General features: G+C 28.7%; 56 protein-coding genes and 2 pseudogenes. 11 read left to right on the top strand and 47 right to left on the bottom strand.

Annotated elements, in window-relative coordinates; translation table 11 throughout:
* Nucleotides 1-68: 68 nt before the first annotated feature.
* From RT714_RS09800 to RT714_RS09770, 7 genes and pseudogenes are all read right to left on the bottom strand, one after another.
* A pseudogene (locus RT714_RS09800) lies at nucleotides 69-566 on the bottom strand (homoserine dehydrogenase); the annotation flags it as partial.
* 18 nt (nucleotides 567-584) lie between these two features.
* On the bottom strand, nucleotides 585-1,106 hold the full coding sequence (locus RT714_RS09795) for a hypothetical protein (RefSeq protein ID WP_313757389.1): 522 nt from the start codon (nucleotides 1,104-1,106) through the stop codon (nucleotides 585-587).
* Nucleotides 1,107-1,156: 50 nt separating this feature from the next.
* Nucleotides 1,157-2,359 (bottom strand): threonine synthase, encoded by a 1,203-nt coding sequence (thrC, locus tag RT714_RS09790; RefSeq protein WP_313757388.1) that lies wholly within the window; start codon nucleotides 2,357-2,359, stop codon nucleotides 1,157-1,159.
* A gap of 152 nt (nucleotides 2,360-2,511) precedes the next feature.
* Entirely contained in the window at nucleotides 2,512-3,732 is a 1,221-nt protein-coding gene (locus tag RT714_RS09785; protein WP_313757387.1) for a dicarboxylate/amino acid:cation symporter, read from the bottom strand.
* A gap of 66 nt (nucleotides 3,733-3,798) precedes the next feature.
* Nucleotides 3,799-4,695 (bottom strand): dihydrodipicolinate synthase family protein, encoded by an 897-nt coding sequence (locus RT714_RS09780; protein ID WP_313757386.1) that lies wholly within the window; start codon nucleotides 4,693-4,695, stop codon nucleotides 3,799-3,801.
* Between the two features lie 97 nt (nucleotides 4,696-4,792).
* On the bottom strand, nucleotides 4,793-6,079 hold the full coding sequence (locus RT714_RS09775; RefSeq protein WP_313757385.1) for an aminotransferase class V-fold PLP-dependent enzyme: 1,287 nt from the start codon (nucleotides 6,077-6,079) through the stop codon (nucleotides 4,793-4,795).
* 42 nt (nucleotides 6,080-6,121) lie between these two features.
* Nucleotides 6,122-7,195 (bottom strand): alanine--glyoxylate aminotransferase family protein, encoded by a 1,074-nt coding sequence (locus RT714_RS09770; RefSeq protein WP_313757384.1) that lies wholly within the window; start codon nucleotides 7,193-7,195, stop codon nucleotides 6,122-6,124.
* A gap of 207 nt (nucleotides 7,196-7,402) precedes the next feature.
* On the opposite strand from RT714_RS09770, the gene RT714_RS09765 reads away from it, so the two are divergent.
* Together RT714_RS09765 and RT714_RS15945 are read left to right on the top strand one after the other, a co-directional pair.
* Nucleotides 7,403-8,302 (top strand): LysR family transcriptional regulator, encoded by a 900-nt coding sequence (locus RT714_RS09765; protein ID WP_313757383.1) that lies wholly within the window; start codon nucleotides 7,403-7,405, stop codon nucleotides 8,300-8,302.
* Between the two features lie 349 nt (nucleotides 8,303-8,651).
* Nucleotides 8,652-8,777 (top strand): annotated as a pseudogene (locus RT714_RS15945) (IS3 family transposase); the annotation flags it as partial.
* 13 nt (nucleotides 8,778-8,790) lie between these two features.
* On the opposite strand, the gene RT714_RS09760 reads toward RT714_RS15945, so the two are convergent.
* The 6 genes from RT714_RS09760 to RT714_RS09735 form a co-directional block, all read right to left on the bottom strand.
* Nucleotides 8,791-9,786, bottom strand: a complete 996-nt coding sequence (locus tag RT714_RS09760; RefSeq protein ID WP_313757382.1) for a D-cysteine desulfhydrase family protein — start codon at nucleotides 9,784-9,786, stop codon at nucleotides 8,791-8,793.
* Nucleotides 9,787-9,936: 150 nt separating this feature from the next.
* Entirely contained in the window at nucleotides 9,937-10,929 is a 993-nt protein-coding gene (locus tag RT714_RS09755) for a lipoate--protein ligase (protein ID WP_313757381.1), read from the bottom strand.
* A gap of 27 nt (nucleotides 10,930-10,956) precedes the next feature.
* Nucleotides 10,957-12,588, bottom strand: coding sequence for an MBL fold metallo-hydrolase (locus RT714_RS09750; protein WP_313757380.1), 1,632 nt, complete (start codon nucleotides 12,586-12,588; stop codon nucleotides 10,957-10,959).
* Between the two features lie 34 nt (nucleotides 12,589-12,622).
* Nucleotides 12,623-13,807 carry an FAD-dependent oxidoreductase gene (locus RT714_RS09745; RefSeq protein ID WP_313757379.1) on the bottom strand — a complete coding sequence of 395 codons (1,185 nt, stop codon included), beginning with the start codon at nucleotides 13,805-13,807 and terminating at the stop codon, nucleotides 12,623-12,625.
* 97 nt (nucleotides 13,808-13,904) lie between these two features.
* Nucleotides 13,905-14,504 (bottom strand): HutD family protein, encoded by a 600-nt coding sequence (locus RT714_RS09740; RefSeq protein ID WP_313757378.1) that lies wholly within the window; start codon nucleotides 14,502-14,504, stop codon nucleotides 13,905-13,907.
* Nucleotides 14,505-14,692: 188 nt separating this feature from the next.
* Nucleotides 14,693-14,977, bottom strand: coding sequence for a hypothetical protein (locus RT714_RS09735; protein ID WP_313757377.1), 285 nt, complete (start codon nucleotides 14,975-14,977; stop codon nucleotides 14,693-14,695).
* Between the two features lie 133 nt (nucleotides 14,978-15,110).
* Here RT714_RS09735 and RT714_RS09730 point away from each other — a divergent pair, with 133 nt between their 5' ends.
* Nucleotides 15,111-15,758: a hypothetical protein gene (locus tag RT714_RS09730; protein ID WP_313757376.1), complete on the top strand. Its 648-nt coding sequence runs from the start codon at nucleotides 15,111-15,113 to the stop codon at nucleotides 15,756-15,758.
* Nucleotides 15,759-15,763: 5 nt separating this feature from the next.
* On the opposite strand, the gene RT714_RS09725 is transcribed toward RT714_RS09730, so the two are convergent.
* The gene (locus tag RT714_RS09725) at nucleotides 15,764-16,666 is read right to left on the bottom strand and encodes an RluA family pseudouridine synthase (RefSeq protein ID WP_313757375.1); all 903 of its coding nucleotides are present in this window, start codon (nucleotides 16,664-16,666) and stop codon (nucleotides 15,764-15,766) included.
* A 103-nt stretch (nucleotides 16,667-16,769) separates the two neighbouring features.
* Between RT714_RS09725 and RT714_RS09720 the strand changes: the two genes are divergently transcribed.
* The gene (locus tag RT714_RS09720; protein WP_313757374.1) at nucleotides 16,770-17,582 is read left to right on the top strand and encodes an NAD(+)/NADH kinase; all 813 of its coding nucleotides are present in this window, start codon (nucleotides 16,770-16,772) and stop codon (nucleotides 17,580-17,582) included.
* Between the two features lie 72 nt (nucleotides 17,583-17,654).
* On the opposite strand, the gene RT714_RS09715 is transcribed toward RT714_RS09720, so the two are convergent.
* The 5 genes from RT714_RS09715 to RT714_RS09695 form a co-directional block, all read right to left on the bottom strand.
* Nucleotides 17,655-18,170, bottom strand: coding sequence for a hypothetical protein (locus tag RT714_RS09715; protein WP_313757373.1), 516 nt, complete (start codon nucleotides 18,168-18,170; stop codon nucleotides 17,655-17,657).
* Between the two features lie 173 nt (nucleotides 18,171-18,343).
* Nucleotides 18,344-20,146 (bottom strand): oligoendopeptidase F, encoded by a 1,803-nt coding sequence (gene pepF, locus RT714_RS09710; protein WP_313757372.1) that lies wholly within the window; start codon nucleotides 20,144-20,146, stop codon nucleotides 18,344-18,346.
* 14 nt (nucleotides 20,147-20,160) lie between these two features.
* The gene (locus tag RT714_RS09705) at nucleotides 20,161-21,567 is read right to left on the bottom strand and encodes a penicillin-binding transpeptidase domain-containing protein (RefSeq protein WP_313757371.1); all 1,407 of its coding nucleotides are present in this window, start codon (nucleotides 21,565-21,567) and stop codon (nucleotides 20,161-20,163) included.
* The gene (locus RT714_RS09700; protein ID WP_313757370.1) at nucleotides 21,551-22,798 is read right to left on the bottom strand and encodes an FtsW/RodA/SpoVE family cell cycle protein; all 1,248 of its coding nucleotides are present in this window, start codon (nucleotides 22,796-22,798) and stop codon (nucleotides 21,551-21,553) included. The genes RT714_RS09705 and RT714_RS09700 overlap by 17 nt, the downstream gene beginning before the upstream one ends.
* A 12-nt stretch (nucleotides 22,799-22,810) precedes the next feature.
* Nucleotides 22,811-23,239, bottom strand: a complete 429-nt coding sequence (locus RT714_RS09695) for an FHA domain-containing protein (RefSeq protein WP_313757369.1) — start codon at nucleotides 23,237-23,239, stop codon at nucleotides 22,811-22,813.
* 138 nt (nucleotides 23,240-23,377) lie between these two features.
* Here RT714_RS09695 and RT714_RS09690 point away from each other — a divergent pair, with 138 nt between their 5' ends.
* The 4 genes from RT714_RS09690 to RT714_RS09675 are packed head-to-tail and all read left to right on the top strand — an operon-like array spanning nucleotide 23,378 to nucleotide 25,255.
* On the top strand, nucleotides 23,378-23,779 hold the full coding sequence (locus RT714_RS09690) for a PspC domain-containing protein (RefSeq protein WP_313757368.1): 402 nt from the start codon (nucleotides 23,378-23,380) through the stop codon (nucleotides 23,777-23,779).
* Between the two features lie 11 nt (nucleotides 23,780-23,790).
* Nucleotides 23,791-24,408 carry a RecX family transcriptional regulator gene (locus tag RT714_RS09685; RefSeq protein ID WP_313757367.1) on the top strand — a complete coding sequence of 206 codons (618 nt, stop codon included), beginning with the start codon at nucleotides 23,791-23,793 and terminating at the stop codon, nucleotides 24,406-24,408.
* 10 nt (nucleotides 24,409-24,418) lie between these two features.
* Entirely contained in the window at nucleotides 24,419-24,664 is a 246-nt protein-coding gene (locus RT714_RS09680; protein WP_313757366.1) for a GIY-YIG nuclease family protein, read from the top strand.
* 27 nt (nucleotides 24,665-24,691) lie between these two features.
* On the top strand, nucleotides 24,692-25,255 hold the full coding sequence (locus RT714_RS09675; protein ID WP_313757365.1) for a glycerol-3-phosphate responsive antiterminator: 564 nt from the start codon (nucleotides 24,692-24,694) through the stop codon (nucleotides 25,253-25,255).
* A gap of 1 nt (nucleotide 25,256) precedes the next feature.
* Here RT714_RS09675 and RT714_RS09670 read toward each other — a convergent pair whose 3' ends face one another.
* The 7 genes from RT714_RS09670 to RT714_RS09640 form a co-directional block, all read right to left on the bottom strand.
* Nucleotides 25,257-25,553, bottom strand: coding sequence for a hypothetical protein (locus tag RT714_RS09670; RefSeq protein WP_313757364.1), 297 nt, complete (start codon nucleotides 25,551-25,553; stop codon nucleotides 25,257-25,259).
* A 20-nt stretch (nucleotides 25,554-25,573) separates the two neighbouring features.
* The gene (locus tag RT714_RS09665; RefSeq protein ID WP_313757363.1) at nucleotides 25,574-27,079 is read right to left on the bottom strand and encodes a hypothetical protein; all 1,506 of its coding nucleotides are present in this window, start codon (nucleotides 27,077-27,079) and stop codon (nucleotides 25,574-25,576) included.
* Nucleotides 27,076-28,476 (bottom strand): HAMP domain-containing sensor histidine kinase, encoded by a 1,401-nt coding sequence (locus RT714_RS09660; RefSeq protein WP_313757362.1) that lies wholly within the window; start codon nucleotides 28,474-28,476, stop codon nucleotides 27,076-27,078. Before RT714_RS09660 ends, RT714_RS09665 begins: the two co-directional genes overlap by 4 nt.
* Nucleotides 28,477-28,521: 45 nt before the next feature.
* The gene (locus RT714_RS09655) at nucleotides 28,522-29,217 is read right to left on the bottom strand and encodes a response regulator transcription factor (protein ID WP_313757361.1); all 696 of its coding nucleotides are present in this window, start codon (nucleotides 29,215-29,217) and stop codon (nucleotides 28,522-28,524) included.
* Nucleotides 29,218-29,236: 19 nt separating this feature from the next.
* Nucleotides 29,237-30,085, bottom strand: coding sequence for a polysaccharide deacetylase family protein (locus RT714_RS09650; RefSeq protein ID WP_313757360.1), 849 nt, complete (start codon nucleotides 30,083-30,085; stop codon nucleotides 29,237-29,239).
* Nucleotides 30,086-30,266: 181 nt separating this feature from the next.
* Complete coding sequence (locus tag RT714_RS09645) at nucleotides 30,267-30,584, bottom strand: hypothetical protein (protein WP_313757359.1); 318 nt, start codon at nucleotides 30,582-30,584, stop codon at nucleotides 30,267-30,269.
* A 59-nt stretch (nucleotides 30,585-30,643) separates the two neighbouring features.
* Nucleotides 30,644-32,374 carry an ABC transporter ATP-binding protein gene (locus tag RT714_RS09640; protein ID WP_313757358.1) on the bottom strand — a complete coding sequence of 577 codons (1,731 nt, stop codon included), beginning with the start codon at nucleotides 32,372-32,374 and terminating at the stop codon, nucleotides 30,644-30,646.
* Nucleotides 32,375-32,498: 124 nt separating this feature from the next.
* On the opposite strand from RT714_RS09640, the gene RT714_RS09635 reads away from it, so the two are divergent.
* Nucleotides 32,499-33,641 carry an MFS transporter gene (locus RT714_RS09635; protein ID WP_313757357.1) on the top strand — a complete coding sequence of 381 codons (1,143 nt, stop codon included), beginning with the start codon at nucleotides 32,499-32,501 and terminating at the stop codon, nucleotides 33,639-33,641.
* Nucleotides 33,642-33,644: 3 nt separating this feature from the next.
* On the opposite strand, the gene RT714_RS09630 is transcribed toward RT714_RS09635, so the two are convergent.
* The 6 genes from RT714_RS09630 to RT714_RS09605 all read right to left on the bottom strand — a co-directional run bounded on the left by RT714_RS09630 (nucleotide 33,645) and on the right by RT714_RS09605 (nucleotide 40,601).
* Nucleotides 33,645-35,450: a hypothetical protein gene (locus RT714_RS09630; protein WP_313757356.1), complete on the bottom strand. Its 1,806-nt coding sequence runs from the start codon at nucleotides 35,448-35,450 to the stop codon at nucleotides 33,645-33,647.
* A gap of 12 nt (nucleotides 35,451-35,462) precedes the next feature.
* Nucleotides 35,463-35,660 carry a hypothetical protein gene (locus tag RT714_RS09625; RefSeq protein ID WP_313757355.1) on the bottom strand — a complete coding sequence of 66 codons (198 nt, stop codon included), beginning with the start codon at nucleotides 35,658-35,660 and terminating at the stop codon, nucleotides 35,463-35,465.
* A gap of 31 nt (nucleotides 35,661-35,691) precedes the next feature.
* On the bottom strand, nucleotides 35,692-36,927 hold the full coding sequence (gene nagZ, locus RT714_RS09620) for a beta-N-acetylhexosaminidase (protein ID WP_313757354.1): 1,236 nt from the start codon (nucleotides 36,925-36,927) through the stop codon (nucleotides 35,692-35,694).
* Between the two features lie 94 nt (nucleotides 36,928-37,021).
* Entirely contained in the window at nucleotides 37,022-37,936 is a 915-nt protein-coding gene (glsA, locus tag RT714_RS09615) for a glutaminase A (RefSeq protein ID WP_313757353.1), read from the bottom strand.
* Nucleotides 37,937-37,950: 14 nt separating this feature from the next.
* Nucleotides 37,951-39,615: a nucleoside kinase gene (locus RT714_RS09610; RefSeq protein WP_313757352.1), complete on the bottom strand. Its 1,665-nt coding sequence runs from the start codon at nucleotides 39,613-39,615 to the stop codon at nucleotides 37,951-37,953.
* A 17-nt stretch (nucleotides 39,616-39,632) separates the two neighbouring features.
* The gene (locus RT714_RS09605) at nucleotides 39,633-40,601 is read right to left on the bottom strand and encodes an RluA family pseudouridine synthase (protein ID WP_313757351.1); all 969 of its coding nucleotides are present in this window, start codon (nucleotides 40,599-40,601) and stop codon (nucleotides 39,633-39,635) included.
* A gap of 102 nt (nucleotides 40,602-40,703) precedes the next feature.
* Here RT714_RS09605 and RT714_RS09600 point away from each other — a divergent pair, with 102 nt between their 5' ends.
* Complete coding sequence (locus tag RT714_RS09600) at nucleotides 40,704-41,258, top strand: hypothetical protein (protein WP_313757350.1); 555 nt, start codon at nucleotides 40,704-40,706, stop codon at nucleotides 41,256-41,258.
* 28 nt (nucleotides 41,259-41,286) lie between these two features.
* On the opposite strand, the gene RT714_RS09595 is transcribed toward RT714_RS09600, so the two are convergent.
* Together RT714_RS09595 and RT714_RS09590 are read right to left on the bottom strand one after the other, a co-directional pair.
* Complete coding sequence (locus tag RT714_RS09595; protein WP_313757349.1) at nucleotides 41,287-41,847, bottom strand: DUF6648 family protein; 561 nt, start codon at nucleotides 41,845-41,847, stop codon at nucleotides 41,287-41,289.
* 26 nt (nucleotides 41,848-41,873) lie between these two features.
* A complete protein-coding gene (locus RT714_RS09590; protein WP_313757348.1) occupies nucleotides 41,874-42,608 on the bottom strand; it encodes a pseudouridine synthase in 735 nt (244 codons plus the stop codon).
* Nucleotides 42,609-42,736: 128 nt separating this feature from the next.
* Here RT714_RS09590 and RT714_RS09585 point away from each other — a divergent pair, with 128 nt between their 5' ends.
* Entirely contained in the window at nucleotides 42,737-42,904 is a 168-nt protein-coding gene (locus RT714_RS09585) for a DUF1540 domain-containing protein (protein ID WP_313757347.1), read from the top strand.
* A gap of 52 nt (nucleotides 42,905-42,956) precedes the next feature.
* Here the strand turns inward: RT714_RS09585 and RT714_RS09580 are convergent, their stop codons facing one another.
* The 13 genes from RT714_RS09580 to RT714_RS09520 form a co-directional block, all read right to left on the bottom strand.
* The gene (locus RT714_RS09580; RefSeq protein WP_313757346.1) at nucleotides 42,957-43,391 is read right to left on the bottom strand and encodes a hypothetical protein; all 435 of its coding nucleotides are present in this window, start codon (nucleotides 43,389-43,391) and stop codon (nucleotides 42,957-42,959) included.
* Between the two features lie 81 nt (nucleotides 43,392-43,472).
* Nucleotides 43,473-44,426 carry a TIGR01212 family radical SAM protein gene (locus RT714_RS09575; protein ID WP_313757345.1) on the bottom strand — a complete coding sequence of 318 codons (954 nt, stop codon included), beginning with the start codon at nucleotides 44,424-44,426 and terminating at the stop codon, nucleotides 43,473-43,475.
* Nucleotides 44,427-44,441: 15 nt separating this feature from the next.
* Nucleotides 44,442-45,263, bottom strand: coding sequence for a Cof-type HAD-IIB family hydrolase (locus RT714_RS09570; protein WP_313757344.1), 822 nt, complete (start codon nucleotides 45,261-45,263; stop codon nucleotides 44,442-44,444).
* Nucleotides 45,264-45,327: 64 nt separating this feature from the next.
* The gene (locus tag RT714_RS09565; protein WP_313757343.1) at nucleotides 45,328-45,732 is read right to left on the bottom strand and encodes a DUF1292 domain-containing protein; all 405 of its coding nucleotides are present in this window, start codon (nucleotides 45,730-45,732) and stop codon (nucleotides 45,328-45,330) included.
* A gap of 88 nt (nucleotides 45,733-45,820) precedes the next feature.
* Nucleotides 45,821-47,275: an aminoacyl-histidine dipeptidase gene (locus RT714_RS09560; RefSeq protein WP_313757342.1), complete on the bottom strand. Its 1,455-nt coding sequence runs from the start codon at nucleotides 47,273-47,275 to the stop codon at nucleotides 45,821-45,823.
* A gap of 123 nt (nucleotides 47,276-47,398) precedes the next feature.
* A complete protein-coding gene (locus RT714_RS09555) occupies nucleotides 47,399-47,896 on the bottom strand; it encodes a GAF domain-containing protein (RefSeq protein WP_313757341.1) in 498 nt (165 codons plus the stop codon).
* A gap of 73 nt (nucleotides 47,897-47,969) precedes the next feature.
* Nucleotides 47,970-48,440 (bottom strand): anaerobic ribonucleoside-triphosphate reductase activating protein, encoded by a 471-nt coding sequence (nrdG, locus tag RT714_RS09550; RefSeq protein ID WP_313757340.1) that lies wholly within the window; start codon nucleotides 48,438-48,440, stop codon nucleotides 47,970-47,972.
* A 15-nt stretch (nucleotides 48,441-48,455) separates the two neighbouring features.
* Nucleotides 48,456-50,774: an anaerobic ribonucleoside triphosphate reductase gene (locus tag RT714_RS09545; protein ID WP_313757339.1), complete on the bottom strand. Its 2,319-nt coding sequence runs from the start codon at nucleotides 50,772-50,774 to the stop codon at nucleotides 48,456-48,458.
* Between the two features lie 112 nt (nucleotides 50,775-50,886).
* Complete coding sequence (locus tag RT714_RS09540) at nucleotides 50,887-51,762, bottom strand: radical SAM/SPASM domain-containing protein (protein WP_313757338.1); 876 nt, start codon at nucleotides 51,760-51,762, stop codon at nucleotides 50,887-50,889.
* 47 nt (nucleotides 51,763-51,809) lie between these two features.
* Complete coding sequence (gene msrA / locus RT714_RS09535) at nucleotides 51,810-52,286, bottom strand: peptide-methionine (S)-S-oxide reductase MsrA (RefSeq protein ID WP_313757337.1); 477 nt, start codon at nucleotides 52,284-52,286, stop codon at nucleotides 51,810-51,812.
* A 77-nt stretch (nucleotides 52,287-52,363) separates the two neighbouring features.
* Nucleotides 52,364-54,124 carry a DUF4153 domain-containing protein gene (locus tag RT714_RS09530; protein WP_313757336.1) on the bottom strand — a complete coding sequence of 587 codons (1,761 nt, stop codon included), beginning with the start codon at nucleotides 54,122-54,124 and terminating at the stop codon, nucleotides 52,364-52,366.
* A 74-nt stretch (nucleotides 54,125-54,198) separates the two neighbouring features.
* A complete protein-coding gene (locus tag RT714_RS09525) occupies nucleotides 54,199-55,545 on the bottom strand; it encodes a (p)ppGpp synthetase (protein ID WP_313757335.1) in 1,347 nt (448 codons plus the stop codon).
* 106 nt (nucleotides 55,546-55,651) lie between these two features.
* Nucleotides 55,652-56,755, bottom strand: coding sequence for a 2Fe-2S iron-sulfur cluster binding domain-containing protein (locus RT714_RS09520; RefSeq protein ID WP_313757334.1), 1,104 nt, complete (start codon nucleotides 56,753-56,755; stop codon nucleotides 55,652-55,654).
* Nucleotides 56,756-56,873 lie beyond the last annotated feature (118 nt).

The raw sequence follows: 56,873 nt of genomic DNA, 5'->3' as shown, positions 1-56,873 counted from the left end.
ATATTTCAAGTTTATACAAAATTTTATATACTGTGATCTCTTCGCTAAATTTAGCCAAAAGATTCATGTTAATATCTAGTAAATTTATATCCTCTTTTTATATTAATAAGATCTCTCAAAATCGATGCGGCAGCTGGTATTACTCCTGATGCTCCACCAATAATAGTCAAATCTCCTAAAGTATCAGAAGTGTATCTTACTGCTTTACTTTTCCCATCTACCCCAAAAAGAGGATTATCTATATCTAATTTTTCAAGCTTAACTGACATCTTTAATCCTTCTTTCGTCCTAATTGTTCTACCCACCAATTTATATTTTAGCCCTTCTTTTGCTGCTTCTTCAATATCAGAAGCTTTTATAGAAGTAATACCTTCTACATTGATATCCTTCATGGTCTTTTCTTCATTCATAAGAACATTAGTTAAGATTAATAGCTTAGTAGCAGTATCCCACCCCTCTACATCAAGCGTTGGATCTGTTTCAGCAATCCCTAACTTTTGAGCCTTTTCTAATGCTTCTTTATATTCTACTTTTTCTTTCTCCATTTCATTTATAATAAAGTTAGTTGTTCCATTTAGTCCCCCTTAAATAGTTTCTATAGTTGACCCTGCCATATCAATAATCCCACCATTTATTGTTGGCAATGCTCCACCGGAAGTACATCCTATTCCTAACTGTACATTATTTTGGTAAGCAATTTCATTTAACTTTTTATAGTCTAGTAAAATTGGACCTTTATTTGCTGTAATTACATGAAAACCATTTTCTAATGATTTGGTAATATAGGTCATCCCTGGCTCACCAGTTTTTATATTTGTAGGAGTCATTTCAATTATAATATCTACATCTTTATTTTCTAACAAAGTATTAAATGTTATATTTTGAGAACCCCCTATAGGATAATTAATTATATCTTTATTTGCATTTGAATAATCCACAAACTTATTAATATCAATTCCTTCTGAATCATACACTCCACCTTTAGACGATATTACATACTTTACTTTAGGATTTATTCCTTCCCTAAGTAGTTCAGAACTTTTATTTATTAATAACTGAAGAAAAGCCCTTCCTACCCCTCCGAATCCTATAATAGCTATTCTCATAATAATTCTCCCTTCCATAATAGAGTAATAAAAACTGATACATATTATAATCAACTTCTTATAATATTATCAAGCTCCTCTATTCTACATTCCATTAATTCTAAATCATGTTCTTCTAATGCAGCAGTATATTTAAGTCCAGAGGCAGTAACTATGCATACTACTCTATCTTCAGCTTTAATATAGTTTATATTTTTTAGTTTTTCCGCTGCTGCTAAGGAAGTAGCTGAAGCTGGTTGTGCAAAAATGCCTAATCTAGCTAATCTTTTCTGTGCATTTATTATTTCTGCTTCACTGACAGTCACAATAGTACCACCATTTTTTCTTATCATTCTAAGAACTTGATTTCCACTAGGTGGCGTAGGATTTTGTATTGCTTGGGCTATGGTCTTAGGATTTTGAAACCTTTCCACATTTATCATATTATTATGGAATGCATTATAAATTGGTGCACATCCTGCTGCTTGAACACAAATTATCTTAGGAATCTTGTCTATTATATTAGCATTTCTAAACTCTCTAAATCCTTTTTCTATCCCCCGTATATTTCCTCCTGCAGATGTAGGAACTATTACATAATCTGGAATATTAAATTTAAGTTGTTCACAGATTTCAAAAGCAATTGTTTTATAGCCTTCAACTCTATAAGGTACATCAGAATTAATAAAATGTATTTCATTTTCAAGGCCTAGTTTGAAGCTTTCAGAGTAAAGTCTACCATAATCACCCTCAACCTTAATCAATTTTGGCCCATATATGGCAATAGGTTTTAGCTTCTCATCAGCAATATCACCTTTTACAAGTACAATAGTTTCTAGGTTTGCCTTCGCTCCATATGCTGCAATTGATGTAGCCATATTTCCTGACGAAACAGTCCCTATCCTTCTATATCCCAAGTCTATTGCTCTATATACACCAGTGATAGTGCCCCTATCTTTAAAGGACCATGTAGGATTTTGTCCTTCATTTTTAAAGTAAATACCATTTAAGTCATACTCATTAGCTATTTCCTTTGATTCTACAAGAGGAGTAAATCCTTCCCCTAAGGTAATATCCCTATCTATATTTAAAAATGGATAGAATTCTTCGTATCTTTCTAGCATACTTTGTTCTAGTATGTTCCCATCCTTTATTTTTCCTATCTTTACCTCTTCTAACTCTAAAGGTTCATGACAAACCTCACATCTAAAGTCAATAGTCTCCTTTGAATACACCTTTTTACAGTTTGTACAGTAAAGGTTATTATTTTTCATATAATTCCTCCTTTTGCTATATAGATTAATTGTATTATATAGGGATTTAGATATCTAGACATTTTTACATTAATAATTAATTTAAAAGACTTCTCGTAACCAATTGGTTATTTGAAGTCTTTTAATTAATTTAGAAGTTTATATGTTTAATTCTATGGCTTTACGTTTTTTATTACAGAATTGTTAAACTCATTTACATCTATTTCTCCGATATTAGCTGCAACTATTGTAGTTCCTACTAAGTCGCCAGTTATATTCGTTGTAGTATGACCGATATCTATTATCGGCCAAATAGCTGCAAATATTGGTACTAATGTTAGAGGTAAGTTTAAGGTTTGTAATAAAATCGTAGACATTACTATACCAGCACCTTTTACTCCAGCTGCTCCAATAGATAATATTAGTCCTAGGAACATAAACTGTAGCATTAAAGGCAAAGTAATTGGAAGGTCATAAACATTTGCTGCAAATACAGATATTACTCCAAGAGCTACTGCCATACCATCCATATTTACTGTAGCACCTAAAGGTAAAGTAAAGCCATATATTTTTTCTGGTATTTTTAAGTTTTTGTCTGCAACGTTCATAGATATTGGTAATGTTGCTGCAGATGAAGTAGTACTTGCTGCTACTAACATAGCTGGTGCTATGGCACGATAGAATTGTCGCGGACTTAATTTCCCAATATATTTAAGTATGATTGGATACACTACTAATATCATAAGAGTTAAAGCTAAGTAATCTGTTAATATAAATTTCCCTACCTCTGCCAACATCTTACTACCTAATGTTCCTACCATTTCGGCAATTAAAGCTAATATACCATAAGGTGCAAATCCCATTACAATATCTGTAATTTTTATCATTGTTTCAGCACTTTGATCAACTATTTCAACTAGTTTTTTTACCTTTTCACCTAACAATAATAATGCAATTCCCATAAATACTGAGAAGAAAATTATTTGTAGCATGTTTCCAGTAACTAGAGATTCTATTGGATTAGTAGGAATCCAACTAATTACATTTTCTAAGAAGTTAAAATTAGATACTTCTACAGTAGCTCCTTGATCTAAAATTCCTATAACTTCTTTACCTGGTTTCATTATCAATGCCATTATCATACCACTAGTTGCTGCGAATAAAGAAGAAAATATATAATATATTCCTACTCTGCCGCCCACAGTTCTTAGTGATTTGATATCTTCCATTTTAGTGATTCCACTAACAATAGTAAAGAATGTTAGAGGTACAATTAACATTTTTAATAGTCTTAGAAATACTTCTCCTAATGGTTTAAGTACAGATGCTTTTTCTCCAAGTGTAACACCTAAAATAATTCCAATTACAATACATATGAAAATTTTAATATGCATTTTTTGATTAAACCACCACTTCATGTATTAGCACCATCCTTTAGCTATTTTTATATTGACTAAATCCTATAGTACCTCTGCATTTCTTAAAATTTCTTTTAATTTTTCTTTTTCTTGAGCCTTAAGCTGTAATAATGGTTTTCTAACAAGTCCTCCTGCAAATCCTAATAAATCACATGCGTACTTCAATCCAGCTATTCCAAATGCCCCTGTTACTGCGCTATTTACCGGAAATACTCTTTCGTATATTTCTCTTGATTTTTCAATATTTCCCTTATCAAATTCTTTTTGTATATCTACACATTCACCTGGACAACTATTTACTAAGGCCATTATAGCACCTTCAATACCTATAGCAAGGGCAGGGAACCAGGCCGATGCTGTACCTACTAACAGATTAAACTTGTCCATATCTACAACTCTCTTAAAATCAACTAACTGTGGTACACTACCTGAACTATCTTTCATTCCAATAATGTTTGGATGTTTGCTCAATACTCCAACAGCCTTAGGAGAAATATTTATGTGTGTAAATTTAGTTACATTATATATTAATATTGGAATATTTACATTGTCTGCAACCTCTTTAAAATAGTTAATTAATGCTTCGTCATTCATTTTCCCAGCATAGTAAAATGGTGTTAATATAAGTGCACAATCTGCTCCTAAGTCTGCTGCTTTGTTTGTAAGCTCAATAGTAGCCCTTGTAGATTCCATTCCAGTACCTACCATTACAAACTTTCCTTCTTTTTTGTGCTTAACTGTTAGTTCTATTAGTTTCAACTTTTCTTCTTCTGATAAATAGACAGTTTCACTATTGGAACCTAGTACCAGATATCCGGCCAAATCATATTCATTCCATTTTTCCATATTTTTTACATGCTTTTCAAAATCTACCTCATCATTTCCATTAAATGGAGTTATCATTGGTGGTATAACTCCTTTAATCTTAAAATATGACATATATATCCTCCTTTTTTGGGGAAATTATACAGCCCCCATATTTTTATATTTAATTTCATACAGGATTAACTTATCCTTGTAAGAAATCTATGACATATTAAAGCCCTTTTACTATTTCTTTTGTTATTCTTAGAAAAGCATCTATATCATCTATATCATGACAATGTATAGGTGATATTCTAATAGCACCCTTTAATCCTAATGACTCGACAATTCTCTTAGAATATAAGCTAGTTGATACCCTTTCATATACAATTACATTTTTCTCTTCATATCTTTTAACAGCTTCAGTAAAATCCATACCTTCTATTTCAATAGCAACAATTAGATCTCTGGTTGACAAATCTGGATAATCTAATAAAACCTTAACACCCTTCATATTTCTCAATCCTTCAATCTCTTTAGAGCCATTCAATAGCCTAAATAACAATGCTCTCTCATGTAAAGCTATCCCCTTCATCCCTTGATCAAATAGCTCCTTACGATCCCCATCACCAGCTAATTTTTCTCCTAACCAGCAAACATAACCCACAATTTCACTTATAGAAGCATATTGTGCCGGTGCAGGGCTCCCTAGATTCCATTCTTTAGAAGGCTTTGCTATTAATTTATGGTGTGGTAAACTAGCTACTCTATCAGATACATAGGCAACTCCTGAGCCTCTTACTCCAAAGAATTTATATGGAGCAAAGTTAATTGCATCTACTCCTATAGAGTCAACATCTATTTTCCCATGCGGTGCATGCTGTACTGCATCACAAATTATGAATAAATCGGGTTTTACTTCTCTAGCCTTTTTTACAATTCCCTCAATGTCTAAAATTGCTCCAGATATATTTGATGCATATATAATACTTAATAAACACGTATCGTTATCTATCAGCTTTACAATTTCCTCTATATCAACAGCACCTGTTTCACAATTAGATCTTGCTATTCTAAGTTCTTTTCCTGTCTTTTTTGCATAAAATTCGCAAGCATCGTAAGCTGATGGATGCTCAAGCATAGTTGTTACAATATTATTCCCATCTACATTTTCAGCAATAACTCCAGTAATTTCAAATATAGTTTTAGAAGCACTTAGAGACATAAAAATACTACCGTTAGATGCATTAAGTATTGTTCTTATATCCTCTTCTCCTTTTTTTACTATATCTTTTAAGTATATTGCATTTCTATGTACTCTTTCTGGACAGTCTCCTATTGACTCAACTTTTTGAAAGCTATCCAAAGAACTTTTTAGTCTAAATGATCCTCCCGCGTTATCGAAAAACAACCTTTTATTTCCTAATTGATCTTCATCAACGTAGTAAAAACGTTCTTTTATTTCCTTTTGTAAGTCTGAAGCAAATAGTTTACCTTCATGACAAAGTTTTGTTACCATTGTCTTTACCTTCTTTCTGTTAAACTTGTAATTCATCCCTATTTATCGAATATTGTTAACTACTTGATTTAAAGCATATAAAAATACTATTACATCATTTTCTGAAACATATCCCATAGTTCCTACCCTAAAAACGTCTTCTGCTAAAGGTGCTAAGCCTCCATTTACTATAATGTTTTTCTTTGATAATTCAGATACTATATATTTTGATTTTCCTGGAGCATAAACAGCAGTTAAAGTAGGAGAGGCAAATTTTTCATCCTTTGCAAAAAGTCCCAATCCAGCCTCTTTTACACCCTTGATTATTAGTTCAGTATTAGTACGATGTCTGAAATATAAATTATCTAGACCTTCTTCAAATATCATTTTAAGGGCCTCATCAACTGCAAATACTGTATAAACAGCAGGTGTAGTTAAAGTTTGGTGTATCTCATTAAATTTACTTGCTTTCTTATAGTCAAAATAATGTTTTGGAAACTTAGATTCCTCTACTCTACTCCATGCTTTTTCACTAAGAGATACAAAAGCTAATCCTGCCGGAGCCATTAAAGCTTTTTGAGAAGATGTTAATACCACATCTATATGCCAATCATCCATTTTCATTTCTAATCCACCTAATCCACTAACAGAATCTGTTATTAATAACGCATTAGTGTCCTTTATAGCTTTACCGAAGGCTTCTAAATCGTTATATACTCCTGTAGAGCTTTCATTATGTACAACAAAAACTCCTTTAGTAGATTTGTTAACTTCTTTCATAACTCTGTTAACATCAGCTGTTTCTCCAAGCTCAAATTTAACTCTCTTAACCTTCAATCCATATATTTCTGCCATAAGGGCAAACTGTTCACTAAAATTACCTATTATAGGTACTACTATCTCATCATCAGAAGAAAAGCAATTTTGTATTACTGATTCCATAGCACCTGTACCTGAAGATGTAAGTAATAAAACTTCTTGTTCTGTTCCAAAAACCTTTTTCAGATTACTTGTTACTCTTTCTTGAATTATAGAGTATTCTTTGGAACGATGTGAAATTGATTCTCTGTTCATTGCCTTCAATACCCTATGAGGTATTGCTGTAGGTCCTACCATCATCTGAATCTTTTTTTCCATTAAAACGCCCTCCCCTTATATTGAACTATATAAAATTTCAATGATTTGTAAAATAATTTACCTAGACAAACTAATATCACTTTATTTGGATATATCAGTATCACTTCTTTCAATTAGAAGTATATCACTTTCTTAATAGTTTGAATAATGAATCATTTTGTTATATAATATCTATATCATAGATATTATATATATGGAGGTAATTATATGGACATATCTAACATTGAAGCATTCCTTGCCATAGTAGAAACCCAGAGTTTATTGAAAGCATCAGAAAAACTTTTTCTCTCTCAATCTACTGTAAGTAATCGACTAGATGTATTAGAAGAAGAACTGGGCGTTCAACTGATAAAAAGATATCGAGGAAAGCGATTTATTACATTAACTTCAAAAGGAGAAGAATTTATGCCAATCGCTAGACGTTGGATGTCTTTAAAAAAAGATACTAATGTTTGGGCAAATCAAGAAACTTCATTAAAATTAAACATCGGATCAGTAGACAGCTTAAATACTTATGTCTTTCCACCTCTGTTTAAAAAGATTATTTCAAATGAAAGTCAACTCAAAATCAGCGTAAGTTCTCATTGGTCTAACACCGTATTTGGTCTTTTAGAATCTTATGAAATAGATATTGGTCTTGTCCCTAGATTAATTAAAACAAATAGCTTAGTAAGTGAACCTATATTTAGCGAAAAGTTGGTTTTAGTAAGCAATTCTTTAGTTTCCAGTTTTGAAGACTTTGTACATCCTCAAGACTTAGATTTAGCAAAAGAAATAGGGCTAGATTGGGGTCCAGCTTTCCAAATCTGGCATGATATTTGGTGGGATCCTAATGATTCTATAAATATTGCTGTAGACACTGCAGGACTTATTTTTAATTTCATTGACATACCAGGTTCCTGGGCTATTGTAACTGAAAATATTGCCCATATTTTTAAAAACATACAGCCTATTAAAATTTCTGAACTTATAGAGCCCCCTCCTGAGAGAACATGTTACAAAATTAAACATAGAAATCCACTGACGCGAGCTATGGAACCTCTAAAAATCTTTGAAAATAATCTTAATGAGTTTATTAAAGACAATCCCTTTATAAAAATGATTTAGTAGTGGAAGGATATACCTCAGGTAAATATTCAATGCTATACTTAGCAGATAAATATAATATTACTTATTCTGTTATTAGAGGTTGACTTAATAATATTAATCATAAAGGTGTAGCTAAGTTCTCAATCCCTGAATATAGTAGAAAACTTTATTTAAGCCCAATTAATGTAATTTCCATATTCAACAGTAATAGAGGGTTTTAATATAAAAGCAATCTCTTTAGAGATAAAATTAAGGAAGTTTGTATGACTCAAAGCATATCTAGAGTTAGTAAATATATAAACAATGGTTCTATGAAAGGATTTTTTAGTTCTTTAAAAGCTGGAATGTTTTATGGAAAAAGTTTAAAACACTCGAAGAATTAATAGAAAAGATAGTTGAACAAATTAAATCTTACAACGTAAAGAGATTTCAAAAAAGACTAAGATGCATGGCTACTTTAGAATATCGAAACCATGCATCCAAATGTTCATAACATTTTAGTTGAATTAACAATCTTTTATATCCGCTAAACTCCTGGCAAAGCTATTCCAACCAAATATACCACCAGTGTGAATAAATAATATATTTTTATGTTTATTAAATGTTCCTTTTTTAATTTCTTCCACTAATCCATACATTGCCTTGCCAGTATATACTGGGTCTAAAATTACACCTTCCTTTTTAGCTAAATTCTGAATAAATTCTATTTCTTGAGGCTCACTCAAAGCGTATCCTCTTCCCACATATCCATCTAGAATTTTTATATCTTCTTTCCCCACTAAAACTTCTTCACCTGTATATTTATATATTTCCTTAAATAACTCCAATATAGTATTTGTAAAATATTCAGCATTATCACATACATTTACTCCATAAATTATTGCATCATTATTATTTATATAATTTCCATAATATAATCCTGCATAAGTTCCTCCTGAACCAACGGCAGTAACTATTGCATCAAATTTAATATTAAGTTCTTTTTCTTGCTCCAATATCTCTTCCATGGCTTTATAATATCCAAACGAACCAATTCCATTAGATGCCCCCTCTGGGAGTATATATGCCTTATGTCCTTCTTTATCTAACTCTTTTTTAATTTCTTTCATAATATCCATTCTACTATTTTTATATTCTTCAGGAGTAATAAACTTAATTTTTGCTCCTAGCATCTTATCTAAAAAATAATTCCCCTCTACTTCTGAATCTTCTTTTCCTCTAAGTACAAGATAAGCACCCATACCAATCTTTGCTGCTACTGCTGCTGTTGCTCTAGCATGATTTGATTGAATGCCTCCGCAGGTAATTAAATAATCGCAACCATTATCCAAAGCCTCCTGTACTGCAAACTCTAACTTTCTTACCTTATTTCCTGATATTTCACTGCCTGTTTGGTCATCTCTTTTTATATAAATTTGTGTTCCTAGCTCTTGGCTTATTCTGTCTAATTTTTCAATTCTAGTTGGTAGATTTGCAAAACCAATTCTTTTTGGTAATTTCATAAGTTTTCCCCCTTATATTTAGACTATTCATTTTAATTACATTATATATCTAAATCATTACTCAACCAATAGTTTCTTTTAAAGATAAAAAACTAGCAGCTAAAGCTCTATATAATTTTGAGTTTTAGCTGCTAAAATTAAGATTATTTGCTATTGAAACATTAAATCCATAAATTCTTCTTTGGAGATATTACCAAAATATTTTTCCAAAGGTTCACTTTCTATAACTTTTAATACTTCTGTCTTTTCATATTTTATTCCATTTAATTTTTCCTGAAGCAATTTTACATCTTCTGTACCAAAAAAATCTCCATAAATCTTAATATCTGAAATCAATCCACTTACTAAATTAAATCTAATATCTATGCTTCCAAAATTAAATCTTCTATAATTTTGATAATGTGATTTTGGAGATTCTCCATAATTCCATTCCCAAGTAGAATATTTTTCTTTAAATAATTTTTGAATATTATCTAAATCTTCCTTAGATAATCTATGCTCCTCAGGTTCTAAGCCTTCCATTCCAAATATACTTTTTAATAAAACATCTCTAAACTCATAAATATTTATATCCTTATTTATATAAGGTTTTATGTTAGTTACCCTACTCTTTACTGATTTTACTCCCTTAGATTCAATTTTATCTTGTTTTACTCTTAGGGCATTTGACAATATATCTAATTCAGTATCGAATAATAATGTGCCATGATTTAAAACTCTCTTCTTCCATACTGATTGAGCTATACCTGAAAACTTCTTCCCATCTATAGTAATATCATTTCTACCAGATAATTCACAATTAATACCAAGTTTTTCTAAAGATTTAACTATTGGAATATTATATTTTTTAAAATCAATTTTCTCTGCACCTGTTGACATAGATATAATACTAAAGTTAAGATTCCCTAAATCATGATATACTGCTCCTCCGCCAGTTATTCTCCTTACAACCTTTATACCTCTTTCATCTACAAAATCTTGGTTTACTTCTTCAATAGTGTTTTGATTTTTACCTACTATTATTGCAGGTCCATTTATCCAAAGTATTACATAATCATCTTTAAGGTCTAGACTTTTAAAGCAATACTCTTCAAAAGCTAAATTATATCGTGGATCATTTGAGCTGTTTACTAAATATTTCATATTATCCTCCTATATATAAAGGTTTTTTCATCTTCCTACCATGATATTCAAATCCATTAATCTATGCTGTATATCAATTAATTGATTTTTGATTTCATCATATCTTTGGATTAGAATTTTATTATCAATCATTTGGCTAGATTTATCTATTAATGCTTCAAATTGATTATATGCTATTCTAAATTCATTTTCAATATCTCTCCTTACAACATCCGGTAATATCTCTATACTCTTTGTTAATTCAACCTCATCTCCATCAATATTAAAACTATTTCCTATATCAGGGATTATAGTTTCTATTTTATATAGATGTCCGATAAGAGTTGAAAGTGCAATTGCTGATTCTTCTTCACCATGAACAATGAATATTTTCTTAGGCTTTTTCTTAAACTTATTTACCCAATCAAGCAGTATATTTTGGTCAGCATGTCCTGAAAATCCTTCTATATCATAAATTTCTGCTCCTACATTAATTTCTTCCCCAAGTATTTTTACTTGTTTTTTTCCATCTAAAAGTATTCTTCCCAAAGTTCCCTCAGCTTGATATCCAACAAAAACTAAACTATTTCTCTTATCCCATAAATTATGCTTTAAATGGTGTCTTATTCTACCAGCTGTAGCCATTCCACTTGAAGATATTATTACCTTTGGAAATGTATATTTATTTAATGCCATTGATTCTTCTTGACTTTTTATATATCTTAAATTATCAAATTCAAAGGGGTTATCTCCTTTTAATACAAGAGTTCTTGCTTCTTCATTAAAGCTACTAGAATTTTTCTCAAATGCTTCTGTAGCCTCTACTGCCATTGGACTATCTATATAAATTGGAATCCTCATATGTTCCTCTATAGATGGATTATATTCATAATATTTATTTAGCTGATAAATAAGCTCTTGAGTTCTTCCTACTGCAAAGGAGGGAATAAGTACAGTTCCTCCTCGTATTACAGTTTTATTAATTATATCTATTAATTTCTCAGTACTTTCTTCGAAACTTTCATGTATAGTATTACCATAGGTGGATTCAATGATAAGATAATCTGCTTCATCTATATAGTCTGGATTGTTAATAATGGGTCTACCTGGCATACCTAAATCTCCTGAGAAAACTAACTTTACTTCTTCACTTCCTTCTTTAACCCATAGTTCCACTATAGCTGAGCCTAAAATATGCCCTGCATCCTTAAATCTAATTTGGATATTATCATTTATTTTTATCTTTTGGTCTATAAAATATGGTTCAAAATATTTCAAACTACTTTCTGCATTGTCCATAGTATATAGTGGTTCTATAGGTGGTTTCCCAGCCCTTTGTCTTTTCCTATTTTCCCATTCCACATCTGATTCCTGTATCTTCGCACTATCCTTTAACATAATTTTACATAAATCATAGGTAGCATTTGTAGTTATTATTCTACCTGTAAAACCTTCCTTTACTAATTTAGGAATTCTACCACTATGATCTATATGTGCATGTGTCAATATAAGAAAATCTATTTCCTTGGGATCATAAGGAAAATCATTATAATTTAACCTTTCTATTTCTTCATTTCCCTGAAACATTCCACAGTCTATAAGTATATTATATTTTTCAGTTTTCACAAGATAGTTAGAACCAGTAACCATTTTTGCCGCACCATAAAATTTAATATCCATAACCTTACCCCCAATAATATATTTCTATTATCAATTATTTAAACCTGCTATCCTTTTTAATATATTCATCTATACTTGTATTTGATATTACTGCATTTCTAATGGTATTCATTTCTTTTAAATCTCCAAAAAGAATTGCTCCAACTATTTTATTATCTCGAGTAAATAGCTTATGATGAATATCTCTTTCGTCATCTTTGTATTCATGTACCCTATCAAAATCATCTATAATCCCTGCAGAAAAAAGTTCTATGCTGCCCATTTTTAATGTTGTAAATATCTTAGGTTGATTGTATTCTAATTCTTTGCCCGTCATGTTCGCCCCTGCTACCTTACCTTGCTCATTTCCAGCCGTCCAAAGTCCTAATACCATTCCATCTATTTCAACCACATCTCCTGCAGCATATATATTAGCTATATTTGTTTTTAAATGTTTATCAACTATTACACCTCTATTACATTCTATTTCTGTATACCTAACTAAATCTAAATTTGGTCTGATCCCTGAAGATACTAAGATGCCGTCAGATTCAATCTTCCTTTCCCCATTTAATTTTATACCAGTGACTACACCATCACCTAATATCTCTTCTGCTTGTGATGAAAGATAAATTTTGAAACCATGTTCAGAAAGTTTCTTTTCTAGTTTATCTGATATTTCTTTATCCAATTGTCTAGGTAATAGATATGGTGCAAATTCTATTATACTTACTTCTTTGTCTAATTCCTTTAATGCCCATGCCGCTTCAAGTCCTAAAAGTCCTCCTCCAATTAATGAAACATCATTACAAGATTTCAGATACTCTTTTATATAATGTAAATCCTTTAAAGTTCTCAAGGCAAATAATCCCTCTTTATATTTTCCATTAATAGGAGGAATAAACGGACGACTTCCCGTTGCTATTAGCAACTTTTCATAGCCTATTTCTTGTCCATCATCAAGTCTTACCTTATTATTTGTAATATCAATATCCTCAACAACTTTTCTAAGAATAACCTTTATATTTTTATCTTTATACCAATTTTCTTTACTGACTAATAGTTCTTCATCAGTAAATTCTTTAGACATATATTCAGTTAATTTTACTCTATAATAAGTAAGGGTTGATTCACTACTTATCATTATAATAATACCTTTTTCATCATTAGCTCTTATTTCCCTAGCAGCTGCAAGTCCCGCTATTCCATTACCTATAATTAAATATTTTGTCTTCTCCATATTGTATCTCCTCCTAAAATCACTCTTTCTAATTATTACCCACTTTGAGAAATATTACACAAAAGCCTTCATCTTTATGAAGGCTTTTGTGTAGAATTTATATGTAGATTCTTGCTAATAAAATATAAGTAGGATTTTGAGATTTTATATTTAAGTTTAAATCTAAATTTTTATTCAATTTAATCAAAAAAATTTCAAAAGGTCTAATAATATTTATCTCTTTATCAATATTAATATATACTGTATCATTATAGGTATATAAAAAATAAAAAATTTCATTAAAATTAGATTGATTTTCCTTTATTAAAGAATATTCTTTATTTATATAAATACTTTCAAGTTCTCCTCTCACTCCACTTCCTAACATTAAATTAAAATCTTTTACTATTCCATAACTTGTAGTATTTATGCCTCCGTCAAATTCATATATCTCAAAAGGTTTTAAATTAATATAATCTTTATGATTATGTGTTAACTTAAGTTCTCCATTAAGCGGTGTAATAAATCTATGTATTCCTTCTAATTTGGTAAACTCTGATTTTCCCAATTCCACAGTAGCAGAGCTTAATCTAAATTTAAAATTACGAGCATCGTAATTTGAATCTTCTGGATATATAAATAATTGTGTAGTCTTTCCCCCTGACCATTCTGTTGTTATATGATCATTTTCTTTAATTAATTTTTTAACAACTTCCATATTATTCACTTCCAATTTCTAATTTTATCAAAATCACAGTTTATACTCTTTATTTTAAAATTTACCATACCTATATATTAACATTAATTTATCTATTTGTAATTAATTCTTTCATTAATAATTTCTATAAACATAAGTTTTATGTTAAATTCTATCAACAAAAAGAAGGGTAAATAACCCTCCTCATCTTACTTGTTTTTATTTAGTAACTCTAGTACTTTATTCAACTTAATATTTTGCTCTTCATTTAACATAGGTCGAATAGTGTCTAGTTTTTCTAATATTGAAGCATATTGCTCCTCGCTTATCTTATCTTCCATATCAGATTTTACTTTTATAATCTCTACAAATATATCATCTTCTGACTTATCCATATACTTATCTGCAAGATTTTCAATTATTGAAATCTCTTCATCACTAGGAGTATATCCCTCAATCTTATCAATAATATTTTTCATTTTTTTATCTTCCATTTTAATCCCTCCCTTTCTTATATCATAATTTATGAAATATAAAATAAATATATTACTAAAAGATATTGCAACTATTAATCTAGCGCTGCATATAATGAGTATTATATCTATTCTATAGTCAGGGGGGCTGGTTTTGGATAATAATATTTTAATATTTATAATTCTTTTAATATCTGGAAAAAATCAAGGTAACAAGTTAACAGGGTTAAATACCTTAGAAAATTTTGTAAATACTATGGAGATTGATACTAAATATACTTTGGAAAAAATTAGAATGGCAAAAAAAGTTGGGACATATTTCCCTGAACAGTACATACCTTTGATAAATAAATCAATATTATTTACTGAACGTATTATGAAAATAAACGAATTAATTGAATTCATGAAAAATGAAGAATATCAATATATTAAAGAAGCCACAATGGTAGATAATAATAAAGATAGGATGAATAAAATAATAAATGTACTACAAAAAGAAGCTTCTAGATCAGAAACTAAAAATGTTGGAATGATTATGGATTTAATTATAAATATGGATACGTATAAAAAAATGTTTTCAGTATTAACTTCTGTAATGAATAGTCAAGGTGGATTAAAAGATCCTGCTCAGTTAATGAATATACTCACACCTTTAATGGATAATGACGATCTAAAAAACAAAGATAAATTTAAAGAAATGGGCAAGATGATGGAAATAATGAAAATTCTAAATTCACCAAAGCAAGAAACTATGGAAGAGAATAAAAAAATAGAGATAATAGAAAAACCATCTAAAGAATAAGTATTTTACTTATTCTTTAGATGATCTATTAATTTTTTCATATCCTTAGGTAATGGGGCAATAAATTCTATATCCTTTTTCGTCCTAGGATGCTTTACTTTTAAATAATATGAATGGAGGGCTTGCCTCTTTATATAGGGACTTTCTTTATTATATAAACTATCTCCAATTATTGGATGACCTATATGGTCTAGATGAACCCTGATCTGATGTGACCTTCCTGTAAATATTTGTACATCAAGTAAAGTTGCATCTTTATATCTTTCAATAACAGTATATTTAGTTAATGCCTCTTGACCTTTCTCAGTTACTACTTTTCTAATACTCTTATCTTCTTCTCTACCAATTGGCAAGTCAATATAATCTTCATCCTTTTCTACAATACCATCTACTATTGCCTGATATTTTTTCTCCACTTTATTAGATTCAAATTGTAACGCCATCTGCTGATGAGCAAAAGGATTTTTTGCCACTATTAATATTCCAGTAGTATCCATATCTAATCTATTGACAAATCTTATTTTCTTTTTTATACCTTTTTCCTTAAAATAATAAGATATTCCATTGGATAAAGTATTTTCTTGATGGGATTTTGTTGGATGTACAACGATATTTGGCTGTTTGTTTAAAATTAAAAAATCAAAATCTTCATAGACAATATCTATATCCATTTTCTCTGGCTTTGTGTTTTCATTTTCATCTTCCATATAAATAGAAACTACTGCTCCTTTTTCTAGAGTTAATCCTTTCCGCTTAAATTTACCATTCACATATATCTGCTTTGCCTTATATAGTTTTCTAAACAATCTTCCTGATATATCATTACTGGAAAGAAAATCTTCTAAATCCAGCCCATCCTCTTGGACTTCAAAAACAACAATATTTTCACTTTCTTCAAATAAATTCATATTTCCCTCCAAATTTTCTTATCTTTATTATATAATATTGGTAAACTAATTATATCAAATTTTATTTAATTTTAAAGGCTAAAACCATTTAGGGGGTCAATTTGTGAAACTTACGGATAACAGAATAATAAATATTATTTCAAATTATAACTTCGAATCAAAGAAAACATCTAAACTTTTATCAGAAAAGCTTAAATATAAAGGATTTTATATTCCAGAAAATTATAGCGATAATGCAGAGCTTAATATATGTGTAGGTGGTGATGGAGCTTTTCTACGTGCAATACATCGTAACAAGTTTCCAAATACCCCATTTGTAGGAATAAATACTGGACATTTAGGTTTTTTTCAAGAGATATTACCAGAAAACATAGATGAGTTTATTGATAAATATATAGAAAAGGATTATATCGTAGAAGAAATTTCATTAGTAAGTGCAAATATATGTACTAAAAACAAGACTTTTTTTCTAACTGGTGTTAATGAAATAGTTATTAAGGGACTTAAATCAAAAGTTGTTCATTTAGAAATATTTATAGATGGCAATCATTTAGAACGCTTTAGTGGTGATGGAGTTATTATATCAACACCTGTAGGCAGTACTGCCTATAACTTTTCTAGTGGTGGCAGTATAATTTATCCATCCTTGAAAACCTTGCAACTCACCCCATTATCCCCTATTAGTTCAAAAGCTTATAGATCTCTACCAAATAGTGCAGTAATACCTGGAGATATAATTATATCTATCAGACCAGAACTTAGATATGAAAATTCAATTTTAGTTATAAATGATGGAGTTGAGTTTAAATATAATAATATTACAAGTATTGATTTAAAAATTTCCGATAAAACTATTAAAAAATTAAACTTTGATAAGAATATGTATTGGAATAATCTTAAGAGTAAATTTTTATAGAAAACTTTTCCTAACAAATACAAATAGAATTCACTACTCACTTGTAGAAACTAGTAGTGAATTCTATTAAACTTACTCATAGTGGCTATAGATTTCAATATATTCATCTATATAATTATTTTTAATATGATTTTTATCTTTAATATTTTCAAATTTTAATAGTTCCTCATAATTATCTTTTAAATACTCAAGATTAAATTTATAGTCTTCTTTACTCGTTTTACTGCCACTATGTCTTTTTATTAAATCCACAACATAGTTTTCTTCAAATATTACACCATACATACTTGGCATATCTTTAGGCTTTATGTCCATCTTGACCTCAACTGATTTATTGGCAAACTTGTCCATTACAATTTTCTCAACTAATGAATATTCATCTTCAATCTCATATTTTTCTAATAGCTCTGTTAATTTTATACTTAATGTTCCCAAACCCATTCTTTCATCAATAATATTTTCAATATCCATCTTTTTTATGCCTTTATTATCATAATATTTATAAATATTACTTTTAGTCTTTATAATAAAAACAACTATGAAAGTTATTATCAAAGCATAGAATAATACAATCTTTTTCTTATTCATACTATCATCTCCTATTGAGAATAGGTTATTCATAACTTTAATTATCTTTTAAACAAATATATATCTAAATCTATTATAGCTAGAAGTATTATAGATAATATATGAACATATCATTGAAATAGAATCCGGTCTTGCTTGTACAGTAACCATCTCTTTCCCCCTTATATTTATACCTATATTAGCTTATCCATTTCATCAACTAGCTTACTAAATAATTTCATTGCATTACTTACTGGTTCTTCTGTTGTCATATCTACTCCTGCTGATTTCAATACATTTATCGGATAATCTGAACTTCCACTCTTTAAAAAGTTTATATATCTATCTACTGCTGGTTTTCCTTCTTGTAATATTTTTTCAGACAATGCCACTGCTGCAGAATAGCCTGTTGCATACTGAAATACATAATAATTATAGTAAAAATGAGGTATTCTTGCCCATTCCATTCCTATTTCGTCATCCACTACCATATTTGGTCCATAATACAATTTATTAATATCTTTGTAGGTTTCACATAGATAATCTGCAGTTATAGCTCCGCCACTTTCAAGATATTCATTTATTATTTTTTCAAATTCTGCAAACATAGTTTGTCTAAACACTGTAGTTCTAAAGCTTTCTAGATAATGATTTAATAAATATAATCTCTCATTTTTATCTTTAACATTCTTTAACATGTAGTCCATAAGTAAAGCTTCATTTGCTGTTGACGCAACTTCTGCTACAAATATAGAGTAATTTCCATAAACGAAAGGCTGTGTCTTTCTTGTAAAATAGCTATGGATTGAATGCCCTAATTCATGAGCCACTGTAAACACATTATCCAATGTGTCATGATAATTTAATAATATAAATGGTTTGGAATCATAGGAACCTCCTGAATATGCACCAGATCTTTTGCCCCTATTTTCATATATATCTATCCACCTTGAACTAAATCCTTCTTCTACTACTGCCATATACTCTTCACCAAGGGGAGTTAATGCCCTTTTTACTATTTCTACTCCTTCTTCATATGGTATCTTCAAATCTACATCTTTAACTATTGGAGTATATAAGTCATACATATGAAGTTCTTCTACTCCCAAAGCTCTCTTTCTGATTTCCATATACTTATACATACTGCCTAGATTATTATGAATTGAATTGATTAAATTATCATATACAGATAAAGATATATTATTTTGATTTAAAGATGCTTCTCTACTTGATTTATATTTTCTTACATTTGAATTAAATATATTGTTTTTTAAATCTCCATTTAGTGAAGCTGCAAATGTATTTTTGAATCCTTTATAAGTATTATATAGTGCTTCAAAAGCTTTTTTTCTTACATCTCTATTCTTTGATTCCATAAGTGGAATAAAATTACCATGAGTGATTTCCACATCTTTGCCATCTTCATCCTTAATAGTCGGGAACTTCAAATCAGCATTATTTAGCATTGAGAATATCTTCTGTGGTGAATTTCCCACTTCTCCCATTTGAGCCAATATAGATTCTTCTCTAGAAGAAAGTATATGTTCTTTTTGTCTCATTATATCTTCAATATATTGTTTATATACCTTCAATTCAGGCTTTTCCTGAAAATACCTATCTAATGTATTAGGCTCTAAAGTTAATATCTCCGGCACTAAAAATGAAGTTTTTTCTTCTACTTCTACATACAAACCTAGACCCTTGTCTGATAGTTCTTGAGATTTTCCTTCTCTAGTATCTTCATCTAATTTCATATGAGCATATGAATATAAATGTTCTGTTATTCTATATAAATCATCTTTATCTCTAAGTACATTATAAAAATTTTCAGCACTGGAGACTACTCCACCTTTATATAAGATAAAATCTCTAGCCATTTCCTTAGCTTTATTATAAGATTTCTCCCATTCATTAAAATTAATAAACATAGACTCCAAATCCCACTGATGTTCTTTTTTAATATCTTTTCTCTCAAGTATTTCTTTATTACTTTCCATCCAATTACCTCCTTTTAATCTTTGATATTATTTATTGCATGAATCATAATGTCCCTAGCTATAGGTGCTGCAGATTTCCCTCCAGTTGACCCTTCCTCCTCTAATATCACTGCAATTGCAATTTTGGGCTCATCTGCTGGTGCAAAGCCGACAAACCATGCATGAGACTTACCTGAGGAATTCTCAGCAGTACCAGTTTTTCCAGCTACTTTTATATTTTTTATTCTTGCATTCTTCCCCGTTCCTGATTTTACTACATCTACCATCATATCTTTAAGTTCATTAGCTGTAATAGAATCAGTTCCTTGGGATAAAACTTCAGTAGTATTATTTTTTAAAACCTTATTATTTTTAGATATAATCTCTTTAACCAGAATAGGTTTTACTATCTGTCCTTCATTTGCTATTCCAGATACTATTAAAGCCATATTCAATGGTGTAACTAATACTTTCCCCTGCCCTATTGCTGCAGCAGCTATATCTGTTTTATCTAAATTCTCTTTAAAAGGAAACTGTGAACTTTTAATAGGTAAATCAAAGGGAATATTATTATTTATCATAAATCTTTCTGCTGTATTCCCTATTCTATCTTTCCCTATTTCAATGGATTTTGTAGTAAAATATGTGTTACATGATTTAATCAATGCTTGTCTTAAATCTATATTTCCATGTGCTTTTCCTTGATAATCTTTAAATACATAACCATTAATATTTGTACTACCTGTACAGTTATAAGATTCCTCTAAATTTGCTGTGTTTAGGGCAGCAATAGTAGTTATAAGTTTAAATGTAGAGCCTGGTGGATATAGCCCTTGTGTAGCTCTATTAATAAGTGGACTATCAGGGCTTTCTGTTATTGCCTTCCAATCTGCCTTCAAATTTGCAACATCAAAGTCTGGAAGACTAACCATTGCATATATCTCTCCTGTACTAGGATTCATAGCCACAATAGAACCCTTCTTACCCTTTAATAATGTTCTTGCTTTAGCTTGGAGTTCATGATCTATAGTCAGCTTAATGGAATTTCCTTCAGTTGTTGGTGCTACAATATTCTTTATTTCATTTATTGCAGCATTTTCATTTATATTTAATAATGTATTATTGTATTGAAGCTCTAAACCTGACTTGCCATATTCTCTGTAACTATATCCTATTATATGACTATATAACCTACCATATATATAATATCTTTTATAAGTATCATCTATTTTTTCACTATAGGCTAATGTTTTTCCATTTCTATCATATATAGAGCCTCTTAATATTGATTCTTCATTAATCCATAATCTTTTATTATAGCTGTTATTTTTTATTGCTTCTGCTTCAAAAATTTGAAAATAACTAATATATATTATTAAAGATATAAACATTAGGCAAAGTCCTATTAAAACAACAACTATTCTTTTATTCTCCTTGTTCATCAGCATACTCCTTTACTTCTATTTCCTCAGAGCATACTTGCAATACTCCAAGGGCAATAAAACTAGACACTATTGAACTGCCTCCATAGCTTACAAAAGGTAAAGTTAATCCTGTTAATGGTATCATCTTAAGCACCCCACCTAATATAATGAAAGATTGTATACCAAATAAAGTACTGATACCTAAAGCAAGTATTTTATAAAATTGATTTTCCTGTGATATTCCAATTTTAAAACCTCTATATACTAAAATCATAAACAACATTATTATGCCTATCCCAGTAAATATTCCCATTTCTTCACAAATAGCTGAAAAAATAAAATCTGTATATACAACAGGAATAAAATCTGGATATCCAAGTCCCAAACCACTGCCAAAAAATCCACCTTCAGCAATGGCAAATAAAGACTGGGTTATTTGATATCCCTGTCTTTCTATATATTTCCAAGGATTCAACCAGGCTTGAAACCTAATTTTAACATGGTCAAATAATGTGTACCCCAATATACCCCCAATGGCAAAAAAACCAATATTATATAATACTAATTTTCTGTCTTCTTCATAAATAAATTGTATTGCAATAAATATGGCATAAAAAACTAAGGACGTCCCTAAGTCTCTTTGTAAAAACAATAATGTAATAAAGGAATATACTATTCCCATTAAATAATACGATGAATACTTTCTTTCCTTCCATTTTGAAATATTGGAATAATAAGCTGCTAATATAAAAATAAGTAAAAGCTTCGTAATTTCAGCTGGTTGAAAAGCAATTTTCCCTAGACTTACCCAGTTTATAGCTCCCTTTTTTCTACTTCCAAATATAAAAGTTATAAAAAAGAGAATATAAGCTCCAGCTATATAAAGATAAATCCAATTTCCCCATCCTCTTATATATTTTAAAATAAAATAAGTTATAAAAAATATAAATATACCAGCGGACAACCATATTAGCTGTTTAATACCTAGCCCCTCGTCAATTCTATATATCATTATAATACCTATGGATATTAGCATAGTAACAATTAAAAATATATAATTATCTCCGGTTGAAACTTTAGTTAGTAAATAATTGGATAAATATATTACTAATACCAATCCTAATCCCGTTCCCAAAGTTAATTTATCAATTTTTTCTCCTTGATAAATTAATAATAAAAGCAAAGCCAAAATTTCAAAAACAAATAATAAATTTCTTGGGGATTTTCCCTTAATTACTCTTTTAAACATAATATTCTCCTATCATCTATCTACAAATAAAAATTCTATTTGCCCTACTCTAATAATATCTCCATCATTTAATCTTACTACATCAAATATCCTATCTCCATTTAAATATGTTCCATTAGCACTATTCAAATCTTCCAAATAGTAATCTCCTTCATCTTCTATTATTTGGAAATGCCTTTTGGAAACAAAGGGATCCTTTACCACAATATTATTATCTCCATGTCTTCCTAAAGAAATAACTTCTTTAATAAAGTAATATTCCTTCATTTTAAATGGCAATGAATCCTTTCTATTAATAAGTTTTAAATATACATTAGCATCTGAACTTATTCCCTCAATTCCTCTTATGTCTAGATAAATAAGTCTAATAATACTGAAAATAAATAGATATATAATTACAATAAATATATATTTGAATAATAAAGCTAATATATTATACATAGCTACCTCCAAAATTCTCTTTATTTACTTATGTTATCATAAACCTTATAGATTGTGAATTAGTTTAAATTTTTATAACGCCTATTTAAACAATCACAAAAATCTGATAAAATATTATACAAGAAATGAGGTGTTAATTTGAATAAAATAAAACGTTCTAAAAATAATAGAGTATTTTCTGGTATTTGCGGTGGTATAGGAGAATATTTTAATATTGACCCTACTGTAGTCCGCATTGCTTGGATATTAATTGGATTACCATCTTTTGGTACTACAGTGTTAGTTTATCTAATTTGTGGTTTAGTTATACCTGAAGATGACGGAATTATTTATAGCGATGATTACAGTGTACGTAATGAGAAACTTCGCAACAACACCCCTTTGCTCATAGGTGGTGGATTAATAATTTGGGGTAGTTTTATGTTAGCTAGGGTAATCTTTCCTTGGTTCACCTTCCAACTAGCAAGTCTAAGGAAGTTTTGGCCAATATTATTAATTTTATTGGGTATATATATATTGATTAATCAAAGAGATAAATAAAAGGAGTTATTATGAAAATTACCAGCATTGAACCACAAAGAAATAAAAACAGAGTTAATATTTATGTGGATAATATATTCTCCATAGGAATTGACGAAGAATTAAGATATAAATATAAATTAGAAATTGACATGGAAGTAAATGATGAATTTATTAAAGAAGTATTAGAAGCTGAGGAACGAAGTAAAGTTTTGAATCATGCACTGAACCTACTATCTTATAGGCAAAGATCAGAAAACGAGATATATAATGCTTTGAAACGTAAAGGTTTTGAAAGCTCACATATAGAATATGCTATGAATTACTGTAGAGAAAATCGGTATTTAGATGACAAAGATTTTGCCCAATCTTTTATTAAAGATAAGACAAATCTAAATAAACTTGGTCCAAAAAGAATAAGATATGAATTGATATTAAAAGGAATATCTAAGGATATAATAGATGAGCTTCTTATTGTTGACTATGAGGAACAATATGAAATAGCAATGGAAATAGCATTAAAAAAACTAAAATCTTATAAAAATGATGATTACAATAGTATATATAGAAAACTTTCTGGTTTTCTGCAAAGAAAAGGATATTCTTATGATATTATCTCTAAAGTAGTTAAGGATATTTTGAAAGATTAGGTGATTAAGTTTGTGTTATGTATATATTTTGCAGTGTAATGACAATACTCTTTATACAGGTTGGACTATAAATTTAGATAAAAGAATATCTATGCATAATTCAGGTAAAGCTTCTAAATATACTCGTTCTAGATTGCCAGTACAGCTAGTATATTTTGAAGAATTTAATAATAAAATAGATGCACAAAAAAGAGAGTATGCAATAAAGCAATTCTCTAGGCAACAAAAACTAAAACTTATAAAAGCTCATAATTAAATAATAGAAAGTTCTAGAGGTGAGATAATGGTTCACTTTTTTGATAGAATCCTACGAAATCCTATAATTGCAACTGTTCAAGACTTAAATAGACTAGATGATGCCTTAAAGTCTCCTTGTGAAATTATATTTCTTACTACAGGAAATATATTCTATTTAAAAGAAATAACAAATAAAATAAGATTAGAAAATAAAGGTATATATATATATATTGATTCTATTGATGGTTTTTCCAAGGATACTTTGGGCTTAGAATATATAATTAAGAATATTTCTCCCGATGGAATAATAACAGAGAAAAGCCATTTAGTAAAATTAAGTAAAGATATGGGTGTATTCACTATACAAAGATTATTTATTTCTAATTCACATTCTCTTAACAATTCCATATCTTCTATAAAACAAATACGTCCCAATGCTGTCGAATTGTTGCCTGGCATAATGCCTAAAATAATAAAAAATATTATTGACGAAACAAAAATATCCGTAATTGCCAGTGGTTTAATTACGGATAAATATGATTTAAACTCTAGTTTAGATGCTGGTGCCATAGGAATAGCTACATCTAATAAAATTCTTTGGGATATTTAACCTATTCCCTACCTTTTTTTAATATTCCAATAATAAGTCCTGTAGATAGTCCAATAAATCCAGAAACCATTGTAACCATAATAATTAGCAGTCTATTAACTCTATCTAAATTAGAACTATCATTTCCTATATAAAATAAATTGTATATTCCAATAATCATTAAAACAAATCCTGGGATATATTTTATAAATCTATTTTTTTTGAAAATAAAATACATTACAGAAGTAATAATTATTGCACTAAATATAAATATCCCCAATATTTTTGCAAATTCCAAATGAACTATGAACTCATTCATTCCCATCCCCCATTTTTTGCTTAATATTTTATTACTTCCGTTTCATTTTTCAAAAATTCTTCTTCCCATAACATAGTATATCTACCTGTAGCCCATTCTGCCATAATAACAGTTTCTGAATTATCCATTTTAATTCTACCTATTTCATTTTGAGATATTTCATTGTTATTAATTGAATATAATAATAAATTTCTTCTAGTCACGATTATTATTATATCTTCATTAGGTGATGTAAAAGCATCTATAGCTTCAGGTACTTTTGATTTTACAATGCTCCAGGGTATAGTCAACTTATCGTAATTAACTAATTCTTTAGGAGGAATTGTTTTTATATTATAATCCTTATAATATTCTTCGTCATCACTTTTATAATTTATTCTTCCCTTCATAATCCAGTATCCATTTCTTCGAGCTAATCCAAAACTTTCCTCATCCAGTAGTATATTTGAATTTGTTTTAATTGCATTTTGAGCACCTTCTTTAAATACGCTCAATCCCTCTTGACCAATTATATCTGAAATTTTAATAGGTCTTTCATCTTCTAAGTGATCAATTGGATAAACTTTTAAGTTTCTTTTCCCATTTGATAAATCAATTAATTCTGTAGAGATATAATCATTACCAATGTATAAAATATTCTTAAGTATAGATGGATATAAAGTCTTTGCCCTTGATTCCAAAAGAGCTCCAAATGAGTAGGCTTCTCTATTATCAAGAAATTCTTCTTTAATATCCCCTTTTTGTATTGCTTTAATTTTATCATTTAAAGAGTTATCTATATTTTCTCTTTCTACATTTACTAACCAAAATCCTTTTTTTCTTGGTACTAATAGATTTCCCATTTCATATATAGAAGCTATACTACGATTATTTGCTCGAATCCAAATAGTCTTATATTCCCAGGTATCAAGATGATTCGTTTCATCATAAAAGCGAGATTTTATTCCTAAAAGGATGCCTGAACGTAAAGTATCAACTTCCTCAGTATTTGAAATTCTCATGATACTCTCTTCAATATTTATATACCTATCAATTTCTTCCTTACTTATTTGGTCAACACTCTTTTTTAAAAAATAAAATCTATCTTCAATAAATGTAATCATTTCATTATCATTATATTTAATAAATTCATGAAAATATTGATCATTACTATATATGGTTATTATTTGAGCATTATCATCTGAAATCCCCAGTTCTTTAGGTTCTATTTTATATTTATATAATAAATAATCAGCAAGCTTTACATTCTTCAATCTATAGGTTGGTTCTATAGCATAATTCTCACCTATTACTATAGCAGATTTATGAAATAAAGCTTCTTTTCCCGTTAAATTTTCAGAATCTTCTACTTCTCCTTTTTTATAAGGACTATCAATGAACTTATCCATAGTCCATTTTCCTTCTATAGGTGGCAAATTATTTTCTGGAGTCTTTATCCTATCTTTTATTTCAAATTTATTAACACTACAAGAACTTAAAAAAACAACTAGGATTATAGTAGATATAATCAAATATACTTTTTTCATTTAAAAGCCTCCCTTAGTGGCAGCTTTATAGTTACCTTCGTTCCTTCGTTAATATTTGATGTTATTTCCATAATTCCATTATGAAGTTTAACGATTTCATCACAAATAGATAACCCAATCCCACTATGGGATTTACTATTTTTGCCTTTATAAAATTTTTCCTTTATCTTAGGTAAATCCTCTTCAGATATGCCAATTCCTGTATCCTTTACTTCTAATACTAGATTATCATCTTCTTTATATGCATTTAAAATGACCTTACCATCTTCTGATGTAAATTTAAATGCATTATCTAAGAGATTGATAAGTACTTGCTTTATTCTATTTTCATCTCCAAGCATATATCCAAGACCTTGATCTATATTTATAATAAATTCAATTCTATTATTTATAGCTCTAGGAGTTAATTGTTTTCCAATCATTCCAATTGTATCCTTTATCTGGAACTCATCATTTTCTAACTTTATTCTTCCAGAAACAAATCTAGAAAAATCCAGAAGATCTTCAACCATATTACTAAGTCTATCACTTTCTTTTTCAATTATCTCAAGTCCATCTAATACAATTTCATTTCCACCAAAGTCTTCAGATTTTAGTGTAATAGCCCATCCTTTTATAGATGTAAGTGGAGTGCGAAGCTCGTGGGATATAGAAGATATAAAGTCATTTTTTATCTGCTCTTTCTTGATTAATTCTTCAGCCATATAATTTAATGTATCTGACAATTTACCAATCTCATCTTGCAACTGAATATTACTTCTGACTTTAAGCTGTCCATCAGCCATTTTTTCTGCTATCTCTGTCACTTCTTTAAGAGGTCTTACAATTGAATCTGCAAGAAAAATACTTACTATACCAGAGATAAATATAACTATAAGTCCCATCCCCAATAATAAAAAAGAAATAGATTTTATCATATCATTTGTTCCTTTAAGAGAGGTAATAAATCTAATAAGTCCTATAATTTTATCTCTATCCTTTATAGGTATAGAAACAGACATTACTGGGCTATTATAATAGTTTACATTTCCTACCCAAACACCCTTTTGCCCATTTACTGCATTTTTTATATCTGGATACAAATTAGAATTATCATTTGTAACCCCTAATGAATCCATTAATAACTCACCATCAAAATTAAGTATCTGAACTTGTGCTGTTGTATGTTGCCAAAATGCATCTACATCGTCTACAACAGTATCTTCCAATGTATCAGATGAAAAATATCTTAAATAATAATCTATAGAAAACTCTATTTGATTAGTAAGTATATCCTCAATATTTTTATAATAATAATCCTTTACACCGTTTATGAGAACAATCTCTAAAATAACTACAGTTATAATAATTATTAGCATAAAGTTCTTAACCAATCTAATTTTTATACTTTTTTTCATTTATATTTCCTCTACTCTCAATACTATAGCTAATCGATAGATTTTTTAATCTACATTCTTCCATCTATATCCAATTCCCCAAACCGTTTCTATAAAACTAGGATTACTAGAGTCATATTCTATTTTAGCTCTAAGTCTTCTGATATTCACATCTACAATTTTAGAATCCCCTACAAAGTCATATCCCCATACTAGGTTTAAAATCTCATCTCTTTTAAAAGCTCTTCCAGGATTTTGAAGAAAGAGTTTAGCTATAGCATATTCCGTAGGAGTAAGTTCTATTTCACAACTTTCTTTATAAAACTTACGAGAATAAGTATCTATTTCAAAAGGTTTAGAAACTAATATAGTGCTTTCCTCTATGTCCTCCGATGACTCTATCCTTCTTACTAAAGATTTTACCCTCAAGACTAACTCCGTTGGATTAAATGGCTTAGTCATATAATCATCTGTTCCATATTCTAACCCCATTATTTTATCTACATCTTGAGATTTAGCCGTTAGCATTATTATCCCTAAATTTGGAAATTCTTCTCGTAAAACCTTACATACTTGAAATCCATCAATTCCTGGTAGCATAATATCCAGAATTACCATATCTATTTTTTCTTTTCTTGCTATTGCTATTCCTTCTTCTCCACTTTCAGCTTCAAGTACTTTGAAACCATTTCTCTCTAAGTTTATTTTTACAAACTTTCTTATAGAAGATTCATCTTCTACCACAAGAATTGATTTATCCATTAAAAATCACATCCCAATCTTAGTATTGATCCAATGCCCTAAATTCGTACCCTTCTTTTATAAGATAATCTATTATTTCAGGCAAAGCTTCCACTGTTGTTTTCTTAGCATCAGTATCATGCATTAGTATAATAATTTCCTTCTTCCCTTTAGCTGTAGACTTTAATCTATTTACTAATTTATCTTTTGGCAAACTTACTCCTTCTGCATCGCCATTTAACGCATTCCAATTGTAATTTTTATATCCCAAATCTCCTGTCACCTTTAAAAACTTTTGCTTATGCTTTTCAAAAGAACCACCTGGTAATCTTAATAATTTTGTTTCAAAATCTTCTCCTAAAATATCTTTAAGTACCTTTTCTGTTAATTTTAATTCCCCTAAAAAATTATTGGTATTTTTATAGATATAACCATAATTATGACTATAAGAATGATGTCCAATTGAATGGCCTTCTTCATTAATTCTCTTTATCATATCTGGATTAAGTTTTGCCATTCTCCCTAAAACAAAAAAAGTAGCTTTAATATCATATTCAGATAATATGTCTAATATTGCAGGTGTTGATTGTTTAGACGGCCCATCATCAAAGGTTAAATAAGCTATTTTACCATTTTTAACTCTTTCTTCTGCAATTTTTTCTTCTTCTATTCTTTTAGCTTCCATTTCAGCTTTAAATCGCTCTTCTTTAATTTGTCTGATTTCTTGATCTAATGCTCTATTAATAGGATTTTTTTCTCCCATTATATCTAAGGTATCTACTACACTTACAGCTACAACTGTATTCGTCGAATTAAAAAAGAACTTTACTGATGTACTGCCAATTAAAAATAGTATAATAGCAGCTAAAAAAACATGTTTTCTTTTCATTTATGTCACCTCTCTATATATTGACTATGCTATATTTAATTCTAGCATATTATAAATATTAATTCTATTGGTTACAAATAAATTAATAAATAGTTACAAAGCTTTTACATTTTATATTCTTATATATATATTTCCCAAAAAACAATATTCAAACTAAAATAGGCTGCTTTCAGCCTATTTATTATAATGGATAAAAACTTTGATTTCTTCTGAATATCTCTGAAATCAATAATATTGTTATTAAATCCCTAAGAATCCTACTCCTTCCATAAAACACCCTTTGCTCAGCTCTGACTCTTCCTCTATACCTTCTTTCATATGGATCTTCATGTATCTCTGGACATTCATGTACCATTTTTATATATATGTCATCAACCATTTTCTCCATTTGCTCCTTAGTAATATTCTCCATAGAATAATTTTCATCCAAATGTTCATTTACTGCTGCTATAACCTTAGGATAGATTCTGTAATATAATTCAGGATAATCATAATACATAAAAACACCTCCCCTTTATATTCCTTTAATATAATATGATATGGGAGATGCTTTTGATACTATTCTTCCAATAAATCCTTAAATTGAGATTTATATAGCTTAGCATATAAATTATCTTTTTTTAACAATTCTTCATGATTTCCACTTTCTGCAATTCCATCAGAAGTCAATACTAGAATTTCATCGGCATTTTTTATTGTTGATAATCTATGGGCTATTACTAATGTGGTTCTTCCCTTAGATAAATCTTCCAAAGATTTTTGTATCATTATTTCAGTTTCATTATCAAGTGCTGAAGTAGCTTCATCTAGTATTAAAATTGGAGGGTTTTTTAAAAATAATCTGGCAATTGAAATTCTCTGTTTTTGCCCTCCAGATAATTTTACTCCTTTCTCACCTATATAGGTATTATATCCATCTGGTAAAGATAATATGAAATCATGTATTCTTGCTTTTTTAGCTGCCTCAATTATTTCTTCATCCTTTGCCTCAGGATTTCCATATATTATATTATCTCTAATTGTACCAGTAAATAAAAATACTTCTTGCTGAACTAATCCTATTTTCTTTCTCAAGCTTTTAATTTTAATATCCCTAATGTCTATATCATCTACTAATATTTCTCCTTCTTCTATTTCATAAAATCGTGGAATAAGATGACATAGTGTAGTCTTTCCTGCACCTGAAGGTCCAACTAAAGCTATAGTTTTTCCTGCATCAATGGAAAGATCCAAATTGGAAAGTACTGTATTCTTACCATTATTGTAACTAAAGGATACATTATTAAATTTAATATTTCCCTTTACATCATCTAATTCTATTGCACATTCTTTATCGGTAATATCAGATTCTATATTCATGATCTCAATAAACCTTTCAAATCCCGTCATACCATCTTGAAATTGTTGAGAAAATTCAGACAACCTTCTGATTGGCTGCATAAAGAAATTAACATAAAGAGTGAATGAAAACAAATCCCCAAAATTAATTATATCCCTATATACAAAATAACCACCAAGACTTATTACTAATAAATTAAGTATACTTGACATAATTCCAATTCCTGCTAAAAATTCAGCCATAACTTTGTATGACCCTTTCCTGGCATTGCTAAATTTAAGGTTTCCCTCATTAAACTTTTCGATTTCATACTCCTCATTGGTAAATGATTTTGCAACTCTAATTCCTGAAATACTATTTTCAAGTTGTGAATTTACGTTTGCAATCTTTTTCCTTACTTCCCTAAATGAATTTGACATTCTATTTCTTTTTGACATAATAAACCATATTGCAATAGGAATAAATGTAAATAGAATTAAAGTAAGCCTCCATTCAATTCTAATTAGCACTACAAAAGAACCTAATAGCATTACTAAAGATATAAATAAATCCTCTGGTCCATGATGAGCAAGTTCTGTTATATCTCTCAAATCATTTACTATTCTAGACATTATATGACCTGTCTTAGTATTGTCATAATAGCTGAAAGGCAAAGATTGTAAATGAGAAAATATATCTCTTCTCATATCATGCTCAATTTTAACACCCAAAATATGCCCCCAGTATAATACGATATAATTGCTTATATATCTAAGAATAAATAATAAAATCATTATAATCGTCCATCTCACTAACAAATCCATTCTGCCTTCTGGGATTATGTTATTTATCATCTTTCTAGTGAAAATCGGAAAAATCAGATCAGATATAGATATAAGAAGGGCAAAAAACATATCTATAAAAAATAATTTTTTATAGGGTTTATAATATGATGCAAATCTTTTAATCAAATAATCACTCCCCTTAACAATTTAATAAAATATTTCGAGTCACGAACATTATATAATAGCTTTGCTTTTTTTTCAATTGTATTATAATATATACTCATTAATCATTAAAGATTGGAGGCGTAAAATGAATAGTATATTAATGTTTTTAACTACATTCTTAATTCAATTGATAATAGCCATGGAAATGGGCATAGTTGGTCCTTTAGCACCTTTTCTTGCTAATCATTTCTCCATAAAAGAGGGTATGGTAATATTATTTAATCTAGGATACTCAGCTATTGGTTTTTTAGTTCCTTATCTAGGGGTATTTGCCGATAAACAAGGTAAGAAAAAAAGTCTAGCCATATCACTAATTTTATTTATATTTGGCTCTATTGTTGGTGGTTTTGCAAAGTCTCCATATGTTTTTGCCTTTGCTAGAATATTCATTGGCTTCGCTTATTTTTCTATAAGTGGTACAAATCTTTCCTACATATCTGAGTTTATCTCCTATGAAAATCGTGGAAAAGCCTCTGGTTTACTTAGAACAGCCTTTGGTATTGCTATCCTAGTTAGTCCTATTTACGCTACCTATTTAGTAAGTAAATATAATAATCTTATGGTGATATATATGCCCTTAGCTATTGTAGGAATATTATCTTTAATTTTATTAAGTTATTTACCAGAAACCAATAAATCACCTAATGTAAAGGTAGATAAAAATGAATTCTTATCCCTTTTGAAAAGTTCAACTGCTAAAAAAGTATTAATTACTGTATTTCTATTACTTACTGCACCATCTTTAATATTAAATTATCTGAGTATATATTTATCAAACAATTTCAACGTTTCCCAAGTAAATATTGGAATTTCCTATACCATCATTGCCATTGGTACAATCTCTGGAATCCTTTTTTCTGCAGTCTTTTCAGATAAACTTGGTAAATTTAAAATATCTAAAATATTGTTTGCTATTATGGTATTGGCCATAGCTCCAATCCCTTATTTTCATTCTTTATTTTTTGTACTAGGATTTACAACAGTATTTTCCTTTGGATTGGATGGTGGTTGGACTTCTTACCAAGCATTGTGTTCAGAAATTTTTCCTGAAAAAAGAGGAACTTTTATGAGTTTGTTCTATACTATGAACGCTATAACAATAACATTTTATAGCATAGTTGCCCCTGTTATTTATAATTTTGGAGGTTTTAAACTTATCATAGGAATAGCTAGTTTTTCGTCAGCTTTAGCAATTATTATTATATCTAAACTTCATATAAAAGAATAGCCTCTATTCTACAGTTTTAGTATCACTAATTATTCTTAATACCAAATAATTAATCATATAGATAAGTGTTATGATTCCTGTATCGTTTAATATAAAGCCTATTAAAGAAGTGATGATGATTATCATTGCTTCTTTTTTTAGAATTTCATTATTTATTATAGTTTTCTTCATATTTTTAAGTATAATTATTTGAAAAATCAATACTATAGAGAATGGTGGCAATATTGTTAATTTAAAAAGTTCCTTAGCTTTAAAAGATGCCATAGATACCAATTCATATATGCCATTTTCCTTCAGTCTATAGAAAAATCCAAGGGCATGAGTATTTTCTCCTGTAATATTATCAATCATTATGTTTAAAGCAAATATAGATATACCTATTAAAAAAAACAAAAGTAATTTTCTATAATTATTTTTATCGGAGAAAAATAAAACACAAACCATAATTCCAAATAATATAATAGATGTTATAAATCCACCAGTATTAGCCCCAAAGTATGTTGATAATACCAGCATATTTATAATAAAAATAGATAATCCAATAAGTCTTTTTATGGTTATATTTACTGATTCAGTTATACTAAAAAAACTTAATATGGAAGAAACTAATAAAATTCCCATAATCCCATTATTCAGTCCATAGTACCTTGCTCCATAAACTAGATTATTGAATCCTATATAGGAATTGTAAATCATATTAGGGTATAAACATATACCTAGAACAATTATACTATATGTTAATATACTCAAAATTTTAGTTAAATCTATTTGTCTTTCTATAATAAATCTTGTAATTAAATAAGATATTGATATATGAATAACTAAATACGGTAAAAAAGTCTTATGAAATTCAAACAATCCCAATATTAAAGATGTAAAGATATTTACCAAGGTAAAAGCATATATATTATATATCCCTTTATTCAATTTATTAAACTTCAAAATCCATATTCCAAGTAGTACTTGAGAAAAATAGGCGAATCCATGAAATAAATATGCAATAATTAATAAATTCATATTTTTTTTATATATATTTTCAAATTCTTTTTTAGGATTCTCTACTTCTACGAATTTAAATGGTTTCCCTATATCAATTTTCTTTCCATGTCCATATGTCTTTTTTATTTGATATGAAATATCTTCTAAAGCAATAAATCCTTCTCTTTTAGTAGATAAACTCGTCAATAAACCACTATTTTTTCCATTAATATAAATAATTGGAACAAGATATCTATTTAATAGATACTTATCTTTCATAGCAACAGTTTTTGGCAAAACAATTATCTGTTCATCTTTATAACTATTTAAGTATTTATTTAAAATATCTACTTTATTTTTATCACCTTCAATTTCATACTCTAAAACCAATACGTCAGATTTATTTAATAAAGCATCTGTTTTTTCTATTAACCAGCTATAATTGTATATTATAAAATCTTCACTATAATTAACATTCCCTTCCTTATTTCTAACTAAAAAATAAGCTTTACCATCTCCTATATAAGAGACTTTTTCTTCTTTTAAGATATCTCCTAAATAGTTTATTTTTATATCTTTTTTACCAATATCCTTTAAACTCAGCTTCTTACCAGTATTTATAGATAGATATAATCCTTCTTCCGAATATGGTGGTCTGGATTTTAAATTTACAAAGCCTAGATTACATTTATCAAGTGATAATTCTTCCACTGTTTTTATTGATAACTCGTCAACTATTACTATAATAGAATTTACATTTTCAGCAAATATATTGTTAGGCCTTAATATTATTAAAGCCAATATTATTAACTTTATTATTTTTTTCATCATAATAAATCCACCTTAATATATAATTGCACTCAAAATCCTAAATATTCCTAATAATAAGGGAAAGTCCCTGGTCAAAGCCTTATATCTACTATCTTTCACCATATATCTTTTTTTGCTAAAAATTCTTTGTCCATCTACAATATCTATATTATAGTTTTTTTCTATATAAAAAAATACTCCTATAAATATAAAACATATTCCAATTATCAATGTATCAGCCCCCTACAATTTAACTAAAATATTATCTATTAATATGATTAATTAACTCCTTAGTATCTTTATTTAATGTTTCTAAGTCTATTGTATTAATTATCTTATCTTCTAAATCATACTTTCCCTTAAGTTTTAGGATTCTATAGACCTTGTCATCTATATCTTTCTCTTTTAAATCTCCAATCTTTACTGCTTCTTTTATTCTCTCAAATACTTTTTCTGGATTATCCTTCCCATGACAAATTAAAGCTATATCACCACCTGACTTAAGAAATGATAACACTGCTTCCTCTAGAGTATAATTTTCAACGATTGCACCCATGGTCATATCATCAGATATAACAACGCCATCATATCCTAAATCTTCTCTTAGAACACTTTGAATAAGTTTTGGAGACATAGTTGCGGGATAATTTTTATCTATATTAGGATAAAGTATGTGTGCTACCATTACTATATCTACATCTTTACTAATGGCCTCTATAAATGGAACTAATTCAAATAATTTTAACTCATCCATGGTTTTATTTACTTTAGGTAATTTAATATGTGAGTCTGTATCTGTATCTCCATGTCCTGGGAAATGTTTTACTGCTGGTATTATTCCCATATCTCTCATTCCCAGCAATACTTCCAATCCATTGTTTACTACTTGGTCTATAGTGGTTCCAAATGCTCTATCTCCTATTACTGGATTTTGAGAATTAGAATTAATATCTAGTACTGGTGCAAAGTTTATATTGAATCCTAGTGAGCCTACTCTTTTACCTAATATCTTACCAAAATTATAAGAAATATCTTTATCATTTATATCTCCTATTTTCATAGCTTCTGGAAGTTTTACAAATGATTTAGATAATCTACTAACTCTTCCACCTTCCTCATCTATAGATAAGAATAAAGGTATATCATTATTAGAATTTTCTTCCTTAGTTTTATTAAGAAGTCTCAAAGTCTGGTTTTCATCTACTATATTTCTTGAAAATAGTATAAATCCTCCAACCTTCAATTCTTCTATAAAATTTCTAATTTCTTCATTAACATCAGTTCCATCAAAACCAATAATCATCAATTGCCCTATTTTTTCCTCTAATGACATGGCTCTAATCTTATCTTCTATGCTATCTGCTGGCTCTTTATTTTCTTCTTTAAAATCATTGTTTTCTTCAATATTAGGTTTTTCTATATCTAATTTCTTATGATTGCATCCTACAATGAAAATAGTAATTACTAATAATATAAAAATTCTTAGATATAACTTCATTTAATCACCTTTTTCTTATGTTATATTAATTTTATTATAGTTTTACCTTATTTACAATAAATATAAAGTTAATGGAGGGATTTCTCCCTCCAATTTAAAATATATTCAAATTTAATTCCCTAGATAAATCTTTCATAATTCCATATCCCACAATAGAATTACCATATTGATCTAATGCTGGACTAAATATCCCTATACCCATTTTATATGGTATTGTCCCTAATATACCTCCACCTACTCCGCTCTTTGATGGTACACCTACTGTTGCAGCATATTCTCCACTAAAATTATACATTCCACAGGTTGCCATAATAGCCGTAACTATTGATGCCACCCTATCACCAGATATTTGGGTGTCTTGATTTATCAATTTACATCTATTAGCTATAAATAGTCCCATTTTAGCAATATCTAATGTAGTTACCTCTATGGAACACTGCTTAAAATATACATCTAGTATTTCTTCTACATCCCCTGTTATAAACCCCCTAGCCCTCATTAAATAAGCCATTGCCCTATTTTTATGCCCTGTTTCTTTTTCTGATAAATATACTTCCTCATTATAAGATATACTTGAATTTTCTGTTACCATTCTAATAAAATCCAATAATCTATTGAATTTTTCTTCACCTTTACCTTTAATTAAAGAGGTAGTAACTATAGCACCTGAATTTATCATGGGATTAGAAGGTTTCACCGTATGAGGGAAATCCAATTTAAATAATGTATTAAATGGTTCCTCTGTTGGTTCATAATCTATTTTTTTAAACACACTCTCTTCACCATTATCTATTAAAGATAACATTAGACTCATAATTTTAGATATACTTTGGATAGTAAACTTTACGTCATAATTTCCCGCCTTATAAATGTTTCCATCTGTATCCATTAGACAAATCCCTATATTATTAGGATCTACCTTTGACAGTGCTGGTATATAGTCTGCAACCTTCCCCTTAGATATTAAATATCTATTTTCTTCAATAATTTTAGATAATAGCTCCTCCATTTTTTCCCCCTTACTTAGTGAATATCAAAATAAGTTTTTCCTATAAATTCTCTCAAAATTGAATTCGGTGGTATTATACCTTCATCATCAATATCCTTAAAATATTCTAAGAATTTAAGTAATTTCTTTGCTTCTCCATAATAAATACTACTGCTATCTATTTCTTCTAACAATGGTTTTATATGTTTTTTTAGAACTGCTAATTCATATACTAAAGCAGAATCAAACATTATATCCGCCTCTTCTTGGAAAGGAAATATATTTTTTTCTTCTCCCTTTCTTACTCCAGCCCACATTTCTAGAGTACGTGTAGCATCATTACCTCTATATTTAATATCCCTTACAATCCTTCTAATAAGTCTTGTATCTGTAGTTGGAATTCGATTATGAGCATCTATATTAAGTTGTGTTAAAGCTGATATATATATTTTATATTTATTCTTTTCAGGAATATAGCTGGTCATCTTAGGATTTAGACTATGAATTCCTTCAACTATTATTGGATGATCTTTATCTACTTTTACTATTTTTCCAGATCTTTCACTCTTACCTGTAATAAAATTGAACTTAGGTAATTCAACTTCTTTTCCCTCTAATAAACTTACTAAATCTTTATTTAATCTCTCCAAGTCTATTGCATCAATGGCTTCAAAATCATAGGTTCCATCTTCATTTATTGGAGTTTTCTCCCTATCAACAAAGTAATCATCTACTGAAATTGATATTGGTCTTTTCCCATTTACTTTTAATTGAACTGCTAATCGTTTTGAAAATGTAGTTTTTCCAGAGGATGAAGGCCCAGCTATTAAAATTAAATGAATGTCTTCATCTTCACAAATTTTATCAGCGATATTTGCAATCTTTTTTTCATGAAATGCTTCAGATATCCTGATTACCTCTGCTATTCCTCCATCTATAATTTTCTCGTTTAAGGAGCCTACATATGCTAAATCTAATATATCTCCCCAATCATTTGCTTCCTTAAATACCTTAGATAATTTCTTTAACTCTCTAAACGCTGGTAATTGATAATTAGAATTCATACTAGGAAACATAATTAGAACTCCTGGATAATAATACTTCAGTTTGAAAATGTCTACGTATCCTGTAGATGGAGCTAAGAAACCATGATATGTATCTATATGCCCTCCTATACTATATACATCTATCTCTTCTCTATCTAAAGTATTAAAAAGTCTTATCTTATCATAATAATTATGTTTTTTAAAAAGTTCTATGGCATTATCTTTAGGCATTTTTTCACGAATTATAGGAAAATCCCTTTCAACTATTTTCTCCATTTTTTCCTGTATTTTCTCAACTTCTCTAAAAGTTATGGAATATCCTTTTTCAAAAGTTGCATAAAGTCCTTCTCCTAAAAAATGCTCTATTCTCACAGTTCTTTCTGGAAACAATTCTCCACATGCAATTATAAAAACAGCAGATATGGTTTTAGTATATATTCTATATCCATCTACATCACGGATGTCTAAAAAACTTATATCTGTACTATCTTCTACAGCTTTACTTAAATTGAAAACCTCGTTATTTATTTTAGCACCTAAATATTTCTTATAATCTTCTTCAAATACTAATTTAGCTACATCTTTTAAAATCATACCCTTTTGGACTAATATTTCTCCCTTTCCTTCTACATTTAGCTTAATCTTACTAGCCACATTAAACACCTCCAAAATTAATCAAATAATTTTTTTTCTATTTTTGCAGCTTGCCCCATTAAGTCCCCAATAAAACTTTTACCATTTAGATATTTAAGTTCATCATATAAACCATTGAACTCTATTTTATAACCATGAAGCCATTGATTATCTAATGAATATTCTTCATAAAATATTTTGTTTGTTTCCTTATTTCCATATTTTCTATCTCCAATAACTGGATATCCTAAGGAGGATAGATGTCCTCTTATTTGATGTGTTCTTCCTGTAATTAACTCAATCTCAAGTAAAGAATATCCATTCTTACTTTTAAGAGGTTTTACAACTGTTATGATTTTTTTTGAGCCATCTAAATTTTTTTCATGTATTGTTACTTTGTTTTTATCTTCATCCTTTAATAAATATCCTTCTACAGTAAATTCTTTTCTTATATTCCCTTTAACTATGGTTTTATAAAACCTTCTTATTCTTCCTTTCTTAATTGCTTCATTTATTTCTTTTAATGCTTGATAGTTTTTTGCTCCAATTATTACACCAGAAGTATTTCTATCTAATCTATTACATATAGAAGGAGTAAATGTTGTCTGAATTCTAGGTACAAAGTCCCCCTTCTCAATTAAATATGAAATCATACTATCTACTATATTTTCTTCAAACTCCTTAGATGCACCATGAGATAGTATACCTACTGGTTTATTTATGAGTATAATATTATTATCTTCATATATAATATTAGGTATCAGCTTTGATTTTATTTCTTCTTTTTTCGCAATAAATTTATCTATAGTTTCATCTGAAAGATAAAGCTGAATTCTATCTCCTTCGTAAATGGTAGTTTCTGGCTGTGCCTTAGTATCATTTACCTTTATATTCTTTTTTCTAATCATTTTATATACGAAGCCTTGAGGCGCTTCTTTTAAATATTTCTTTAAAAATCTATCTAACCTTTGTTCATTTTCATTTTTATCTATTATTATTTCTCTCAAAGTTTTCTCACCTTTTCTAAAATCTTATGTTATAATTATATTATACACTATTAATTAATTAAAACCTAAATTTTTACAAAAGTTATTTAGAGAGGTGAAACTATGAAGAATTTTTTTGAAGGAATAAAGGACTTCCTATATGATTCTGTAGACTACATAATAATGATTGGAATAGTAGGTATTGTAGTCTTAGTAATAGGTTGGAGACTTGACCTTCTATTTGCCAAAGATGCATTAGATATGCCGCCTAAAACTGATATTATTGTTGAAGATAATAAAGATAATGACTCTTCTTCTACCGTAGATAATAGTCAAGAACAAACTACTGAGAAACCTAATGATGAATCTAAAAATAACAATTTAAGTAATAACGATAATACTGGTGAAGCACCACAACCTGAAACTCCACCAGAAAATCCAAATAATAGTACAAATGAATCTACCGATGGTAAAGTTGTTAAAATTACAATTCCATCTGGCTCCTTGCCTTCTAAAATTGGAAGCATATTAGAATCCAATGGTCTTGTTGATAAAATTGAATTTGTTCAAAAAGCTCAGGAGCTAAAACTAGATACTAAGCTTAAATCTGGTGATTATGAAATTAAAGCAGGCAGTTCTGTAGAAGAAATAGTTACATTAATTGCAGGTAAAAAATAGAGTCTTTTTAGAAGACTCTATTTTTTATTTAATAAGTTTCATTAATATATTCATCTATTAAAGATATCTTTTTTTCTTCTACGAATACTCCTTCTTTCTTGAGTATATCCAATAGCCAAATAGCCTTGGAATGAAATATTGCCTCCTTATAATCAAGAAGTACAATCTCATAAAGTTTACCATTTAAAAGCTTAGAATTGACATTAATATAATATGCTTCTACTCCTTTAAATTCCAAATATTTAAGTAAATTTAGAGCTGCTTTATCCTTTTCATGATAATAATTATTACCCTTATTTAGATAATAATTATAATACTTTTGATGTTTTCTAGTATTTTTTACTTCTTTTGCTAACATATTAAAATATTTTGCTAATACATTGTAATATTGATAATTATACATTCCCATCTCATAACTATCTATCCTCAAAAATGGTTTTAAATTCATCTTCATTACTAAATCATAATTATATTCTAAGAACTGTTTTTTGGTTATATCTCCATTTTCAAATTGAATTATTATGGAAGACCTATTATCAAAAAATCTTTCAAAACTTCCCCTTTTATTATAAAAATTCAAACTACACACCCTATCTAATTTTAATTTTAATTATATTATATCATATTTACATGAATTTTTAATAATTCTATTTCGTCTTCCGTTAATTCTCTGCATTCTCCAGGATTTAATGATTCATCTAAAGCTAAAGGTCCCATAGAGATTCTTTTTAGAAATAAAACTTTCATTCCAATACTTTCAAACATCCTCTTAACTTGATGAAATTTCCCCTCTTGAATAGTTAAATGTACTTTAGATATTATATTTGCATTTATTATTTCTAAACTTGCAGGTAAAGTTTTATATCCATCCTCCAAAATTACACCAGCTTTAAATACTTCAATATATTTATCTTCTACAAATCCATCTACTTCTGCATAGTATGTTTTATTTATTCCTTTTTTAGGAGATAGTAGCTCATGTGCTAACTTTCCATCATTACTCAGCATCAACAATCCCTCTGTATCCTTATCTAATCTTCCTACGGGAAATGGTTTATAAATTAAATATTCTTCATCAAGTAAATCTATTACGGTTCTAGTTTTTGGATCATCTGTAGATGATACAATTCCTTGAGGTTTGTTTAACATAATATATATATATTCTCTATATAATACTTCTTCATTATTAAAAAAAATCTGGTCTTCATATGGATTTACCTTAAACTCATTATTTAAAATAATAGCATTATTTACTTTCACCTTACCATCTTTTATAAATTTTTTTACATCTTTTCTACTGCCATATCCCATATTAGCAAGTATTTTATCAAGTCTTTCTTTTTTTACCATTTTATCACCTTTCTCATCTAATATAAATATTCTACCTTATTTTCTCTTTTATTTAAACTATTATAGGTATAATAATTTAGAAATTAGTAAAACTAATATTGAAAATTATTTTGAAAGGAGACTTTATCATGCATGATGAAAATATTACCCAAGGAGTAAAGTGTGTAGTAAATACTTGCCATTACTATAAAAATGGAGATCTTTGTACAGCTGGTAAAATAGAAATACAGCCGAGAAATGCATCTTCATCTGAAGAAACAGATTGTGGTACATTTAAACCAAATAATATGAAATAGTGAAAATAATTATCTAAAAAGGCAGAAATCATAAAGATTTCTGCCTCCTGTCTTATATTGCATATTCAACTTCTAACTCTATACAATATTCCTTTAGATTTTCTGGTATTTGTTCCATAGTATAGTCTATATTTATAAAAAATTCTATTTCAAATTTTTCACTTATTATATTTAAATTCTCTACAAGTTTCTCTAAACTTGGTATATCCAACTTAATTACCTTATATATACTATCTACATAGATTTTTTCCACGTCATAATCCATTCCAATTAAACCACACAAAAAGCCATAGAATGATTCAATATTTAATATATTGAACTCCATGGCATTGATTAATCTCACATTATAATTTAAAGTAAATATATGGTTGTCATCCACATCAATAAAAGCAATATTCCCGTTGCCTTCTTTCATATCTTTGTTAGCATTGTCAATTAACCATTTTGTCTTCCCTGAACCCTTTTCACCTAAAATTAACTTAACCATGACTAACCACCTCTACCTTTCTTTTATTTTATAATTATATATTCGACATAAATCTTGAATTTCCTCTTTTATCTTACAAGATTATTCGAATTTTTTTATTCCTTTTCCATTTAGATAATTAAACTTAGTACCTTGTCTAGAGTGCCTTCGCTCCATAATTGATACTATCTCATCTCTAATCTTCCACCAAGACTCATTCCAATTAGTAAATAATGAATTTTTCTCAGGAGCTCTACCTATAATTCTTTGTATTACAATATTGGGATCCAAATATTCTAAAAACAAAATTACCCTTTCAATATACTCTTCCTTAGATATTAAAGATATTTCTCCTCTCTTATAAAGATTTCCTAAGGCAGTTCCATCTACTATATACAAAGCATGAAGTTTTATTTCTTCTACTCCTAAGGATGATATTATCTTTGCATTTTCAATTACATCTATATCATTATCCCAAGGAAGATTTAAGATTATATGAGTACAGTTTCTTAACTCATATTTCTTAATTTTTATTGCAGCATCTATATATTCCGCCAAGGTATGTCCTCTATTAATCTTCTTCAAAGTATAATAGTTTACCGTTTGAAGTCCTAATTCTATAGTTATATCAATATTATACTCTTCTTTAACCTTAGATAAATATTCTAGATATCTATCATTAATGCAATCAGGTCTAGTTGATATAGATATCCCAACTATATCATCAATCAAAGCCTCTTCTATACAATTTTTAAATTTTTCAAAAGGCAAATAAGTGTTTGTAAAATTTTGAAAATATGCTATAAACTTCTTCGCCTTATACCTTACCCCAATATACTCTTTATTTATTTCCAATTGTTCTCTTATAGATATAGAAGATTCTAGGTTTTCAAAAGATCCTCCCTCTTCTCCACAAAAGATACACCCCCCCTTGCCAACAGTTCCATCCCTGTTCGGACATGTTAATGGAAGATTTATGGGTAGTTTATATACCTTCTCACCATATTTATCATTTAGGTATTTGGAGTAAGTGTTATATACTGTTATTTGATTCAACTTCTTCCTCCTTTCTTAAATATTTAATACCCTTTTTAATTGAAAAGCAACACCTGCTTCATTATTATCTCTATCTGAAATTATTTCTGCTGAAGACTTTACTAAAGTACTAGCATTTTTCATTGCTATGCCAAGACCAGCATTTTTTATCATCTCTAAATCATTATTGTCATCACCAATTGCAATTATTTCTTCAGCTTTAATATTTAATGTACTAGCATACTCTAGTAAACTAATCCACTTACTTCCAAGAGGATTCATTATTTCTAGCATAGTTTCTGCAAATTTTATATTCTCCATTATATGGATATTATAAGCATTAGGATATCTATTCTTTATATCCTCATAAAAAGGATAAATCGCTTCTTTATAATCTCCATAAACCACTGCTAATATCCTATCATCTGATATTTCTAGACAATCATTCACCTTTTTAAATCTATTATCGTTTTCCAAATAATCCTGATAATCTCCAGAAAATTCAACTATCATATCAATGCCATCTTCATATCCATCTATATGGATAATTGGGCTTAAGTTCCTCTTTCTTCCTTCCTCAACAACAATTCGAAAATCCTCCATATTGAGGTACTTAGAAAATATTACCTTATCATTTTCTGAGTTTCTAACTATATTGCCATTGTTAGCTAAAATTGTCATATGACCATCTATTTTCTTAGTTAATTCCTTGGCAGACCAATATCTTCGTCCTGTAGCAATAACTATCTCATAATCTCTTTTAATTAATTCATTTATAGTATCTAAGTTTTCTTTTGGTATTGCTTTATTATCATCTAGCAATGTTCCATCTAAATCAATGGCTATTAATTTATACAATTTTCCTGCCCTCCTACAGTTTACAAAAAGCACTTTACCCAAATGGCAAAGTGCTCCTATATAATTATTCCTCGTCTAATTCATCGTAATTTTCATACTCTACAAAATCTTCTTCATCCAAAAATAAAGCTTCAAATGCTTCTGATACAGTTGTAAATTCTTCTTCATTTTCAATAGGTAATAAATCGAACTCATCATCTTCAAGTTCAACATATCTATAAAGTAACACTTCCTCTTCTCCCATAGGCAACAATGCAATATATTCAATATCTTCAACCTCAAATATACCTAAAACATTGCACTCTAACTCAGTATCATCATCTAATGTTAGATAAATTATATCATTTCCATCCATATCCTCAAATTCAAAATTTTCATATTCATGGTCATCACTACAGTCACACCCACATCCGCATCCACCACAATGCTCATCATTGTATTCAAAAGTTTCATCTTTTTTATTGTCCATTTTTATTCTCCTTTGCAATTATATTTAATTAATTATATGCTAATGATACCCTATTTAACTATAGAAGTACATATATATTTTAGAAAATTTATTTAATTCTTTCTAATACTTTTAATAACAATTCATATGTCCTTTCTGTAGACGAAATACTAAGTTTTTCTCCAGGTGCATGTACCCCATACATATTTGGTCCAAAGGACACCATATCCATATCACCAAATTTTTCTTTAAATAATCCACACTCAAGACCTGCATGAATAGCCGTAACATTTATATCTTTACCATATATGTCTTTATATGTTTCTTTAAATATATCTCTTATATAAGATTCTTTGCTATATTCCCAAGCAGGATATGAGGAAAGTCTTTCCCATTTTATTCCCATAATTTCTGCTAATAAACTTATTTGATTTGAAATATAGGATTTTAATGTTCCTACTGATGATCTAATGGATATTTCAATAGTTATCTCATCTTCAGCAACCTTTATAACACCTACATTATTAGAACTTTCTACTAATCCTTCTATGTCTATACTCATAGATTTAACTCCATTAGGTAAAAGCATCAATGAAGTAATTATCTTATCCTTAGTTGCTTTTGAAAACACCTTATCTATATTATTTTTTATTTTATTAATTTCTAATTTAATATCCCTATCAGAAGAACTTAACTCAAATTTTAAATCTTCCTCTATATTTGAAACTATACGTTTAGTTTCTTCTATATCATTACTTGGAATCCCCATAATGACTTTCGCATATCTAGGAATAGCATTGGATTTAGAACCACCTCCTATATAACATAAATCTATATCTATATTTCTATTTAGTGTATTTAATATCCTTCCCATTATTTTATTGGCATTTCCCCTACCCTTATCAATTTCCATGCCTGAGTGTCCACCTTTTAATCCAGTAACTATTAACTCATATAATTCCTTTTTTTCAGGTAGTTCTTTCCATTCTATTGGAATGGTTATTATATTTCTCTCTCCACCTGCACAGCTTACAAGTATCTTCCCCTCTTCTTCAGAGTCAATATTTATTAAAATCTTACCTCTTATATTAGCTGGATCCAATGCTTCAGCTCCGCTCATACCTGATTCTTCATTTGATGTAATAAGCACTTCTAATGTTGGATGAGGTATATCTTTTGATTCTAGTATAGCTAATGCCATAGCTACTGCAATACCATTATCAGCCCCAAGAGTCGTTTCTCTTGCAATAATATAATCTCCATCTATCTCCATATTAATTGGATCCTTTGAAAAATCATGATTTGAATCATTGATCTTTTCACCGACCATATCCATATGTCCTTGTAGTATTACAGTAGGACTGTTTTCATATCCTTTATATGCTGGTTTTTTTATAATTACGTTTAATGCTTCATCTTGAATAACTTCTAATCCTAAATTTTCACCTAAATTGACCAAATAATTACTTATTCTTTGTTCATCATAAGAGCAACGAGGTATTTTAGATATTTCTTCGAAATAATACATTACCCTCTCTGGATTAAGACCTTCCAAGACTCTCATATTTATCATCCTCTCTGTAATTATTATTTGTTTTTTATATTATTCCTAGTTGAATACAGTATTATAATCTTTACCAACATCAATAGTCTTTAAACTTTAATTAAAATACTTTATTAATAAAGTCTATATATTATCCCAATTAATATTTTCATTTAATATTTCAACAAGTTTAATAAAATATTCCTCTTCTAGTTTTGTAAATCTATTTTTTACAGGACTATCTAAATCTAATACTCCATAAACTTTATTATCTTTCATTAATGGGATAACAAGCTCTGAGTTTGAGGCCGAGTCACACGCAATATGTCCTGGAAATAAATTAACATCTGGAATCAACTGAACTTCTCTAGTTTCTACTGCCTTCCCACATACTCCTTTGCCTATGGAAATTCTATTACAAGCTGGCAACCCTTGAAATGGTCCTAATACTAATTCTTTATCCCTTAATATATAGAAACCTGCCCAGTTCAATATATCAACACAAGACATTATTATACCTGTTACATTTGATATATTGGCTAAATCATCTTTCTCTGAACTAACTTGACTTTTGGTAAGAACTAGCATATATCTTAATCTTTCTTCCTGATTCATATCTTTAATAACATCCAACTTAAACATATTTCACCTCTCAAAATACTCCTTTACCATATATTATCAAATATATTATACTTTAACAATGAAAATAATCTTGTTATCGTCCCAAGTATTTTTTCACATCTATTATCCTTTGATTTGTTGAACCTCGAAACTGTAACATCATGGATTTTTTAGATATATCAAACTTACCATCTATTAATATATCAGTTTGCAATAGCAATTCTCTAAATTTATCATTTCTAAGTATTTCTTCAAAGGTATATCCTGTATAGGTAACTACATTTAATCCCATATTTTTAACCTTTTCAGCTAAGATACTACATTCCGTTGCTTGCTCAAAAGGTTCTCCCCCACTAAGAGTAATTCCATCTAATAAAGGATTTTGTATTATCATATTAACTATATCATCTATATCTATTAATTTACCTCCGTAAAAGGAATGGGTTTCAGGATTATGGCATCCAATACAATTATGACTACATCCTTGAGTAAATACTACTAACCTAATACCTGGACCATCTACAATAGACTCTTCTTCTATTCCTGCTATTCTTATTTTATTCATTTTGCTTCTCCTTACTTATTTACAGGAAAAATGTTTTACTCTATCTCTTTCTTCAGCTTTTTTAGCATCATTAAATCTATCAAGAGTACCTACTAAATATCCTGTTATACGGCGAATTCTTTCAAATTTAATATCTCCTTCTTGCCTTCCACATTGCGGACATATATCTCCGATTATTCCTGTATAGCCACATACTGGATCTCTATCTATTGGATGGTTAATTGAGCCATATCCAATACCAGCTTCTTTCATAGCTCTAACAACCTTTTCAAATGCTTCTAAATTATAAGATGGATCCCCATCTAACTCTACATAAGTTATATGTCCAGCATTAGTTAATTCATGATATGGTGCTTCTAAATTTATCTTATCTATTGCTTTAATCTTGTAATAAACTGGAATATGAAAGCTATTTGTATAATACTCTTTTGTAGTTACACCCTCTATATCTCCAAATATATCCCTATCAATCTTAACAAATCGCCCTGCAGTACCCTCAGCTGGAGTTCCAATTAAAGTAAAATTCATCTTATATTGTTTACTAATATCGTCCATCCTATCTCTCATATGCTTAACTATTGCTATTCCAAGTTTTTGAGACTCCTTATTCTCACCATGATGAGTTCCTACTAAAGCTTTTAGACATTCAGCTAAACCTATAAAACCAATGGACAATGTACCATGTTTCAATACTTCTCTTATACTATCATCTTTAGACAGTTTCTCTGAATCCATCCAGATGCCCTGTCCCATAAGAAATGGAAAGTTATTTACTTTTTTACTTGCTTGTATCTCAAATCTTTCTATTAATTGCTCTATAACTAGATCTATAGTTTCATCTAATTGTTTATAAAATCCTTCTATATTACCCTGATTTTGAATACCTAATCTTGGAAGATTTATGGTGGTAAAACTTAGGTTTCCTCTACCATTTACAATTTCTCTAGATGGATCATAAACATTTCCTACTACTCTAGTCCTACATCCCATGTAAGCCACTTCTGTTTCAGGTTCCCCTTTTTTATAATATTTAAGATTAAAAGGCGCATCTATAAATGAAAAATTAGGAAATAATCTTTTAGAGCTTACTTTACATGCCAATTTAAATAAATCATAATTTATATCTTCTTTATTATAATTAACTCCTTCTTTTACCTTGAAAATCTGTATTGGAAATATTGGAGTTTCTCCATTTCCTAAGCCTTGCTCAGTAGTTAATAGCAAGTTTTTAATTACCATCCTGCCTTCAACCGATGTATCCGTACCATAATTAATTGAACTAAATGGAATTTGTGCACCTGCTCTAGAATGCATAGTATTTAGATTATGAATTAATGCCTCCATAGCTTGGAAGGTTCTTTTGTCCGTATCTTTATAACTATTTCTCTCAGCAAAATTTTGTATCTTTTCAACAACTTCATTATCATTTAATAATTCTTTTAAATATTCAGCTTCTTTTTCCCTATATTCCTCATTATTATCTAATGTGGGAAACAACTTATATTCTTCTAAAATTTTAAATACATTATCTAAATTATCATCTAAATCCACATCCTCAACTAATAATTCAATGGCTTTCCTTAGATTTTGCCTATATTGTTTAATATAAGTCTTTTTAACTCCCAGTGCCATTCCATAATCAAAGTTAGGTATGGATTGTCCTCCATGTTGATCATTCTGATTTGATTGTATGGCTATGCATGCTAGAGCTGAATAGGATTGTATGTCTTTCGGCTCCCTTAAAAATCCATGTCCAGTACAAAACCCATTCTCAAATAGTTTTACTATATCAATTTGACAGCAAGTAGTAGTTAATGTAAGAAAGTCTAAATCATGTATATGGATATCTCCCGATTTATGAGCCTTTGAATGATTTGGATTTAAAACAAATAAATCATAGAATTGTTTGGCAGATTCAGAACCATATTTAAGCATTGTACCCATGGCTGTATCTCCGTCTATATTTGCATTTTCTCTTTTTATGTCTACATCCTTCGCTTCCTTAAATGTAAGGTCTTCAAATACCTTCATAAGCCTAGTATTCATTTCTCTTACTCTATTTCTTTCAGCTCTATATAATATGTATTCCTTAGCAGTCCTAGCATGACCAGATTCAATAAGCACTTTTTCAACAATATCTTGTATATCTTCTACATCTGGTATCTTTCCTTGAAATTTATCATCTACTACATTTACTACTTTCTCTGCTAAAGCCATAGATGTATTATAATCATGTCCTCCTGCAGCTTGTGCCGCTTTAAAAATTGCATTAGAAATCTTTTCAATATTAAAAGGAACCTCTCTGCCATCCCTTTTTTTAATTTTAGTAATCACTCTAATTCCCCCTCATCTTCTATAAACACTATATATCGTCATACTATTTTAACAAACCACTATATGTTGTGTCAACCTTTTATGAGATAATTATCTTTATAACTTTTATTAATTAATTAAAACGAGTTCTAAATCCACATTTTCTGCACATTTCTTCTACAGCAATTCTTTTTGAAAATCCATCATAAATATTTTTTGCTCTATTGCTCGATAAAATTTTATCTAATTTTGTTTCATATATATTCCCTAAGGATATCTTGCCTTCCCCGTCTAAACAACAAGGTATTACGGTACCATCGACTAAAATCCCTATATGATCTCTTAATCCATGACAATATCCTTTATCTCCAAAATCTTGATTTCTTAAATCTGGCCATATAAATTCTTTATCATGATTTAAATATATTCTATCAGCTATTTTAATCCCTCTATGAGGATTTATTGTATCTTCAATTTCAAATTGAAGTCTAAATTCTTCTTCAATTCTTCTTAGAATTTCTCTATTTTTTTCTACTTTTTTATTAATTAAATTATCATCAGTTAAATTCCAAAGTCTTAATGATATTATTAATGATTCATTTCTCTTTGCTAGATTAATAAATTCAAATATATCATTTAGGTAATCTTCTTTCTTATCCATCTCATCATTTCCATCAAAACTGTGTAATGAAATATTAATTTGTCTAAGCGATGGGCTTCCAATTAACTTTTCTTGTACCCTAGAAATTAAAGTACCATTGGTCGTTATATTTACTTTAAATCCCTTATTATAGGATATACTCAATAATTCCTCTATATTTGGATGTAAGAGCGGCTCTCCTTTTACATGAAAATAAATATAGTCAGTAAATTCTTTTATTTCATCCAGTACATGAGAAAATCCAGAAGTAGTAATAAATCTTTGCTCTCTTTTAGTCTTCGGGCAAAAACGGCACTGAAGATTACATATATTTGTTATCTCTATATATATCTTTTTAAATCTTTTCATCCTATCAACTCCATATACATTAAAAGAATCCCCTAAGGGATTCAATTTTATTTACTTAAATCTATATGACAATAACCACCTGGATTTTTCTTTAAATAGTATTGATGATATTCCTCTGCACCATAAAAAGATTTTAATTTCATAATCTCTGTTACTATGGGTTTAGTATATTTAGTTTTCTGCTCCTCTAAGGTTTTATTTATAAATTCCAAATCCTTATCATCTATATAATAAATTCCCGTTCTATATTGATTTCCTATATCTGGTCCCTGCCTATTTAACATAGTTGGATCTATTATTTTCCAAAATTTATTTAACAGTTCTTCAAGGGAAATAATACTCTCGTCATATTTTACATAAGTAGTTTCTACATGACCAGTAGTACCCATACATACTTCTTTATAACTTGGGTTATTTGTAACTCCATTTGCATAGCCCACCTTTGTTTCTACTACTCCGTTTATTCTTGACATATATTCCTGTACTCCCCAAAAACATCCACCTGCTAAATATATTTCTTTCATGGTCATCCTCCTTTGCTAATATTCCAAATAAATATTATATTACTATTTATCATAAAATAAAATCGATACTTATATTATTATTTATTCCCAATTAATAGAATAAAATCTATACTTTGAATAACTAAATTATTATCATCTTCTACCCTTCCACTTACATCAGTAAATATAAATTTAAAATTCATATCCCCCCCAATACCAAGAAAAGTAATTTCATATTCCATATCCTTATAACTCATATTATTTTTATTCTCGTTTTGTAATTTATCTTTTTGTTTTTGGTATATATCATTTACAAACTGAAGCATATCTTGCTCAAATATAATATTATCTTCTTTAGAAACAATCAAAGAGTTTTTTAATCTATTATATTGTAAATTAAGCCCATAAAATTCTATTTTATTTTCATTCCATGAGTTCATCCGTACATAATAATCATATCCTTTTATATCAATAACATCTTCTGCATTATTTACACTATAGTAAAAATATCTATTTTGCTCATATGAATAATAAGGTTTATATTCAAATCCAACTACGTCCTCCATCTTATCTAAATCAAAATCCTTTGGCAATGCTTTTATATCCTTTAACTGATGATTTGAGTTAAAATAACTTATTATATTACTTATTTCTCTTTTATCATCTAAAGGTATTTCACTATTTTTAACTATCTGTCCATTACTTAACATATTGTTCCTAGCTAATATCTTTTCAAATCTTTTATTTTGACTAAACTTTGAAATAGCAAAACTACTTAGAGGTCCATATACTGAATTCAATATAATCAAAGATAAACTAATAGGTATAATAATATTTTTCAAAGATTTATTAAATGAAAAATATAACATTATTCCCAATACCCACAATCCAAGGAACACTATATAATATCTATTCTCAGTTATTCCATACTGAGCTATTCTTTGATAAATAGACATAAACATCATAAGAAGCACTGGGAGTATTATTTTAGGAAATAAATCCTTAAACAATTTAGCTACTCTGCTATCTTCTAATATTGGAGTTATTAAAAATATTACTCCAACAGCTAATGTTGAATACCATAATACTAAATGTGATACTAATCCCCTAGGCCATTCTCTTGTTATAAGTATCTTTCCAAAATAAACATATAGTATTGCTGTGTATATAGTTATTAAAGGAATTACTATATAAATTAAAAGTATTTTTAATGCCTTAGTATATTCCACTTCATTATATTCTTCTTCCATAGATGGAAATTTAGATAAGAACAAGGACACTGCAAATACTAAAGATACTATTAAAAACATATAGTAATAAATTTCACCACGAATATTTACATCAAATAACTTCTCTATAGTAAAAAGTATTGCTGCTACACCAAAATATAGAACAAATGAATATATAAAGGTCAGAGCAAAACTAGACCATATATCCATTAAGTAATACTCATAGTTATTCTTTCTTCCGATCCTCTGTATATATAAAGAGGATATTAAAAAAAACGTCATGGTTCCTAAGTATCTAGACATAGGTACCATTTTGTAATCATTTATAAAATAAAAATAATATAATACTAAAAATCCACTTCCAATTACATATAGAGCTATTTGAATTGATTTCTTTTTCCTAAAAAATTTCTCCACTAATAATCCAATACATAAAGATAAAGGAATACTAAGCCCTACCATTAGATTTATCTTTTCTAATGTTTCTTGACTATCTTGGGTTAGATGTGTTTCATTCATATAAATTAAGAGAATAGCCAAAAATGTAGACATAGCTACGGTTATAGGAAATCTTTTAACACTTTCTCTTATACTTAATAAAGTTGTTTTTACTCTACTAAAAAACTTCATCTTTTCAACTCCTTTCTGCCTTATAATATATGTTTACCCAATAAGAAAAAAAGTATTTGATTTTTTCAAATACTTTAAAAATCATGAGTTAATATTGCCTCTGATATTTTTTCTTTATTTTCTTTCCAATCCATAAAAGAATCTATCTTATCAAAGAGATTTCCTATATTATAATTTAAAGTTTTAATACTACAATCACTTAAAAAGTCAATATCAACCTCTTTTGAAAATGCAGTGGCTATATCATCCATCACATAATTAATTATTTCATCTTTTTCATATTCCTCAATATCTTTATTTTCTAATTTAAGCATTAAATTCTCATAAAACCTATATCTAATAAATATCATAAAACCTTCAAAATCTTCTGCATTATTACCTTCTTCTATCTCAAATATTATTCTAAAAAACAAATTCCATCTAAAGTCTTTATTTATTATTTCAAGAATTCTACTACCAATTTTTCTTGTAAAATCGTCATTGAAAAAAATCTCTCTTTCAAAGTTTATATATCTATTAAAGGATATATCATTCTTACCTATATCATTTAATCTATTTAGTATTCTAAGGAAATTTATACTATAGTTTTCTGACTCTTCAGGTCCGCCCTTCATAAAAATATAGTTTACAATTACATCTGTGGATTTTTTAAAATCCACAACAAATCCTATTTCCTGCCTTATTTTGACTATATAGATATCATGAATAATCTTTGACAATAAAGCCTGAAGCTGAATTTTCTTATTTAAGGAATTGCTTGCATCCATTCCATTTAAATGATTATATACAAGCATTAATTGTCTATCAATCATAGATAAATTATCTTTTATAGAAGACATAATATCCCTAAAAAAATCTTCAGTCAGCATATAATTAAAATTTTTATATAATATTCTATGGTCTATTTCACCCCAAAAAACATTTACCAAAGATTTTATTTGCAATTCAAAATTAATGCAATTTCCATCTTTGCAATATTTACCATCAATTTTATATATTTCAAATCCATTTTTTTGCTTCTGTGGCTGTTTCTCATCTAATTGTAACAAAATATTTGAATTAAGATGATTAGTGTAAAAACCATTTTCACATTTTATCTCAAATAAGTTCATAATATCTTTATAAATTTTCTCTTCATCTTCAATAAATCTACATTCAATCCTAAAACCTATTAAATCGGATAAATTATTTAATAGGTTCTCTGGCGTTTTATATTTTATGTAGAAATTATGACGCAATATTTTCTCTCTTAGGCTTTCTGGAGATTTAATTCTATAATTAACATTTAAAAAATGATCCTTTATAAAAAAACTATCAGTAAAAAATTTTTCTAATGAATTCGCTACATTTTCTATACTTTCCTTTCTTTCTTCTATAAGTTCTAAGGTTTCATCTATAAAGTCGAATAATTCGAGTTTCATTATCTATCCCCCTAGGATTTTTTGTATATAATTTATATACACATTTAATTATATCATAAAATATACGATATTAGTCCACAAAAAAGAGAAACCTAATGGATTTCTCTTAATCAAATTTATCAAAATATATTAATTCTTCCGGTAAACCTTTGTTTACAAGAGATTTTACCATAGAATCTATCATTGGTGGATTCCCACAAAGATATGCTTCTTTATTTTCAGAATCCATAAGATATTTTTCTATAGCATTGTTTACCCTACCTTTTTCTCCAGTCCAATTATGCTCCTCAGTCACCCTTGATAAAGTAGGAATAAATTTAAAATCATAAAGAACTTCTTCTAGTTCCTTAAAATAATCTAGTAAGAATAAATCATCTGGGGTTTTTGCACCAAAGTAAAATCTTGCTTTTCTATTTATATTATATTCTTTCATATGCTTAAGTATAGAAAGTATAGGTGCTATACCTGTTCCAGCTGCAACTAATATAACTTCCCTATCATTATCATCATGAAAATAAAAATCTCCATAGGGTCCATTAATTTGGACAGTATCTCCCACTTTCAAATGGTTGTGTACATAGGTAGTACATTTACCACCAGGCACATATCCTATAAACAATTCAATATATCCCTTATCTGAAGGAGAAGATGCTATAGAATAAGCTCTATAAACTTCTTCATCATTCCCATCATAAATAGGTGCTTTAAGCTGAATAAACTGACCTGGTTTAAATTTAATTTCCTCTCCTTCTGGTAATCTAATTCTCAATCTTTTGATTACTGAAGTCATATCTTCTATTTCTTCCACTGTTGCAATATATTCTTTTACATTAAATAGTTCTTCTGGTATCTGAATTTTAATATTCTCTTTTACTTTACATTGACAAGAGAGTCTAATATTGTCTTTCAACTCATCTTCTGTTAAAAAAGGAGTTTCAGTTGGCAACACAGGACCTCCACCATCAATAACTTTTACTTTACAATACCCACAAGTTCCCTTCCCCCCACAAGCAGAGGGGATAAAAATCTTTTCTTCAATTAAAGTGGATAAAAGAGAAGAACCTCCATTAACTATATATTCCTTATCATTGTTTATAGTTAATTTTACTTCTCCATAATTTCCTATGGTTTTATCGGCAAGAGTAAGCAAAAATGCAAATATGGCTGAAATGCCTGTAACAGTTGCTGTGGTTATTATTATCTCATTCATATTTTTTCCCCCATCATTGAATTTGGACTATGCCTGAAAAGCCTATGAAGGCTAAAGCCATTAATCCAGTGATAATCAGTGTTATACCTGGTCCTTCAAGCCCCTTAGGAACAGATGC

Source organism: Tissierella sp. (assembly GCF_032104385.1).
GTDB lineage: Bacteria > Bacillota > Clostridia > Tissierellales > Tissierellaceae > Tissierella.
The sequence above is the reverse complement of the archived record's forward strand: the minus strand, read 5'-3'. Positions and strand labels throughout refer to the sequence as shown.

Bases quoted from the DNA above. Each gene is read 5' to 3' on its own strand.
- RT714_RS09715 (WP_313757373.1), bottom strand. From the start codon at position 18,170: ATGAATAAGAAAAAGATTGTATTATTCTATGCTTTGATAATAACTTTC.
- RT714_RS09560 (WP_313757342.1), bottom strand. From the start codon at position 47,275: ATGAGAGTCTTGGAAGGTCTTAATCCAGAGAGGGTAATGTATTATTTC.
- RT714_RS09750 (WP_313757380.1), bottom strand. From the start codon at position 12,588: ATGGATATTAAATTTTATGGTGCGGCAAAAATGGTTACTGGTTCTAAC.
- RT714_RS09760 (WP_313757382.1), bottom strand. From the start codon at position 9,786: ATGAAATTACCAAAAAGAATTGGTTTTGCAAATCTACCAACTAGAATT.
- RT714_RS09765 (WP_313757383.1), top strand. From the start codon at position 7,403: ATGGACATATCTAACATTGAAGCATTCCTTGCCATAGTAGAAACCCAG.
- RT714_RS09655 (WP_313757361.1), bottom strand. From the start codon at position 29,217: ATGGATAAATCAATTCTTGTGGTAGAAGATGAATCTTCTATAAGAAAG.
- RT714_RS09530 (WP_313757336.1), bottom strand. From the start codon at position 54,124: ATGAAGTTTTTTAGTAGAGTAAAAACAACTTTATTAAGTATAAGAGAA.
- RT714_RS09590 (WP_313757348.1), bottom strand. From the start codon at position 42,608: ATGGTAAAAAAAGAAAGACTTGATAAAATACTTGCTAATATGGGATAT.
- RT714_RS09725 (WP_313757375.1), bottom strand. From the start codon at position 16,666: ATGAATTTATTTGAAGAAAGTGAAAATATTGTTGTTTTTGAAGTCCAA.
- RT714_RS09665 (WP_313757363.1), bottom strand. From the start codon at position 27,079: ATGAAAAAAGTATATTTGATTATATCTACTATAATCCTAGTTGTTTTT.
- RT714_RS09675 (WP_313757365.1), top strand. From the start codon at position 24,692: ATGGTTCACTTTTTTGATAGAATCCTACGAAATCCTATAATTGCAACT.
- RT714_RS09775 (WP_313757385.1), bottom strand. From the start codon at position 6,079: ATGGTAACAAAACTTTGTCATGAAGGTAAACTATTTGCTTCAGACTTA.
- RT714_RS09585 (WP_313757347.1), top strand. From the start codon at position 42,737: ATGCATGATGAAAATATTACCCAAGGAGTAAAGTGTGTAGTAAATACT.
- RT714_RS09565 (WP_313757343.1), bottom strand. From the start codon at position 45,732: ATGGACAATAAAAAAGATGAAACTTTTGAATACAATGATGAGCATTGT.
- pepF (WP_313757372.1), bottom strand. From the start codon at position 20,146: ATGGAAAGTAATAAAGAAATACTTGAGAGAAAAGATATTAAAAAAGAA.
- nagZ (WP_313757354.1), bottom strand. From the start codon at position 36,927: ATGAAGTTATATCTAAGAATTTTTATATTATTAGTAATTACTATTTTC.
- RT714_RS09540 (WP_313757338.1), bottom strand. From the start codon at position 51,762: ATGAAAAGATTTAAAAAGATATATATAGAGATAACAAATATATGTAAT.
- RT714_RS09600 (WP_313757350.1), top strand. From the start codon at position 40,704: ATGAAGAATTTTTTTGAAGGAATAAAGGACTTCCTATATGATTCTGTA.
- RT714_RS09740 (WP_313757378.1), bottom strand. From the start codon at position 14,504: ATGGAAGTTGTTAAAAAATTAATTAAAGAAAATGATCATATAACAACA.
- RT714_RS09635 (WP_313757357.1), top strand. From the start codon at position 32,499: ATGAATAGTATATTAATGTTTTTAACTACATTCTTAATTCAATTGATA.
- RT714_RS09580 (WP_313757346.1), bottom strand. From the start codon at position 43,391: ATGGTTAAGTTAATTTTAGGTGAAAAGGGTTCAGGGAAGACAAAATGG.
- msrA (WP_313757337.1), bottom strand. From the start codon at position 52,286: ATGAAAGAAATATATTTAGCAGGTGGATGTTTTTGGGGAGTACAGGAA.
- nrdG (WP_313757340.1), bottom strand. From the start codon at position 48,440: ATGAATAAAATAAGAATAGCAGGAATAGAAGAAGAGTCTATTGTAGAT.
- RT714_RS09785 (WP_313757387.1), bottom strand. From the start codon at position 3,732: ATGCATATTAAAATTTTCATATGTATTGTAATTGGAATTATTTTAGGT.
- RT714_RS09735 (WP_313757377.1), bottom strand. From the start codon at position 14,977: ATGGAAGATAAAAAAATGAAAAATATTATTGATAAGATTGAGGGATAT.
- RT714_RS09630 (WP_313757356.1), bottom strand. From the start codon at position 35,450: ATGATGAAAAAAATAATAAAGTTAATAATATTGGCTTTAATAATATTA.
- RT714_RS09555 (WP_313757341.1), bottom strand. From the start codon at position 47,896: ATGTTTAAGTTGGATGTTATTAAAGATATGAATCAGGAAGAAAGATTA.
- RT714_RS09755 (WP_313757381.1), bottom strand. From the start codon at position 10,929: ATGAAATATTTAGTAAACAGCTCAAATGATCCACGATATAATTTAGCT.
- RT714_RS09650 (WP_313757360.1), bottom strand. From the start codon at position 30,085: ATGAAAAGAAAACATGTTTTTTTAGCTGCTATTATACTATTTTTAATT.
- RT714_RS09645 (WP_313757359.1), bottom strand. From the start codon at position 30,584: ATGTATTATGATTATCCTGAATTATATTACAGAATCTATCCTAAGGTT.
- glsA (WP_313757353.1), bottom strand. From the start codon at position 37,936: ATGGAGGAGCTATTATCTAAAATTATTGAAGAAAATAGATATTTAATA.
- RT714_RS09795 (WP_313757389.1), bottom strand. From the start codon at position 1,106: ATGAGAATAGCTATTATAGGATTCGGAGGGGTAGGAAGGGCTTTTCTT.
- RT714_RS09745 (WP_313757379.1), bottom strand. From the start codon at position 13,807: ATGGAGAAGACAAAATATTTAATTATAGGTAATGGAATAGCGGGACTT.
- RT714_RS09525 (WP_313757335.1), bottom strand. From the start codon at position 55,545: ATGAAACTCGAATTATTCGACTTTATAGATGAAACCTTAGAACTTATA.
- RT714_RS09705 (WP_313757371.1), bottom strand. From the start codon at position 21,567: ATGAACAAGGAGAATAAAAGAATAGTTGTTGTTTTAATAGGACTTTGC.
- RT714_RS09780 (WP_313757386.1), bottom strand. From the start codon at position 4,695: ATGTCATATTTTAAGATTAAAGGAGTTATACCACCAATGATAACTCCA.
- RT714_RS09670 (WP_313757364.1), bottom strand. From the start codon at position 25,553: ATGAATGAGTTCATAGTTCATTTGGAATTTGCAAAAATATTGGGGATA.
- RT714_RS09520 (WP_313757334.1), bottom strand. From the start codon at position 56,755: ATGAATGAGATAATAATAACCACAGCAACTGTTACAGGCATTTCAGCC.
- RT714_RS09695 (WP_313757369.1), bottom strand. From the start codon at position 23,239: ATGTATAATATATTAGCTTTATTATTCAAATATATATTTATTGTAATT.
- thrC (WP_313757388.1), bottom strand. From the start codon at position 2,359: ATGAAAAATAATAACCTTTACTGTACAAACTGTAAAAAGGTGTATTCA.
- RT714_RS09700 (WP_313757370.1), bottom strand. From the start codon at position 22,798: ATGTTTAAAAGAGTAATTAAGGGAAAATCCCCAAGAAATTTATTATTT.
- RT714_RS09660 (WP_313757362.1), bottom strand. From the start codon at position 28,476: ATGAAAAAAAGTATAAAAATTAGATTGGTTAAGAACTTTATGCTAATA.
- RT714_RS09685 (WP_313757367.1), top strand. From the start codon at position 23,791: ATGAAAATTACCAGCATTGAACCACAAAGAAATAAAAACAGAGTTAAT.
- RT714_RS09770 (WP_313757384.1), bottom strand. From the start codon at position 7,195: ATGGAAAAAAAGATTCAGATGATGGTAGGACCTACAGCAATACCTCAT.